At 64.1% G+C, this 56,369-nt stretch carries 53 protein-coding genes, 2 tRNA genes and 1 pseudogene (2 of these 56 only partly in view); 27 read left to right on the forward strand and 29 right to left on the reverse strand.

From position 1 onward, the window contains the following. Together AC1Q5S_RS02145 and AC1Q5S_RS02150 are read right to left on the reverse strand one after the other, a co-directional pair. Positions 1-420, reverse strand: the 5' end (the start) of a protein-coding gene (locus AC1Q5S_RS02145; RefSeq protein ID WP_492238260.1) for a PepSY-associated TM helix domain-containing protein. Its footprint begins 690 nt before the window's first position; 420 of the gene's 1,110 nt are visible here — the first part of the coding sequence; its start codon is at positions 418-420; its stop codon lies beyond the left edge, outside the window. After that, positions 395-1,003 (reverse strand): TonB-dependent receptor plug domain-containing protein, encoded by a 609-nt coding sequence (locus AC1Q5S_RS02150; protein WP_492238261.1) that lies wholly within the window; start codon positions 1,001-1,003, stop codon positions 395-397. The genes AC1Q5S_RS02145 and AC1Q5S_RS02150 overlap by 26 nt, the downstream gene beginning before the upstream one ends. A gap of 217 nt (positions 1,004-1,220) precedes the next feature. Here AC1Q5S_RS02150 and AC1Q5S_RS02155 point away from each other — a divergent pair, with 217 nt between their 5' ends. From AC1Q5S_RS02155 to AC1Q5S_RS02170, 4 genes and pseudogenes are all read left to right on the forward strand, one after another. Next, positions 1,221-1,712 (forward strand): hypothetical protein, encoded by a 492-nt coding sequence (locus AC1Q5S_RS02155; RefSeq protein WP_422205973.1) that lies wholly within the window; start codon positions 1,221-1,223, stop codon positions 1,710-1,712. A 287-nt stretch (positions 1,713-1,999) separates the two neighbouring features. Then, positions 2,000-3,268 carry a DUF2325 domain-containing protein gene (locus AC1Q5S_RS02160; RefSeq protein WP_422205971.1) on the forward strand — a complete coding sequence of 423 codons (1,269 nt, stop codon included), beginning with the start codon at positions 2,000-2,002 and terminating at the stop codon, positions 3,266-3,268. 35 nt (positions 3,269-3,303) lie between these two features. Next, positions 3,304-3,759 carry a ferritin-like domain-containing protein gene (locus AC1Q5S_RS02165; RefSeq protein ID WP_303833228.1) on the forward strand — a complete coding sequence of 152 codons (456 nt, stop codon included), beginning with the start codon at positions 3,304-3,306 and terminating at the stop codon, positions 3,757-3,759. Positions 3,760-3,886: 127 nt separating this feature from the next. Continuing rightward, positions 3,887-4,132, forward strand: a pseudogene (locus AC1Q5S_RS02170) (YkvA family protein); the annotation flags it as partial. Positions 4,133-4,297: 165 nt separating this feature from the next. Here the strand turns inward: AC1Q5S_RS02170 and AC1Q5S_RS02175 are convergent. Together AC1Q5S_RS02175 and hrcA are read right to left on the reverse strand one after the other, a co-directional pair. Beyond that, a tRNA-Ile gene (locus AC1Q5S_RS02175) sits at positions 4,298-4,376 on the reverse strand. A gap of 200 nt (positions 4,377-4,576) precedes the next feature. Next, on the reverse strand, positions 4,577-5,581 hold the full coding sequence (gene hrcA / locus AC1Q5S_RS02180) for a heat-inducible transcriptional repressor HrcA (protein ID WP_303833227.1): 1,005 nt from the start codon (positions 5,579-5,581) through the stop codon (positions 4,577-4,579). A gap of 28 nt (positions 5,582-5,609) precedes the next feature. Here hrcA and AC1Q5S_RS02185 point away from each other — a divergent pair, with 28 nt between their 5' ends. From AC1Q5S_RS02185 to rapZ, 3 genes are read left to right on the forward strand one after another with little or no spacing between them, the layout of a single operon-like run. Next, a complete protein-coding gene (locus AC1Q5S_RS02185; protein WP_303833226.1) occupies positions 5,610-6,506 on the forward strand; it encodes an NAD kinase in 897 nt (298 codons plus the stop codon). Between the two features lie 2 nt (positions 6,507-6,508). Next, positions 6,509-8,176: a DNA repair protein RecN gene (recN, locus tag AC1Q5S_RS02190; protein WP_303833224.1), complete on the forward strand. Its 1,668-nt coding sequence runs from the start codon at positions 6,509-6,511 to the stop codon at positions 8,174-8,176. Positions 8,177-8,178: 2 nt separating this feature from the next. Next, the gene (gene rapZ, locus AC1Q5S_RS02195; protein ID WP_303833261.1) at positions 8,179-9,042 is read left to right on the forward strand and encodes an RNase adapter RapZ; all 864 of its coding nucleotides are present in this window, start codon (positions 8,179-8,181) and stop codon (positions 9,040-9,042) included. Between the two features lie 31 nt (positions 9,043-9,073). Here rapZ and mutY read toward each other — a convergent pair whose 3' ends face one another. From mutY to mutM, 3 genes are all read right to left on the reverse strand, one after another. After that, positions 9,074-10,126 (reverse strand): A/G-specific adenine glycosylase, encoded by a 1,053-nt coding sequence (mutY, locus tag AC1Q5S_RS02200; protein ID WP_303833221.1) that lies wholly within the window; start codon positions 10,124-10,126, stop codon positions 9,074-9,076. Continuing rightward, positions 10,123-12,084, reverse strand: coding sequence for a dynamin family protein (locus tag AC1Q5S_RS02205; RefSeq protein WP_303833259.1), 1,962 nt, complete (start codon positions 12,082-12,084; stop codon positions 10,123-10,125). Before AC1Q5S_RS02205 ends, mutY begins: the two co-directional genes overlap by 4 nt. A 105-nt stretch (positions 12,085-12,189) precedes the next feature. Continuing rightward, complete coding sequence (gene mutM, locus AC1Q5S_RS02210) at positions 12,190-13,005, reverse strand: bifunctional DNA-formamidopyrimidine glycosylase/DNA-(apurinic or apyrimidinic site) lyase (protein WP_303833219.1); 816 nt, start codon at positions 13,003-13,005, stop codon at positions 12,190-12,192. Positions 13,006-13,034: 29 nt separating this feature from the next. Here mutM and AC1Q5S_RS02215 point away from each other — a divergent pair, with 29 nt between their 5' ends. The 7 genes from AC1Q5S_RS02215 to pth all read left to right on the forward strand — a co-directional run bounded on the left by AC1Q5S_RS02215 (position 13,035) and on the right by pth (position 18,865). Beyond that, a complete protein-coding gene (locus AC1Q5S_RS02215) occupies positions 13,035-14,813 on the forward strand; it encodes a tetratricopeptide repeat protein (protein ID WP_492238262.1) in 1,779 nt (592 codons plus the stop codon). After that, positions 14,813-15,349, forward strand: coding sequence for a lipoprotein insertase outer membrane protein LolB (locus AC1Q5S_RS02220; RefSeq protein ID WP_492238263.1), 537 nt, complete (start codon positions 14,813-14,815; stop codon positions 15,347-15,349). Before AC1Q5S_RS02215 ends, AC1Q5S_RS02220 begins: the two co-directional genes overlap by 1 nt. 9 nt (positions 15,350-15,358) lie before the next feature. After that, positions 15,359-16,222, forward strand: a complete 864-nt coding sequence (gene ispE, locus AC1Q5S_RS02225) for a 4-(cytidine 5'-diphospho)-2-C-methyl-D-erythritol kinase (RefSeq protein ID WP_492238264.1) — start codon at positions 15,359-15,361, stop codon at positions 16,220-16,222. A 22-nt stretch (positions 16,223-16,244) separates the two neighbouring features. Continuing rightward, positions 16,245-16,321: transfer RNA gene (locus tag AC1Q5S_RS02230), tRNA-Gln, on the forward strand. A gap of 46 nt (positions 16,322-16,367) precedes the next feature. Continuing rightward, entirely contained in the window at positions 16,368-17,342 is a 975-nt protein-coding gene (locus AC1Q5S_RS02235; RefSeq protein WP_026437159.1) for a ribose-phosphate pyrophosphokinase, read from the forward strand. 176 nt (positions 17,343-17,518) lie between these two features. Further along, the gene (locus AC1Q5S_RS02240) at positions 17,519-18,157 is read left to right on the forward strand and encodes a 50S ribosomal protein L25/general stress protein Ctc (RefSeq protein ID WP_303833211.1); all 639 of its coding nucleotides are present in this window, start codon (positions 17,519-17,521) and stop codon (positions 18,155-18,157) included. 99 nt (positions 18,158-18,256) lie between these two features. Next, positions 18,257-18,865: an aminoacyl-tRNA hydrolase gene (gene pth, locus AC1Q5S_RS02245; RefSeq protein ID WP_303833209.1), complete on the forward strand. Its 609-nt coding sequence runs from the start codon at positions 18,257-18,259 to the stop codon at positions 18,863-18,865. A gap of 85 nt (positions 18,866-18,950) precedes the next feature. Here the strand turns inward: pth and AC1Q5S_RS02250 are convergent, their stop codons facing one another. Next, complete coding sequence (locus AC1Q5S_RS02250; protein ID WP_092699126.1) at positions 18,951-19,208, reverse strand: YfhL family 4Fe-4S dicluster ferredoxin; 258 nt, start codon at positions 19,206-19,208, stop codon at positions 18,951-18,953. Positions 19,209-19,422: 214 nt separating this feature from the next. On the opposite strand from AC1Q5S_RS02250, the gene AC1Q5S_RS02255 reads away from it, so the two are divergent. The 7 genes from AC1Q5S_RS02255 to AC1Q5S_RS02285 all read left to right on the forward strand — a co-directional run bounded on the left by AC1Q5S_RS02255 (position 19,423) and on the right by AC1Q5S_RS02285 (position 26,995). Then, positions 19,423-20,385, forward strand: a complete 963-nt coding sequence (locus AC1Q5S_RS02255; RefSeq protein WP_303833206.1) for an ABC transporter permease — start codon at positions 19,423-19,425, stop codon at positions 20,383-20,385. A gap of 142 nt (positions 20,386-20,527) precedes the next feature. Continuing rightward, a complete protein-coding gene (locus tag AC1Q5S_RS02260; RefSeq protein ID WP_303833205.1) occupies positions 20,528-21,397 on the forward strand; it encodes an ABC transporter permease in 870 nt (289 codons plus the stop codon). Beyond that, positions 21,397-22,434, forward strand: a complete 1,038-nt coding sequence (locus AC1Q5S_RS02265; protein ID WP_422205962.1) for an ABC transporter ATP-binding protein — start codon at positions 21,397-21,399, stop codon at positions 22,432-22,434. Before AC1Q5S_RS02260 ends, AC1Q5S_RS02265 begins: the two co-directional genes overlap by 1 nt. 74 nt (positions 22,435-22,508) lie before the next feature. Continuing rightward, on the forward strand, positions 22,509-23,372 hold the full coding sequence (locus tag AC1Q5S_RS02270; RefSeq protein ID WP_492238265.1) for an ATP-binding cassette domain-containing protein: 864 nt from the start codon (positions 22,509-22,511) through the stop codon (positions 23,370-23,372). Positions 23,373-23,447: 75 nt separating this feature from the next. After that, entirely contained in the window at positions 23,448-24,938 is a 1,491-nt protein-coding gene (locus AC1Q5S_RS02275) for an ABC transporter substrate-binding protein (protein ID WP_492238266.1), read from the forward strand. Between the two features lie 19 nt (positions 24,939-24,957). Beyond that, complete coding sequence (locus AC1Q5S_RS02280; RefSeq protein WP_492238267.1) at positions 24,958-26,361, forward strand: amidase; 1,404 nt, start codon at positions 24,958-24,960, stop codon at positions 26,359-26,361. Positions 26,362-26,368: 7 nt separating this feature from the next. Next, positions 26,369-26,995, forward strand: coding sequence for a hypothetical protein (locus AC1Q5S_RS02285; RefSeq protein WP_303833198.1), 627 nt, complete (start codon positions 26,369-26,371; stop codon positions 26,993-26,995). Here AC1Q5S_RS02285 and AC1Q5S_RS02290 read toward each other — a convergent pair. The 20 genes from AC1Q5S_RS02290 to serA form a co-directional block, all read right to left on the reverse strand. After that, the gene (locus AC1Q5S_RS02290; protein WP_303833196.1) at positions 26,982-27,671 is read right to left on the reverse strand and encodes a histidine phosphatase family protein; all 690 of its coding nucleotides are present in this window, start codon (positions 27,669-27,671) and stop codon (positions 26,982-26,984) included. The genes AC1Q5S_RS02285 and AC1Q5S_RS02290 overlap by 14 nt on opposite strands. A 144-nt stretch (positions 27,672-27,815) precedes the next feature. Next, on the reverse strand, positions 27,816-28,466 hold the full coding sequence (locus AC1Q5S_RS02295) for a LysE family translocator (RefSeq protein ID WP_303833194.1): 651 nt from the start codon (positions 28,464-28,466) through the stop codon (positions 27,816-27,818). 117 nt (positions 28,467-28,583) lie between these two features. Continuing rightward, entirely contained in the window at positions 28,584-29,423 is an 840-nt protein-coding gene (locus AC1Q5S_RS02300; RefSeq protein WP_303833192.1) for a DUF429 domain-containing protein, read from the reverse strand. A 219-nt stretch (positions 29,424-29,642) separates the two neighbouring features. Next, complete coding sequence (locus AC1Q5S_RS02305) at positions 29,643-30,065, reverse strand: BLUF domain-containing protein (protein ID WP_303833191.1); 423 nt, start codon at positions 30,063-30,065, stop codon at positions 29,643-29,645. A gap of 1 nt (position 30,066) precedes the next feature. Further along, a complete protein-coding gene (gene folE / locus AC1Q5S_RS02310; protein ID WP_303833189.1) occupies positions 30,067-30,792 on the reverse strand; it encodes a GTP cyclohydrolase I in 726 nt (241 codons plus the stop codon). A 115-nt stretch (positions 30,793-30,907) separates the two neighbouring features. Then, positions 30,908-32,125 carry a cardiolipin synthase ClsB gene (gene clsB, locus AC1Q5S_RS02315; RefSeq protein WP_303833188.1) on the reverse strand — a complete coding sequence of 406 codons (1,218 nt, stop codon included), beginning with the start codon at positions 32,123-32,125 and terminating at the stop codon, positions 30,908-30,910. A gap of 7 nt (positions 32,126-32,132) precedes the next feature. Beyond that, positions 32,133-32,882 carry an endonuclease/exonuclease/phosphatase family protein gene (locus AC1Q5S_RS02320; RefSeq protein WP_303833187.1) on the reverse strand — a complete coding sequence of 250 codons (750 nt, stop codon included), beginning with the start codon at positions 32,880-32,882 and terminating at the stop codon, positions 32,133-32,135. Further along, entirely contained in the window at positions 32,879-33,367 is a 489-nt protein-coding gene (nudB, locus tag AC1Q5S_RS02325) for a dihydroneopterin triphosphate diphosphatase (protein ID WP_303833256.1), read from the reverse strand. The genes AC1Q5S_RS02320 and nudB overlap by 4 nt, the downstream gene beginning before the upstream one ends. Positions 33,368-33,476: 109 nt before the next feature. Continuing rightward, complete coding sequence (aspS, locus tag AC1Q5S_RS02330) at positions 33,477-35,291, reverse strand: aspartate--tRNA ligase (RefSeq protein WP_422203667.1); 1,815 nt, start codon at positions 35,289-35,291, stop codon at positions 33,477-33,479. A gap of 40 nt (positions 35,292-35,331) precedes the next feature. Next, the gene (locus AC1Q5S_RS02335; RefSeq protein WP_303833185.1) at positions 35,332-35,958 is read right to left on the reverse strand and encodes a DUF502 domain-containing protein; all 627 of its coding nucleotides are present in this window, start codon (positions 35,956-35,958) and stop codon (positions 35,332-35,334) included. Positions 35,959-35,966: 8 nt separating this feature from the next. Next, the gene (locus AC1Q5S_RS02340) at positions 35,967-36,302 is read right to left on the reverse strand and encodes an FmdB family zinc ribbon protein (protein ID WP_303833184.1); all 336 of its coding nucleotides are present in this window, start codon (positions 36,300-36,302) and stop codon (positions 35,967-35,969) included. Positions 36,303-36,372: 70 nt separating this feature from the next. Beyond that, complete coding sequence (locus AC1Q5S_RS02345) at positions 36,373-37,818, reverse strand: high affinity choline transporter 1 (protein WP_492238268.1); 1,446 nt, start codon at positions 37,816-37,818, stop codon at positions 36,373-36,375. Positions 37,819-37,882: 64 nt separating this feature from the next. Further along, the gene (gene ubiB, locus AC1Q5S_RS02350) at positions 37,883-39,448 is read right to left on the reverse strand and encodes a ubiquinone biosynthesis regulatory protein kinase UbiB (protein ID WP_492238269.1); all 1,566 of its coding nucleotides are present in this window, start codon (positions 39,446-39,448) and stop codon (positions 37,883-37,885) included. Continuing rightward, positions 39,445-40,050 carry a hypothetical protein gene (locus AC1Q5S_RS02355; RefSeq protein WP_492238270.1) on the reverse strand — a complete coding sequence of 202 codons (606 nt, stop codon included), beginning with the start codon at positions 40,048-40,050 and terminating at the stop codon, positions 39,445-39,447. Before AC1Q5S_RS02355 ends, ubiB begins: the two co-directional genes overlap by 4 nt. Positions 40,051-40,089: 39 nt before the next feature. Next, positions 40,090-41,097: a Tim44 domain-containing protein gene (locus AC1Q5S_RS02360; RefSeq protein WP_303833177.1), complete on the reverse strand. Its 1,008-nt coding sequence runs from the start codon at positions 41,095-41,097 to the stop codon at positions 40,090-40,092. A gap of 50 nt (positions 41,098-41,147) precedes the next feature. Beyond that, positions 41,148-41,879, reverse strand: a complete 732-nt coding sequence (gene ubiE, locus AC1Q5S_RS02365; RefSeq protein ID WP_303833175.1) for a bifunctional demethylmenaquinone methyltransferase/2-methoxy-6-polyprenyl-1,4-benzoquinol methylase UbiE — start codon at positions 41,877-41,879, stop codon at positions 41,148-41,150. Positions 41,880-42,086: 207 nt separating this feature from the next. Beyond that, the gene (locus tag AC1Q5S_RS02370) at positions 42,087-42,509 is read right to left on the reverse strand and encodes a gamma-butyrobetaine hydroxylase family protein (RefSeq protein ID WP_303833174.1); all 423 of its coding nucleotides are present in this window, start codon (positions 42,507-42,509) and stop codon (positions 42,087-42,089) included. An 80-nt stretch (positions 42,510-42,589) separates the two neighbouring features. Continuing rightward, positions 42,590-43,021, reverse strand: a complete 432-nt coding sequence (locus tag AC1Q5S_RS02375; protein ID WP_303833172.1) for an HIT family protein — start codon at positions 43,019-43,021, stop codon at positions 42,590-42,592. Beyond that, positions 43,021-46,935, reverse strand: a complete 3,915-nt coding sequence (locus AC1Q5S_RS02380) for a DUF3683 domain-containing protein (RefSeq protein WP_303833170.1) — start codon at positions 46,933-46,935, stop codon at positions 43,021-43,023. Before AC1Q5S_RS02380 ends, AC1Q5S_RS02375 begins: the two co-directional genes overlap by 1 nt. An 85-nt stretch (positions 46,936-47,020) precedes the next feature. Next, positions 47,021-48,250, reverse strand: coding sequence for a phosphoglycerate dehydrogenase (serA, locus tag AC1Q5S_RS02385; RefSeq protein WP_303833168.1), 1,230 nt, complete (start codon positions 48,248-48,250; stop codon positions 47,021-47,023). 297 nt (positions 48,251-48,547) lie between these two features. On the opposite strand from serA, the gene ugpB reads away from it, so the two are divergent. The 6 genes from ugpB (at position 48,548) to AC1Q5S_RS02415 (ending at position 56,114) form a co-directional block, all read left to right on the forward strand. After that, positions 48,548-49,864, forward strand: coding sequence for a sn-glycerol-3-phosphate ABC transporter substrate-binding protein UgpB (ugpB, locus tag AC1Q5S_RS02390; protein WP_492238271.1), 1,317 nt, complete (start codon positions 48,548-48,550; stop codon positions 49,862-49,864). 119 nt (positions 49,865-49,983) lie between these two features. Then, positions 49,984-50,865 (forward strand): sn-glycerol-3-phosphate ABC transporter permease UgpA, encoded by an 882-nt coding sequence (ugpA, locus tag AC1Q5S_RS02395; protein ID WP_422203677.1) that lies wholly within the window; start codon positions 49,984-49,986, stop codon positions 50,863-50,865. A gap of 6 nt (positions 50,866-50,871) precedes the next feature. Next, the gene (gene ugpE / locus AC1Q5S_RS02400; RefSeq protein ID WP_303833165.1) at positions 50,872-51,720 is read left to right on the forward strand and encodes a sn-glycerol-3-phosphate ABC transporter permease UgpE; all 849 of its coding nucleotides are present in this window, start codon (positions 50,872-50,874) and stop codon (positions 51,718-51,720) included. A gap of 63 nt (positions 51,721-51,783) precedes the next feature. Beyond that, a complete protein-coding gene (locus AC1Q5S_RS02405; RefSeq protein WP_303833164.1) occupies positions 51,784-52,788 on the forward strand; it encodes a sn-glycerol-3-phosphate import ATP-binding protein UgpC in 1,005 nt (334 codons plus the stop codon). 22 nt (positions 52,789-52,810) lie between these two features. Beyond that, complete coding sequence (gene ugpQ, locus AC1Q5S_RS02410; protein ID WP_492238273.1) at positions 52,811-53,551, forward strand: glycerophosphodiester phosphodiesterase; 741 nt, start codon at positions 52,811-52,813, stop codon at positions 53,549-53,551. Between the two features lie 61 nt (positions 53,552-53,612). After that, positions 53,613-56,114, forward strand: coding sequence for a DUF3772 domain-containing protein (locus tag AC1Q5S_RS02415; RefSeq protein WP_422203683.1), 2,502 nt, complete (start codon positions 53,613-53,615; stop codon positions 56,112-56,114). Positions 56,115-56,173: 59 nt separating this feature from the next. Here the strand turns inward: AC1Q5S_RS02415 and AC1Q5S_RS02420 are convergent, their stop codons facing one another. Continuing rightward, on the reverse strand, positions 56,174-56,369 hold the end of the coding sequence (locus AC1Q5S_RS02420) for an N-formylglutamate amidohydrolase (protein WP_422203685.1). Its footprint extends 695 nt past the window's final position; the window shows 196 of its 891 coding nt (coding positions 696-891); its start codon lies beyond the right edge, outside the window; it ends in the stop codon at positions 56,174-56,176.

The raw sequence follows: 56,369 nt of genomic DNA on the forward strand, positions 1-56,369 counted from the left end.
GAATCCCATCACACCATCCGTCGCCCCTCTGGTGCCAAGCACTTCACCGGTTTGCGGGTGGAAGTAGATCGTGCCACTCCAGACGCCCCTGACGAGAGCCTGGAAGGACTCTCCCTGCTCCCTTGGGGGACGCAACGTCAAAGATGCCTCCGGGTCCACCTCAGCCCTCAGGCGCGAGAGCACCGCCTGGTAATTGACAGTTGCAGCCTGAGGGACGTGGAACAACTGCTCGTTGAGTGCCTCATCAAGGGGATCGGCGATCAGCATGGCGCTGCCGGTGACAGCGGCCACCAACAGTACCAGACCCAGGCTGAGCCCAAGCCATCGGTGGACCGTCCTCCACAACCTCCGCGCGCGCATGCGCGCTGCGGAGGCTGAGATCTTCGTGGGAGGCTTACGAAGCATGCTTGCAAGTGGCATGCAGGATATCCGAGGAATGTGAAAGCGAGACGTTGCCGCCCACTTCGGCAACGTGTTTCACAGGGCCGTCGCCCTTGCGGGTGATGATGTTGACCACACCGCCGGTGGCGCCATCGCCATAAATGGCGGTGGCGCCCCGGATCACCGCAATGCGCTCGACGGCTGAGGGGCCGATCAGCGTGAGGATACGAGCACCGTTTCGGTTGGTACTCTGAGGCACACCATCGATGAGCACGTTGATGTTTCGGCCGCGAAGGGTTTGCGTGAACGTGCTGGGCGACTGGCGCCCCAAGCCAAAGCCGGGCACCAGCTTGCCCAAGATGTCACCCAAGCCGCTGCCTGCGCTGACCTGTTCCTCGATTTCATCGCGGCGCACAACGGTGATGGACTGCGGAACGGTGTTGACCAGTGCCTCAGACCGGGTGGCCGTGACAGTCACCTCGGACAAGGAAGGCCGGGCTTCGGAATCCTGGGCGTGGGCCAACGCGGAACATGCCGCTGCGATGGCTAGCGTCAGCGCTTTAGCTGGAAATCGCTTCGTTTCGGACGCGCATGGCGACGCCCACAGGGTGCTTCTGTTCATCTGTTTATCCGGCTTGGTGTTGGTCCGAAAAACTCCGACAACAGGAGTTCATCAAGGACCTGAAGCCGTGCCTTGCAACGCATGAAGCTGCTGGGTAAGCCCTCAACCCAGCCCGTAAGTGCAGGGCAGGTGCAACTTTGGACGGGGAGCGCCCCCTGCCTCAGGTGCCCATATTGTATGCCAATGAGAATGGTTCGTGTTTGTTTTGTAAATTTTCATGTCCGCAACGAAAAATCATTCACCAGAAGTCAACGCCCGTGCACTTCAAATCTGTGCGCCTAACCCTGGATACGCCAAAGTGCCAAGGGCGAGCGTGATGGGGCGTCCGCTGCGTGGGCATCCGCTCGACAGCGAAACGCAGGCAATGGCCTATCCTCTTGGCCTGCAACTGAGCTTCTCACGTGTTCAGCGCTGGTTGCTGGGCGGCATCTATTCGAACTTCACGGCCTGCGACAGCAATCAGGCACGTCATCGCCCGGCAGCAACCTGCCTGCCGCCGCAGTTCATGCCAACGAAGAGCCGAGGCAGGCCGGCCCACCACGCTCACAGACGCTCCTGGCGACACGGCGACTCCGACTTTTACTGCTGTGTCGCCAAAGTCGCCAGAACGGAGGGATGCTCCGTTGCCAACTTCTACCCACAACCGCACACCAAAAGACCGAACAACCCGCAAGCTGTTCGGTTTTTGGTTTTGGATGCACTCTTTTAATGCGAACGATTCTTATTTATAATCAATTTCACCAACCACTTCACCGAAGGTTCGCATGGAGCACTTGTCCACTTCGCCCAGCTGCCAGCACACCATGCTGGCCCGTAGCCCTGTCGGGCATGTGTCGGTCTGTTCCGATTGCGGGGTGGTGCATCTGTCCATAGATTGCCTGTCGGTTCGACTGGAAGTCAACGCATTCTTGGCCTTGGCCGAGATGCTGTCGCAAGCCCAAAAGCGCTTGAACGGCATGCAACCGCACGAAGGCCATGCCTGTCACGAGTCCGCTCATGTGGTTCATTGAAAACGAGACCGCACAACCAGGAGGTCGTATGTGTGATCAATGCGCCAGCCCTCTTCCGGCCAATACCGGGTCTCGCCGCAGGCGGCTTTGGGATCTTCCACACCAGTGCCACTGCCCCGTGGTGGGGGTGTGCCTTCCGCTGGCAGCACTTCGCCAGTTGGTGAACAAGGCATTGGGGGGCAAAGCCATTGCGGATGATTACGAGGTTCATGTCGGCGCGGTCGCCGAATGCACCCAGCGCAATCGGCTGTCCGAGCTGCTGCAGAAGGATCTGGAATCACGGTACGCCAGAACCGTTCAGGCGTTCAAGTTCGCCAAGGACACCAAGGCGGTGGCCGACCTGTGGGCTGACGCTGTTCGCCAAGGCGATGTCTCAGGGGCTTTTTGGGCCACGTTGACCCACCCCCGCTGCGACGAGGTTTTGCAGGAGGTTGTCCTGAGAGACATGCACATGTTGCAGCACCAGGCCGGGGCCGCTGTTCGCATTGACTTGACCAAGTTCAACGAGTTGATCAAGGAAAACGGTGTCCTGGGTCGGGAGCTGGGCCGAGTGCAAGAACGATGCACCCGAGTGATCACGGAGAAGGCCGCTGAAATCGAGCAACTGCACGCACAACTCGTGCAGCAGCGAGCCATCGTGATTGGTAAGGACTCGCGGATTGCGTTCCATCTGCAGGACATGGAGCAGCTGAAAGCGTCGCTGCCGGACTTTGAAAACACGTCCCGGCTGCGAAAGAAGATCGATCAGCTCACGGCTCGACAGGCGGAGCTGGAAACGCAAAACGCACAACTGCGCCAGCAGCTCAGCGAAGCACAACGCTCGCCGAGCCTGCGTGAATCGGCGGCTCAGCCTGCTCCCGCAGCCGAACAGCACCACGACACGCCCAAGGAAAGCCCAATCACCTTCCATCTCAAGGCAAAGACGATCCTGTGTGTCGGGGGTCGCAACGGAAACGTGGCGAACTATCGCGATGTGATCGAGAAAGCGGGGGGCAACTTCGCACACCACGATGGGGGTCTGGAAGACAAGCAAGGTGCGCTCGACTCCATCCTCGCCGCAGCCGATTTGGTCATCTGCCAAACCGGCTGCATCAGTCACAACGCCTACTGGCGGGTCAAGGATTTCTGCAAACGTACCGGCAAGCAATGTGTCTTCGTCGAGAACCCCAGCACCTCCTCACTGACCCGTACCTTGCAGCAAATCACCGTGGATGACACCCACGGCGAACTGGCAGAAAATACATTCGCTCAGTAAAAAGCAACATATCGCCGCCATGAAAGGAGTCCACCATGGACGAATCCAAAACCAAAGCCGCTATTGATGCTCTCAACCGGATCATGGAACTTGAGTTGGCGGGTGTGGTGAAGTACACCCACTACTCGCTCATGGTGTATGGCTACAACCGCATTCCCATCGTATCCTGGATGAAGGGCAACGCCGATGAGAGCCTGGCCCATGCTCACAAAGCCGGGGAAATGGTCACGCTGCTGGGCGGCCACCCGTCCCTCAAGATCGGCCCCCTGCTGGAAACCGAACAGCACGACATTGGCGACATTCTGCGCGAGAGCTTGTCGCACGAGAAAACCGCCCTGGCCGCGTACTACGATTTGCTCAAGATCGCGGAAGGCCACTCGGTACTTCTGGAAGAGTACGCCCGCGAGATGATCGTCAATGAAGAGCTGCATCAAGACGAGGTCAACAAGATGCTGCGCCGTCCGGGCGAGACCGCAGCGTTCAAGGGCTAATACTGACAGCGGCACGGCGACTTTGGCGACACACCTTTAATGGGTGTCGCCCACCTAGCCATCACTCAGACTTTGACTTGTGGGACGCTGCACGCCGGAGTTACGGCGCTTTTAGCGGGCTTGAAATCTGTTCAAACTCGACAATTTCAAAACCTGGGCCAAGCAACCTGAAACCCCGTGGTATGCAAAAGCGCAGGGGGTTTTCGTTGTGGCCTATGCGCTCAGCCCGATTGACCTTATTCCGGACTTCATACCCGTGCTGGGCTACGTGGATGATTTGCCGTTGTTGCCTTGCCTGATCTGACGCACGGTCAGGCTCGTACCCGTGTCGGTATTGACCGACTGCCGGTCTCGCGCGGACGACTGGATGAAACGTGGTGAGGGTAGCGGGCGGCACGGGCGCTGATCGGGGGATGGGTGCCGCACTGGTATTGGCGCAGGTGCTGCGAGGCCCGCAGCGACACTGTGTGGCCAGTAGCCGGGGCTTTGCGGGGCTCAGTAACGAAAAAACCCCAGATGGTGAGGGCTGGGGTTTTTTTGGTGGGACGCCCGTGAGTCGAACACGGCACCAATAGATTATGAGTCTACTGCTCTAACCAAGCATGAGCTAGCGTCCCGAAATTTTTGCTACTCGGCCGTTACATGGCGGCTTCGCTTGGGCGGTCACTACCTGCGCAAGGTGTTGATTTTATTGAGTTTAATCCCCTGCTTCAACATCTTGAACGATGTAGCATGAGTCCTCTGCTCTCACCAACTGAACTAACGCCCCTCGCGCCAGCGCTGAATCAGACGGAGCACGGCAAGTATTGTAGGGTGTTTATTTGCGGTAACTGAGCGCGTTGGACACCAGCTTGGAAGTAATGTCCACGATCTGGATCATCCGGTCATAGGGCATGCGGGTGGGGCCGATCACCCCCAGCGTACCCACCACCCGGCCGTCCACTTCGTAAGGTGCGCTAACAATCGAGAGCTCTTCGAACGGCACAACCTGGCTCTCTCCGCCGATGTAGATACGGACGCCCTCTGCCTGGCTGGAGATGTCCAGAAGGCGAAGTATCTGGGTTTTCTGTTCGAACAAATCGAAGGCCCTGCGAAGGTTGCCCATGTCGCTAGAGAAATCGCTCACTGCCAGCAGGTTTCTTTCGCCAGAAATGACGACCTCATCCTGCGCTTCGGAAAGGGCTTCCGAACTGATGTTGACCGCAGCCTGCATCAATGAAGCGATCTCCCCTCGCAGCATGTCCACCTCCGATTTGAGCTTTTCACGGACTTGCTCCATGGCCAAACCGGCATAGTGGGCATTCAGGAAGTTGGCGGCCTCGATCAACTGCGACTGTGAATAGTCCACATCGGTGAAGATGACACGGTTTTGCACATCTCCCTCCGGTGAAACAATGATCACCAGAAACCGGCGCTCCGAAAGTCGAAGAAATTCGATATGGCGGAACACGGAGGTGCGCCGCGGCGCCATCACGACACCCACAAACTGGGAGAGGTTCGACAAAAGGTGCGCCGCATTGGCAATCACTTTTTGCGGCTGCTCTGGCACCAGTTGTGGCGGCGTCAGTGGATCCCGCTGCACTGTCAGCATGGTGTCCACAAACAGGCGGTAGCCACGCGCGGTGGGGATTCTTCCAGCGGAGGTGTGGGGGCTTGCGATCAACCCCAGCGCCTCCAGATCCGCCATGACATTGCGTATCGTTGCCGGGGAGAGCTCCAACCCGGAAGCACGTGAAAGGGTGCGCGAACCCACAGGCTGCCCATCGGCGATATAGCGCTCGACCAGCGCTTTCAGCAACAACTTGGCACGGTCATCGAGCATGGAATGATTTTAATGATGTAATTTCGCGATGACGTCCAATTTCCGCCATGTTGCGCTTATCGGCAAGTATCAGGCAACTGCTGCCGGCGCCATGACCGATAGCTCGCGCCACGCCCTCGAAGAGATAGCTCAGTTTCTTGTTCGCCTGGGATGTCAGGTGGTGCTTGAAAAAGAAACCGCCATCAATACCAAACTGACCGCCTATCCCTCCATGGACGTGGACACCATTGGCGCCCAATGCGAACTGGGGCTCGTCGTTGGCGGAGATGGCACCATGCTCGGCATCGGTCGACAGCTCGCGCGCTATGGCACCCCGCTGATCGGAATCAATCAGGGGCGCCTGGGTTTCATCACCGACATTCCCTTCGGCAGCTATCAGGCAGCGCTCACTCCCATGCTGTGCGGAGAATACGAAGAGGATTTGCGCCCCCTGATGCGCGCACGCGTGGTTCGTGGGCAGGCCACGGTTTTCGAAGCCCTTGCCATGAACGATGTCGTGGTGAATCGCGGAGCCACATCCGGCATGGTGGAACTTCGCGTGGAAGTGGGCGGGCAATTCGTGGCCAACCAGAGGGCTGACGGGCTCATCATTGCATCGCCCACCGGATCAACAGCCTACGCACTTTCCGCGGGCGGCCCCATGCTGCACCCGTCCATTCCAGGGTGGGTATTGGTTCCCATCGCACCCCATACCCTTTCAAACCGCCCTATCGTTTTATCGGACGCCACCGAAGTGGCCGTCGAGATAGTGAGTGGCAGGGACGTCAGCGCCAATTTCGACATGCAGTCTCTGGCGTCACTGCTGCACGGTGACCGGATTCTTGTTCAGCGCTCCGAGCACAGCGTTCGGTTTTTGCACCCGCTCGGCTGGAACTATTTCGCGACACTGCGCAAGAAGTTACGCTGGAACGAAGGGGGCTCCTAATCATGGCGCTCAGGCGAATCACCCTGCGGGACTTCGTGATTGTTCGAGAACTTGCTCTGGATCTACAGACAGGCTTCACCGTGTTGACCGGGGAAACCGGGGCCGGCAAATCGATTCTGGTGGATGCGCTGCAACTGGCACTGGGCGCTCGCGCGGATGCAGGGTACGTGCGTGAAGGCGCCCGCCATGCCGATGTGTGCGCAGAATTCGATTCCCCCAGCCACTTGCACCCATGGTTCGAAGAAGCGGGGATCGAGGCCAGCGACATCTTGCTACTGCGCCGAACCGTAGACACCCTGGGGAAAAGTCGAGCGTGGATCAATGGCACGCCGGCTACCGCAACGCAACTCCGCCACCTGGGGGATCAATTATTGGACATTCATGGCCAGCACGCATGGCAGAGTCTGACCCGCCCGGATTCCGTGCGCGGCTTGCTGGACGCTTATGCGGGTATTTCGCTGCAGGAATTGTCTGCAAGCTGGACCCAATGGCGTGTCGCCCAGAAGATCCTGGAGGAAGCACGTGCGGCCCAAGCATCTCTGCAGCAAGAGCGCGAGCGGCTGCAATGGCAAATTGCTGAAATCAGCAAACTGGCCCCCGGAGACGACGAGTGGGTGGACCTGGAAATGCAGCACCAGCGTCTCTCGCATGCCCACACGCTGCTGGAAGCCGCCCAGGATGCACTGGCAACCCTCGACGAGGAGGAGTCGGGCGCACATTCCAGACTGACGCGCGCTGTCTCACGACTGCAGAACCACGAGCAGCTTGAACCTGTGTTTGGCGACCTGGCAAATATCCTTTCGTCCAGCTTGGCGCAGACCAGCGATGTCATCCGCTCGCTGCAAGCCTATCTGAGGCGTACCGACCTGGACCCGGAACGTCTTGCAGATCTCGACGTGCGCGTGTCGCAGTGGATGACTCTGGCGAGGCGCTACAAGCGCCAACCTTCAGAATTGCCCGCCTTGCTGCAAGCTTGGAAAACAGAACTGCTGCGTCTGGACGCTGCAGCCGATCTCGCCAGCCTCGAATCAACCCAAGCGAGCACCGCCAAAGCCTACCAAACCATCGCACGCGCCATTTCGCGCGGTAGAGCAAAGGCTGCACCCCAACTGTCCGCGGCCATCACACAGGCGATGCAGGGCCTGGGCATGACGGGAGGTGTGTTTGAGGTTTCGGTGACAACGGCCTCTGAGCCTGCACTGCATGGATTGGACGACGTTGCCTTTCTCGTGGCAGGCCACCCTGGCATGACGCCCCGCCCCATCGGCAAGGTCGCATCGGGCGGCGAGCTGTCACGGCTTTCCCTGGCCATTTCCGTGACCACCAGCGAACTGGGTACGGCGCCCACCCTGGTTTTTGACGAAGTGGATTCGGGCGTCGGAGGGGCCGTGGCAGAAACTGTGGGTCGATTGATGCGGCAACTGGGACGCGACCGGCAGGTGCTGGCAGTCACCCACTTGCCGCAGGTGGCAGCCTATGCAGACCACCATCTCATGGTGTTCAAGCGTCGCAATGCGGACGGAACCACCAGCACCGTCAGGCCGCTTCTGGGCGACCAGCGGATTGCGGAAGTGGCCCGCATGCTTGGCGGTGAACACCCCACGGGAACCACCCTGGCGCATGCCAACGAAATGTTAAGCCTTGCTACTACCTCGACAATGGAACGATGACCATGTCCCTGGAAATTGTGCTGATCACCGGAATGTCTGGCTCGGGAAAATCCGTGGCGTTGCATGCGCTGGAGGATTACGGGTATTACTGCGTTGACAACCTGCCCCCTGAATTGCTCCCCGCTTTTGTGGCACTGGAGCACAAGCACCACGGGAACCGCGTGGCAATCGCCATGGATGTGCGCAGCGCCACGTCACTACCGCAAGTACCCCGGGAACTGGACCGTCTGCGCAAACAGGGGGTGATTGTTCAGTCCATCTTCCTGGATGCGACCACAGACACACTGGTTCGCCGTTTTTCCGAGACACGTCGCCGCCACCCTTTGTCGCATGATGATGTTCCAGATGGCCGTCGAGCACTCACGCAGGTGATTGAACTGGAGCGCGATTTGCTGACGGATCTGCGGGAGCAGGCACATGTCATAGACACCAGCACGATAAGGGCATCCCAGCTCCAGAGCTATGTCAAAGACCTGATGCCATCGGCGCCGGGGCAGCTCACACTGGTTTTCCAGTCGTTCGCATTCAAGCGGGGAATTCCCGTGGATGCCGACTATGTGTTCGACGTCCGGATGCTACCCAACCCCCATTACGAACCCGCGCTGCGCGACCTGACGGGACTGGATGCCCCTGTCGCAGACTTTCTACGCCAACAGGCGGATGTGCGGCTGATGGGCCAGCACATCGAGAAATTTCTCTCCTATTGGCTGGACATGCTGGACCGGAACCACCGAAGCTATGTGACGGTAGCCGTCGGATGCACAGGCGGTCAGCACAGATCCGTCTATCTCGTGGAGCAATTGGCCCAGGTATTCAGCGACCGATGGACCGTTCTGCGACGCCATCGCGAGTTGGATGGTCGCTAAAAAAACGTGCCACAGCGAGGTCCTGCTGAGCCTACAGCCGGGCCAGTAGTTTGCGAACGGGGGCAGGAAGGCCCATGACAGCGATCTGTTCCGCAGTAAACCAGCCTCCGCCATCGTCTGGCGTTGCCTCACCATATTGCCGCACGATCACAGGATGCAAGTACAGATCGCGATGGGTCAGCACATGAAGAAAAGGGACCCCCTCCTCCATGGTTTTCACAGAGGGGCGCCCTGCTGCATCGAAAAATGCCGAGACATCCGACCGAAGGGGAAAGATGGGCACGCAATACAGGCCAGCCCATATGCCTGCCGAAGGGCGGCGGGACAACCAAAATTTCCCCGCAGGATCCTCCAGAACCATGAGCCACCACGATTCTGAGCGGCGCTTGAGCTTGCGCGTTCTCACGGGATACCGTTCGGGCTCCCCAACGCGATGTGCAACGCACACAGTCTGCAAAGGGCATTGCGGACAAGCGGGATTGCGAGGCATGCACAAGCTGGCCCCCAAATCCATCAGACCCTGGGTATAGCGCGGCATCGCCGTGTCAATGTCCACCGATGGCAACAAGGCCTGTGCATGCGCCCACAATGTCCGCTCGTTCCGAGCCACTGCCAGATCCTCGTCAAAACCCAGCACGCGTGTCAGCACCCTTCGCACGTTGGCGTCCAGGATGGGCGTGCGCTCCGCAAAACAGAAAGCCGCAATCGCGCCCGCCGTTGAGCGCCCAATTCCGGGCAACGTAGCCAGCACCTGCGCACTGCGGGGAAAAATTCCGCCGTGCTCGCTGACAACAGTCTGTGCACAGCGGTGGAGATTGCGTGCCCGGCTGTAGTACCCGAGGCCACTCCACAGAGCCATGACCTCATCCAGCGACGCGTTGGCCAAGGCGCTCACATCGGGGAACCGCTCCAAAAACCGCGCGTAATAGCCCAGCACCGTGCTGACCTGGGTTTGTTGCAGCATGATTTCAGACAGCCAGACCCGATAAGGATCGCGTGTCTGCTGCCAAGGCAGGTGGTTGCGTCCGTGGATTGCCTGCCAGTGAACCACTCGCGTGGCAACATCTGTTTCCGAAAGAATCATGCAGGCATCAGCCCGGGGCGTTCTGTGGCCTCCGCCGAGACGGGCAACGCTATCAACTGGGCTGTCAGTTCGGTCAAGCGTCGTTCCAGTTGAATGAGTTCCTCTTCACCCGCCTCGATCTCTGAAATTCGCTCCACCAGGCCAGTGGCTGCATGCTGAATCCGGTCAACCGCCTCTATGCGTCTGGTAAAACTCCGACGGCGCTCACGCAACTGGGCGTCCAGTTGAGCCGTAGCAGACTTGCTCCACAATTCCAGATCATTGGCCGCCGACTCGTACACCGTGCGCAAACGCATGGCCAAGGCACGAACCAGGCGCTCGGCGAATTCAGGCTGCGCCAGCTTCAGGACATTGCCAACCCCAAGGTATTGCAGATGGCTCTGCTCAATCTGCGAGAGTTCTTGGACAAAGTGTTCGAGTTTCGGAGGGGGGGGCACCTGCAAAGAAAACCCGAATTCCGCATTCAGCTGGCGAAACGTGCCCCCTAGCATCGCCTGTATTTCAATACTGGATGCTTGCGCTTTATCCAACGTTCCCCTGAATTTTTCAAAGGTCTGGACGTAGATCTTGCGCACGCCGAGCTTCAGCCCTTTTTGCTGGAGCATTTGCGCCAACTCGGTCAACTCCAGCTTGAGGGACTTCGCCCCCAACTGATGAAAAACGTCCCGCAACAGCTTGAGATGCACCGCACGAACCGCCTGAATCTTGGCAGCGCTCATATCAAACTCGCGCTGTTCCTGCTCAACACGGTGGCGCATCGACACGATCACCGAAGCATTTTTGCCCCGGAGATTTCGCAGTTCAGCCATCTGATCGTCCAAATCCCTGCGACGAATATTGATGACACGCGCAGTTTCAGCACGCAAACCCGCCACACCCGTTGCCACGGCAGCACGCAGGATGGCTTGACGACGGCCCATGATCCCCCTGGCCAGCGCCTCTTCCAGTGAAGGCAGGCCGCTGGATTCGAGAAGAAGATCGTCACACGTGATTTTTGCCAGCAGCCCCTTTTGGGCAGAAACAGGCACCACCTGCGCCAGCGGCACACCCAGCATTTCCGCAGAGGTCGCGCATTGCCGGTTCATCTGCGCAATGATTTCGTGCGGCGAATTGAGGGTATCCCACAAGGTATCAATCTTGTTGAGAACCACCAGCCGTGCTTCCAGGCTTTCCGCAGACGTCGCCAGGTGCTCTCGCCAGATTGCCAGGTCCGAACGGGTAACTCCCGTGTCTGCACTCAAGATGAACACCACCGCATGGGCCTGCGGAATGAGATTGACGGTCAACTCGGGCTCGGCGCCCACCGCATTCAATCCCGGGGTATCCAGAATCACCAACCCTTGCTTCAGCAAGGGATGGGGGATATTGATGATGGCATGGCGCCACATCGGCACTTCCACCAAGCCATCCGCATCAGGCACCGGGTTGTCGTCTGCGAGCTCGTCGTGCCAGAACCCAAGCGCCCGCGCGTTATCCAGCGTAACTTTTCGAACCTCTGCAACCTTCTCCAGTGCTTTGGCGATCTGGTCGGCATTGTTGACATCCAGCGGGATTTCCACCCAGCGATCGGGTTTTAACCGCCATTCGGCAAGGCCCTGCAGTTGCAACCGGGTATCGATTGGCAGCAGCCGAAGGCAGGGCGCCACCGAAGCGTCGTAGCCCAATTCCGTGGGGCACATCGTCGTGCGGCCGGCGCTGGCAGGCATGATGCGACGGCCATAGCCGGCAAAGAAGATGGCGTTGATCAGCTCTGATTTGCCGCGCGAGAACTCCGCGACAAAAGCCACCGTCACCTTATCGCTGCGCACCTGTGCTTCCAGGCGACTCAGACGCTCCTGAACCGCAGCGTCCATGAGCTCGTGATCAGACATCCACTCGGACAGACGGCGAATCTGGTGCGCAAACTCACGCCGCCAGAAGCCGTGCTCGTCGAACTGCTCGTTGAATGATGGTCCCACTTTGCTCCCGGAGTGCGATGTACGGCCTATGCGTAGATATCCACAAAATATAGCATTGACGGTGCCGTGGATGCGATCCATGTGTTGACTGTCAACACCGCCCCGTTACGCGCGTTGGCATCGAGGACAAAAATAGCTGCTGCGCTGCCCCTGGCGAAGCAGCTGGATGGCGCTGCCACAGTGGTGGCAGGGCGCACCATCCCGCCCATACACATTCGCTTCGTGCTGGAAATGTCCGGCCATCCCGTCGGCACTGGAAAAGTCCTTCAGCGTACTGCCGCCAAGTTCCACCGCACGCGCCAGCACCGTCCGGATGGCGTCAAAAAGCCTGCGCCCCCTCTGCGGACCTATGCGCTGCGCTGGAACGGTAGGGCGAATGCCCGCCAGATACAACACCTCGGACGCATAGATATTGCCCACACCCACGACCAGACGTCCCGCCAGCAGCACCTGCTTGATGGGCGCACGACTCGCCTTGAGCCCTGCCTCGAAGGCGGGGTAGGTAAAGACGTCGGACAGCGGCTCCATCCCCAGCCCGCCCAACAATTTCTGTGCAACTGCAGCTTGCTCGTCTGCTGCGTACACCACGGCACCAAAACGCCGGGGATCATGCAGGCGCAGCGTCCCCTGCGAGGTCATCACGTCGAAATGATCGTGCGCGCCCGGCGGAGGCAGATCAGGACTGAAGCGCAGGCTTCCGGACATCCCCAGATGCAGCAGCAAAAGACCGGAATCCAGATCCACCAGCAAATATTTGCCCCGTCGGCGTATCGCAACCACCTTTTGCCCCACCAGCGATTGCGGCGCACACCCCAGCGGCCACCGCAACGGCTTGCCCACCCGAACCGACTCGATCCGAGCCCCGGCAATGGCCTGCGCAAAACTGCGGCGGGTCACTTCCACTTCGGGCAACTCAGGCATGCCATCGCCTTGAAAACAGGTTGAAGAGCATGGATTATTATGGCCCGATGGTGCCATCTCATCGCTTTCGAACAGCCCTTCTCACCGCCGCTCTGCTGGCAACAGCCACCACCGGATGGACGCAGTCCGGGGGGCCGCTCAGCAGCGCCGAAGTTGTCCCCCCGCACATTCCCAGCGCACAGCTCGATGCCGAGCTTTTCTATGAAATTTTCCTGGGCGAGCTGACCACCCAGTCCGGAGATCCCGGAGCGGGTTACTCGCTGATGCTGGAAGCAGCGCGGCGCAGCGGAGAAAGCGCCTTGTATCGGCGTGCCGCCGATATTGCCTTGCAAGCCCGGTCTGGCGACTACGCATTGGCAGCGGCACGGGCATGGAAAGAGGCGCAACCCCAATCGCGAGAAGCCAACCGCTACACGTTGCAGATTCTCATTGCGCTCAATCGCATCGGCGAGACTCCGGAACTGCTGCGACAGGAGTTGGCGCAAGTGCCCGCCGCCTCCAAGGCCTCGGCCCTGTCAGCCCTCCCCCCGATGTATGGCCGCGCCAGCGACAAGTCACTGGCGGCAAATGTGGTGGAGCGGGCGCTCACCGATGAGCTTCTGCACCCCGCCACGGGTCCTGCAGCATGGACCGCACTGGGCCGTATGCGCCTGGCGGCCGGCAACAAGGCGGGTGCTCTGGATGCGGCTCGCCAGGCAGTGACGCTCGACGCAGCCAACGCGGTTGCCATGCCGCTGGCCCTGGAGCTGATGGAAGAGGGAGTACCCGAAGCAGAGTTGCTGGTCACAACCCACCTTGCCAAACACCCCGACCCGGACCTGCGCACGGCATATGCCCGCGTCCTGCTGGGCCAGCAACGCTACCCAGCCGCGCGCCAACAACTGGAGACAGTGACGCGCGACAAGCCGGATCTGCGGGAAGCATGGCTTGCCCTTGCCACGCTGCAATTTCAGGACAACCGACTGCGCAATGCGGAAAAATCACTGCAACGCTACATGGAGCTGACAAATGCCGCCACCTCAGACCCGGATCTGCAGCGGCGTGGACTGACCCAGGCCTACCTTCTCTCCGCACAAATTGCCGAAAAGAACAAAGACTACGCCGCGGCCGAATCCTGGCTTGGACGCATCGAAAATTCGGAAGAGATGCTCAGCGCACAACGCCGCCGCGCATCCCTGCTCGCACAACAGGGCAAACTTTCTCAGGCACGCGCACTGCTGCGCGGACTGCCGGGCAATACCCCCAGCCATGCCCGCATGAAACTGCAGGCAGAGGTGCAGCTGCTGCAGGAAATGCGCTTGTACAAGGAGGCTTTGGCCGTCCAGGCGGAACTGGTAGCCCAGGACCCGGAAGACAATGAACTGGTCTACGACCAGGCCATGCTGGCCGAAAAATCAGGTGATCCGACCATGATGGAGCAGTTGCTGCGGCAGCTGATTGAGCGGAAGCCCGATTACCACCACGCCTACAACGCCTTGGGATACTCCCTCGCGGAACGGGGCTTGCGCCTGGAAGAGGCCAAAGCCCTGATCTCCAAGGCGCTGGAATACGCTCCTGGCGACCCCTTCATCACAGACAGCCTGGGCTGGGTCGAATTTCGCCTCGGCAACAGCACCGAGTCCTTGCGCCTGCTATCGATCGCCTTCAAGGCCCGGCCCGATGCCGAAATTGCAGCGCACCTTGGCGAAGTCCTCTGGAGCACCGGAAACCGTGCACAAGCCTCCAGTGTCTGGCGCGAGGGCTTGCGCCTGAACCCAGACAACGAAACGCTCAAAGACACCCTGAAACGACTGGGAGCCATGCCCTGATGCTGCATGCCACGCCACAGGGTCTGCAACCGCAAGGCGCGACCCAAAGGCTGCCCCACTGGTTTGCATCCTTGCTCGCGGTCTTTGTTCTGCTGCTGGCCGGCTGCGCCCATCCGCCGGCCACACCGGAAAACCCCCATCGCGCCCCGTGGACAGGACGCCTGGCATTGCAAGTGGAAGAAACGGCGTCGCAGTCTTTTTCCGCATCTTTTGAGCTCTCAGGATCGGCGCAGCAAGGCCAATTCGTATTGTTCAACCCTCTGGGCAACACCCTCGCACGGATCCAGTGGAATGCCAGCCACGCAGAGATCACCACGGGCCAGAACACCCGGGAGTCCGAATCATTGGATGCCCTGCTGCGGGATGTGCTGGGCACGGATATTCCGGTCGCTGCACTGTTCAGCTGGCTCGAAGGCATCCATGTGGATGCCGTTGGCTGGCAGGTCGATCTGTCGGCTCTCTCCGCCGGGCGGTTGGTGGCGCAACGCCACACGCCGACGCCACAGGCCACACTGCGCATCATCCTGACCCGCTGATACCACTTCATGCTCGCCCTGTACGACGTGCCGGCCCCGGCCAAGCTCAACCTCTTTCTGCATATCACGGGCCGACGAACTGACGGCTACCACCTGATGCAGTCCGTCTTCATGATGATCGACTGGTGCGATACCCTGCATTTCGAGTTGCGCCATGATGGCGGCATCACCCGCGAGGACCTTGGCCCTCCGCTTCCCGACATCGATCTGACCGTCCGCGCAGCACAGGCCCTGCAAACGGCCACCACCTGCCCCCTGGGCGTTCATATCGGGGTGCAGAAAAGAGTTCCTGCGCAGGCCGGCATGGGAGGCGGCTCGTCAGACGCCGCCTCCACGCTGCTGGCCCTCAACCGCCTGTGGAAACTCAACCTGCCCCTCACCGCGCTGGAAGCGATCGGACTGAAACTGGGCGCCGACGTGCCATTTTTTTTGCGCGGCCGCAACGCCTGGGTAGAGGGAATTGGTGAGATAATCACGCCGCTTGAGAAGGCAAATCAACTACCGCAAGCGAGTTTTGCCGTAGTGAAACCCGAGGCGGGTCTGGAAACGAAATCAATTTTTTCCGCTCCTGATCTGAAACGTGATTCAGATAGTGCTACAATCTTAGGCTTTGCTGCAGCACACTACAATTTCGGTTGTAATGACTTGCAACCAGTCGCCCAGGCCTTGTGCCCCGAAGTGACCCAAGCCATTCGGTGGCTTGAATCGCGCGGTTTGCAAGGTCGAATGACCGGTTCAGGCAGTGCAGTGTTTGCACAAATATCGCATGCTGTTGACCTTCAAAACGCCCCCAGTGGCTGGCAGGTCAGGACATGTGAAAATCTGATGGTTCATCCTCTGGCAGGATGGGCGTCAGACAAGAATGAAGGTTGATTGCTTTGCAGTTGACCTGTGTAGGGGAGTCGCCAAGCTGGTTAAGGCACCGGATTTTGATTCCGGCATGCAAAGGTTCGAATCCTTTCTCCCCTGCCAAATTTCTTTTCGCGTACGGGCTCTTTTTTCAGACTGCTGGGACGCTATGCAAGCCAACCAACCCGACTTCATGGTTTTCACCGGCAATGCCAATCCTGGCATGGCGGCTGAAATTGCCCAACACCTTGGCACCACTTTGGGTGCTGCTGATGTGGGACGCTTCTCCGACGGCGAAGTCACCGTCGAAATCAAACAGAACGTGCGGGCCCGCGACGTTTTCGTGGTGCAGTCCACCTGCGCGCCCACCAACGAAAACCTCATGGAGCTGCTGATCATGGTGGACGCGCTCAAGCGCGCCTCCGCAGAGCGCATCAGCGCCGTGATCCCCTATTTTGGCTATGCCCGCCAGGATCGCCGCCCCCGCTCCAGCCGGGTTCCGATCTCTGCCAAGGTGGTCGCCAACATGCTGCAAGCCGTGGGCGTGGCCCGTGTGCTGACCATGGACCTGCATGCCGACCAGATCCAGGGCTTCTTCGACATCCCCGTCGACAACATCTACGCGTCGCCCGTTCTGCTGGGCGATCTGCGCCAGAAGAACTACGAAGACCTGATCGTCGTTTCGCCCGATGTGGGTGGAGTGGTGCGCGCCCGGGCCCTTGCCAAGCAACTCGGCTGCGACCTGGCCATCATCGACAAGCGTCGCCCCAAGGCCAACGTGTCCGAAGTGATGCATGTGATCGGCGAGATCGAAGGCCGCAATTGCGTGATCATGGATGACATGATCGACACCGCAGGCACGCTGGTGAAGGCCGCCGAAGTACTCAAGGAGCGTGGTGCCAAGAAGGTGTATGCCTACTGCACCCATCCCATTTTCTCGGGCCCCGCCATTGAACGCATCGCCCAGGGCTCTGCCCTCGACGAAGTGGTGGTGACCAACACCATCCCCTTGAACGATAACGCCAAGGGATGCACGAAAATCCGCCAGCTCTCCGTGGCTCCGCTGATCGCCGAGACGATCCAGCGCATTGCCAAGGGTGAGTCGGTGATGAGTTTGTTCTCGGACCAAGAGAATCTTTTCTGAGCGTCGGCCCCGCCTCTCGCGAGGCATGGTTGTCGCCGGTTCAGATGCTTGCAGGCCTCCTTCGGGAGGCTTGCCTGTTCGGGGACATTGTTGTGGGCTTGCCGCCATCCGGGCGCAACAAGCCTTTTTTCAACAGGGAATGACTGGTCGCGGTCGTCCCTTTTCAGGAGCTAACTATGAACTTCGTCGCTTTTGAGCGCGCCAAGCAGGGTACGGGTGCGAGCCGCCGTCTGCGCAATTCGGGCAAGACGCCTGGCATCGTGTATGGTGGTTCCGCCGAACCCCAACTCATCGAGATCGACCACAACGCACTGTGGCACGCCCTCAAGAAGGAAGCCTTCCACTCCAGCGTGCTGGACATGGAACTGGCCGACACCACCTCCAAGGTGCTGCTGCGCGACGTGCAATACCACCCCTACAAGCAACTGGTGCTGCACATCGACTTCCAGCGCGTGGACGAAAAGACCAAGCTGCACATGAAGGTGCCACTGCACTACAGCGGCGCCGAAGAATCCGACGCGGTCAAGGTGGACAAGTGCCTGGTGAACCCCATCGTGAACGAACTCGATGTGACCTGCATGCCGTCGGACCTGCCAGAGTTCATTGCCGTGGACCTGAGCACGCTGAAGAAGGGTGTTTCCCTGCACCTCAAGGACATCAAGCTGCCCAAGGGCGTGAACGCCGTGATCCGTGGCGGCCAGAACAACAACCCCGTGCTGGTCTCCGTGGCCAACCCCGTGGTGGAAGTGGCTGCACCTGCTGCCGACGCGGCACCTGCCGCCGATGCCAAGGGCAAGGGCAAGGGCAAGAAGTAAGACCGGCGCACCGGTCTCTGCGGCCTGCCTCGGCAGCGCCGCATCCAACGGCCCACCTGTGTGGGCCGTTTTCATTGGTAGCTACCGATAATTGCGCACATGATCAAACTGTTTGTGGGCCTGGGCAACCCGGGGCCCGACTACGAGGCCACCCGCCACAACGCGGGGTTCTGGTGGATAGATGCGCTGGCGCGCGAACTCAGGGCCACGCTGGTGCCCGAGCGCAGCTACCACGGCCTGGTGGCCCGCACCAGCGTGCATGGCCAGAGTGTCTGGCTGCTGCAACCCCAGACCTTCATGAACCTGTCAGGGAAATCAGTGGCCTCGCTCGCGCGGTTCTTCAAGATCCAGCCCGAGGAAATCCTGGTGGCGCACGATGAACTGGACATTGCACCCGGCCAGGTGAAACTCAAGCGCGGCGGCAGCCATGCCGGACACAACGGCCTGCGGGACATCCATGCCCAGCTCGGTTCACCCGATTACTGGCGCCTGCGCATCGGCATCGGCCATCCGGGCGTCAAGGCCGAAGTGGCCAACTGGGTCCTGAAAAAACCCTCGCCCGACCAGCGCACCCTGATCGAGGACAGCATCCAGCATTCGCTCAAGGCCCAGGCCGCCATGCTGGCGGGCGACATGGACAAAGCCACGCTGCTGGTCCATACCACCAAACCCCCGCGTCCCAAGCCACCGCGCCCCGAAGGCCAGTGACATTCCGCAGCGGCTGCGCCCTCAGTGCACTACTGTTTTTATCGCCTCTGGCACTGAATGAACAAGTGCCAGAGGCCCAACACACTCAAACCTTGGTGGCCGCCTGCAGTCTTTGGAACTTCTGCCACAGCGTTTCCCGGCTCTCCACATGCCGGGGGTCCACCGGGATGCATGCCACCGGGCACAGCTGCACGCACTGGGGCTCGTCGAAATGGCCCACGCATTCCGTGCACTTGTCGGGATCGATCTCGTAGATTTCCTCGCCCACAGAGATGGCCTGATTCGGGCACTCGGGCTCGCACACATCGCAGTTGATGCACTCGTCGGTGATCCTCAGCGCCATGCGGACCTCCCTGCGGAAAGCGGGCAGGCCGGATGCCGATACGGAGAGTTCAAGAAGACGGTCATGCCCTGGATTATCCCGCGCCCCTGCCCTGCACCGCCTTGACCCCCGGCACAACACACCACTGCGATCAGGGGTGCTTTGCCGGTATGCTGCGCAAGCCGCCTTCTCCAACCGGCTGAAGCACACGGACAAGCACCACCCGCACCAACCCATGGGTTTCTTTCTTCTCAAGCGATTCCTGACCCTTCTGGCCACGCTGCTCGGCGCATCGGTGGTCGTGTTCCTGGTGCTGGACATCCTGCCGGGCAATGCCGCCCAGGTGCTCATGGGGCCCGATGCCCCACCCGACGCGGTGGCCGCCCTTGCCACCCAGCTGGGGCTGGACCAGCCCGCGGCGCAGCGCTACTGGCAATGGATGGGCGGTCTGCTGGTGGGTGAGATGGGCGACAGCTACGCCTATGGCAGCCCGGTGCTGGAACTGGTGCTGGAGCGCCTGGCGCTCACGGTACCGCTGGCGCTGATGGCGATGGTGCTCAGCACGGTGCTGGCACTCGCGGCCGGCCTCTACGCCGCCGCGCGCCACAACCGCTGGGGCGATGTGGGCACGATGGGCCTGGCCCAGCTGGGCATTGCCATCCCCAACTTCTGGTTCGCCATCCTGCTGATCTTGCTGTTCTCGGTGAAGCTGCAGTGGTTTGCCGCCGGCGGGTTTCCGGGCTGGACCGAAGACAGCGGCGGCAGCCCGATTGCAGCCCTGAAGGCGCTGCTCCTGCCGGCCATCGCCCTGGCGGTGGTGCAGGCAGCCATATTGGCGCGCATCACGCGCTCGGCCGTGCTGGATGTGCTGCGCGAGGATTTCGTGCGCACCGCGCGCGCCAAGGGCCTTTCACGGCGGGCGGCGCTGTGGGGCCATGTACTGCGCAATGCCATGATCCCGGTCGTCACCGTGATGGGTCTGCAGTTCGCCAACCTGCTGGCCGGCACCATCGTGGTGGAGAACGTGTTTTATCTTCCGGGCCTGGGCCGGCTGATCTTCCAGTCGATCGCCAACCGCGACCTGATCGTGGTGCGCAACTGCGTGATGCTGCTGGCGGCCATGGTGGTCGCTGTCAACTTCCTGGTGGACCTGCTGTACGCCGTGATCGACCCGCGCGTGAAGGCCAGCGATATATGAATTACCCCCCTGAGCCGCTGCGCGCCTTCCCCCCAGGGGGACGCCACCCGTGGCCTGGCAGAGCCAGTTCCACGGTGGCACTGGCCTGCGGGCGTGCCGGTCTCCAGCACCGCCGGCGCCACGGGAAGATGCGGACAAGCCGATGAGCGCGACCACTTCATCCTCCATTGCGCCGCCCCCCCGCTGGCTGCACCGCGCCCTGCGCCACCGCAGCTTTGTTGCCGGTGCGGTGCTGGTGTTGCTGCTGCTGGCCGCCGCGGCCCTGTCGCTGGTCTGGACGCCCTGGTCGCCCTACGACATGGACCTGCCGGCCAAGCTGCAGCCGCCCAGCGGCCTGCACTGGCTGGGCACCGACGCCTTTGGCCGCGACGTGGCCTCGCTGCTGCTGGTGGGCGCGCGCAACTCGCTCCTGGTGGGTGTGATCGCGGTAGGCATTGGCATGGGCCTGGGCGTGGCGCTCGGGCTGCTTGCCGCCGCGCGGCGTGGCTGGGTGGAAGAAGCCATCATGCGGCTGGCCGACTTCACCTTCGCCTTTCCGGCCATTCTGTCGGCCATCATGATGACAGCGGTGTTTGGCGCGGGCATCGTCAATTCGATCATCGCCATCGGCATCTTCAACATTCCCACCTTTGCGCGGGTGACGCGGGCTTCGGCCAACGCCGTGGGGTCGCGCGATTTCATCCTGGCGGCGCGGGCCTGCGGCAAGGGCAGTGTGCGCATCACGCTCGAACATGTGCTGCCCAACATCGCCTCGGTGCTGATCGTGCAGGCCACGGTGCAGTTCGCCATTGCCATCCTGGCCGAGGCGGCGCTGTCGTACCTGGGCCTGGGCACACAACCCCCGCAGCCATCCTGGGGCCGCATGCTCAGCGACGCCCAGACCCTCATGTTCCAGGCACCACTGCTGGCCGTGTGGCCCGGCGTGGCCATTGCCCTGGCCGTGCTGGGCCTGAACCTGCTGGGCGACGGCCTGCGTGATCTGCTCGACCCCCGTCTGACCCGCCAACGCTGATGCCGACCGACCGCCCATCCACCGCACCCACGCCCTTGCTGCAGGTCACCCAGCTGCGCATTCACCTGCACACCCACCGGGGCGCCGCCGACGCCGTGCGCGGCATCGATTTCACGCTCCACCGCGGCGAGACCCTGGGCCTGGTGGGCGAATCGGGCTGTGGCAAGTCGCTCACCGCCCTGGCGCTCATGGGCCTGCTGCCCGAAGCGGCGCAGGCCAGCGGCAGCATTCTTCTGGATGGACAGGAACTGGTGGGGCTGGACGACACCGCGCTGTGCCGCCTGCGCGGCAACCGCATCGGCATGGTCTTTCAGGAGCCCATGGCGGCGCTGAACCCCGTGCACCGCATTGGCGACCAGGTGGCCGAGCCGTTGCGACTGCACTGCGGCATGGGCCGCACTGCGGCACGCCGCGAGGCCCTGGCCCTGCTGGAGCGCGTGGGCATTGCCGACGCCGCCCGGCGCCTGGAGGACTACCCGCACCAGTTCTCGGGCGGGCAGCGCCAGCGCATCACCATTGCCATGGCGCTGGCCTGCGGGCCCGATCTGCTGATTGCCGACGAGCCCACCACGGCGCTCGACGTGACCGTGCAGCAGCAGATTCTGGACCTCATCGGCGACCTGGTGGCCGAGCGCGGCATGGCGCTGATCCTGATCTCGCACGACCTGGGCGTGATCGCGCAGAACGCGGACCGCATGCTGGTCATGTATGGCGGCAGCGTGGTGGAGAGCGGCCCCACGGAGACGGTTTTTTCGGCCATGGCCCACCCCTACACGCGCGGCCTGTTGGCGGCGCGCCCGCAACTGGTGCCGCGCCGCGCCGGCGAGCGCCCGCGCCTGGCCACCATCGCGGGCACCGTGCCCGAACTGACCCACCTGCCCGCCGGCTGCCCCTTTGCCGGGCGCTGCGGTTTCACGGTGGCCGCCTGCCACAGCACCGCACCGCCGCCCGTGCCGCTGGGCACCGGGGGTGCAGGACACCTGGTGCGCTGCATCCGGCTGGATGCGGTGGCCGTCGCGCACGGGGCCCGCGCATGAATCCTGCAAATACTACTGAAGTGATAGCTGCTAGCGCACAAGCTATAGGCGCTACAGGCCCACATGATTCAACAATGGCCGCCGGTGCACACCCGCCCCTGCTGCAGGTCACGCAACTGGTGCGCCACTACCCGCTGCCGCGCACGCACCTGTGTCAAACGCCGCAGCAGGTGCAGGCCCTGCAGGGCGTGGACTTGCGCGTGGAGTCGGGCCGCAGCCTGGGTATCGTGGGCGAATCGGGCTCGGGCAAGTCCACGCTGGCCCGGCTGGTGATGGCGCTCGACACCCCTACCGCCGGCACGGTGCACCTGCTGGGCCGCGACCTGCACCGCCTGACTGCCGCCGAATTGCGGCATGCGCGGCGCGACTTCCAGATGGTGTTCCAGGACCCCTATGGCTCGCTGGACCCGCACCAACCGGTGGAACGCATCGTCACCGAGCCGCTGCAGGCCCAGGGCCGCACCAGCCGTGCCGAGCAACGCGAACAGGCCGCGCAGGTGCTGGCACAGGTGGGCCTGCGCAGTACCGACCTGGACAAATACCCGCACGAGTTCTCGGGCGGCCAGCGCCAGCGCATCGCGATTGCACGCGCGCTCATCACCCGTCCCCGCCTGATCGTGGCCGACGAGCCCGTGAGTGCGCTCGATGTCTCGGTGCAGGCCCAGGTGCTCAACCTGATGCTGGATTTGCAGCAGCAGTTCGGCATCACCTACCTGCTCATCAGCCACGACCTGGCCGTGGTGAACCACCTGTGCGACGAGGTGGTGGTGCTGTACCAGGGGCGCATCGTGGAGCGCGGCGCGCCCGAGGAACTGTTCTACAACGCGCGGCACCCCTACACCCGCGCCCTGGTCAACGCCGTGCCCCGCATCGAGCCGGGGCGTGCCCGGGCACGCCGGGCGCAGAGGGCCGGCGAAGCCCTGCGCCCCATGGTGTAAAAAGAATCCTTTCTGACCAAGGGCACCTCTGCAAGCGGGAGCCCCATCACCTTGTTTCGTCTGGAGAAATCGAACATGCTGAACCGCCGCTCCGTCCTGGCCACTGGCGCCATCGCTGCTGCCCCCCTGGCTGCGCCCTGGGGTGCCCTGGCCCAGAGCCGCAAGGACACCGTGGTGCTGGCCATGACGCTGGAGCCACCGGGACTGGACCCCACGGCCGGCGCCGCCTCGGCCATCGCCGAGATCGTGCACTACAACATCTTCGAGACGCTCACCCGGATCAACACCGACGGCAGCGTGTCGCCGCTGCTGGCCGAAAGCTGGGAGGTGTCGCCCGATCTGCGAACCTACACCCTGCGCCTGCGCCGGGGGGTGAAGTTCAGCAATGGCGTGCCTTTCACTGCCAGCGCGGTCAAGTTCTCGTTCGACCGTGCGGGCAGCGACAAGAGCACCAACAAGGACAAGCGCACCTTTGCCAACCTCACCACCCAGGTGGTGGACGACCACACCGTGGTACTGATCCACAAGGACATCGACCCCGACTTCCTGTTCGTGCTGGGCCAGGCCACGGCCATCATCGTCGAGCCCCAAAGCGCCGCCACCAACGCCACCCGGCCCGTGGGCACCGGCCCCTATGTGCTGGGCGCCTGGAACCGGGGTGCGTCCATCACGCTGAACGCATGGCCAGGCTTTCTGGCACCCGGCAGCATCAGGATGCGCCGGGCCACGTTCCGCTTCATTTCCGACCCGGCCGCCCAGGTGGCGGCGCTGCTGGCCGGCGACGTGGACCTGTTCGCCCGCGTCACGCCGCGCAGCGTGGCCCAGTTCAAGGCCAACCCGCGTTTTCAGGTGGTGGTGAGCGGCTCGCGCGCCAAGACCATCCTGGCCATCAACAACGACCGAAAGCCCCTGAGCGACGTGCGCGTGCGCCGTGCCATTGTCGCCGCCATCGACCGCAAGGCCGTCATCGAAGGTGCTGGCGACGGCTATGGCGTGCCCATTGGCAGCCACTATGTGCCAGGCGCGTTCGGCTATGTGGACACCACGGGCATCAACCCCTTTGACATCGACAAGGCCAAAAAGCTGCTGGCCGAGGCCGGCGTCAAGATCCCGCTGGAACTCACGCTCACCCTGCCCCCGCCGCCCTATGCCCGCCAGGGCGGCGAGGTGATTGCGGCGCAGCTGGCCAAGATCGGCATCGTGTGCAAGATCCAGAACGTGGAATGGGCCCAGTGGCTCAGCGGCACCTACGGCAACAAGAACTACGACCTCACGCTCATCTCGCATGTCGAGCCCTTCGACCTGGGCAACTTTGCCAAGCCCGACTACTACTGGGGCTACAACTCGCCGCAGTTCAACACGCTGTTCGACAAGATCAAGAACGCCCCGCGCCCGGCCGACCGCGCCCGCCTGCTGGGCGACGCGCAGCGCCTGCTGGCCGAAGAGGCCGTGCACGGTTTCCTCTACCAGCCGCAATGGGTAACGGTGGCGAACAAGAACCTCCGGGGGCTGTGGAAAGACATGCCCATCTTCGTGAACGATCTCTCGGCCCTTTCCTGGTCCTGACACCGGCGCCACCCGCACCATGAACGCCCTGCACGACCTGCCCGCCCACGCCCTGCTCGCGGCCTACCGCCAGCGCACCCTGTCCCCGGTCGAGGTGGTCGCCGATGTGCTGGCCCACATCGGGCGCTGGGAGCCCCACATCCAGGCCACCTACCTGCTGCGCCCCGAAGCCGCCCTGGCGCAGGCCAGGGCATCAGAAGCCCGCTGGCTGCGCGGCGAGCCCCTCGGTGCGCTCGATGGCGTGCCCGCCACCATCAAGGAAAACATCGCCACGCTCGGCGACCCCATGCCCCTGGGCACCGCGGCCACCACGCTGGTGCCCGCCGCCGCCGACGCACCGCCAGCCGCGCGCCTGCGCGAAGCCGGCGCCGTGGTCGTGGCCAAGACCACCATGCCCGACTACGGCATGCTGTCCTCGGGACTGTCGAGCTTTCATCCGCTGTCGCGCAACCCCTGGGATTTGTCCAAGGGCCCCGGCGGCTCCAGCGCGGGCGGAGGCGCCGCGGCTGCCGCAGGCTATGGCCCGCTGCACATCGGCACCGACATCGGCGGCTCGCTGCGCCTGCCGGCCAGCTGGTGCGGCATTTTCAGCCTGAAGCCCAGCCTGGGCCGCATTCCCATCGATCCGCCCTACACCGGCCGCGCCGCCGGCCCCATGACACGCACGGTGGCGGACGCCGCGCTGATGATGCAGGTGCTGGGCCAGAGCGACGCGCGCGACAGCATGGCCCTGCCCGCGCAGGACATCGCCTGGGGCCGGTTCGACCAGGGTGCCGAACACCTTCGCGGTCTGCACATCGGCCTGCTGCTGGAGGCGGGCTGCGGCCTCGCCGTCGAGCCCGAGGTGCGCGCCGCCATCGAACAGGCAGCCCGCTGGCTGGAGCAGGCCGGCGCCCATATCGTGCCCATGCAGCCCTTCATGACGCAGGCCATGCTCGACGGCATGGACCATTTCTGGCGCCTGCGTTCGCTCACCGATCTGCAGGCCCTGCCGGCGGCACAGCAGCGCAAGGTGCTGCCCTACATCCGCGCCTGGGCCGACAGCGCCGCGGGCCTGAGCGGCACCGAAGTGTTTCACGCCAGCCAGCAGTTCCACCTGACCCGCGTGGCCACCGTGCGCGCCTGCAATGCCTTCGACTACGTGATCTCGCCCGTGGCGCCCATGCCGGCCTTTGCAGCCGAGCTGCCCTCGCCCACCAACGACCCGCTGCGCCCGCTGGAGCACATCGGCTTCACCGTGCCCTTCAACATGTCGGAGCAGCCCGCTGCGTCGGTGAACTGCGGCTACACGGCCAGCGGCCTGCCGATCGGCCTGCAGATCGCCGGCCCGCGCTTCGATGACCTGGGTGTGCTGCAGCTGGCCCATGCGTTCGAGCAGATTCGCGCCCCGCAGAAAGCCTGGCCCCAGCCGCCGGGGATATAAACAGGCCATGGACATTCTCACCCTCGCCCTCCTGATCGCCATCGGCAGCTACATCCTCAACCACCAGCAGCAACGCAAGCGCATTGCCCTGCTGGCCAGCCACCTGGGCCATTACCAGATCGAAAAACTCATGGAGACCCTGACCGAGGGCTATCTGCGCGCGCTGGGCGAGAGCACGCCCGAGCGGCGCGACCAGATCTGGAGCCTGCTGGGCAGCACCGAGTCGCAGCTGAGCGAGCAATTCAACCGATTCGCCGCCGAGTTCGCCCAGGTGAACGAGGCCGACGCCCGCGTCAGCCGCTTTGCCATGGCGGTTCCATTTGCCAGCCAGCTGTTTCCGGCCACCACCTTCGACATGCGCCAGGCCTTGGCCATTCACGCCCGGGGCATCGAGAACATGGTCCGCAACGGGGCGCATCTGGCCCCGCGCGACAAGGCCTTCACGATGTCGGCCGAACTGTTTCTGATGCAGCACACCTGCCACTGGTTCTGCAAGTCCAAGACCATCGCCACGGCACGCATGCTGGCGCGGCACAAGACGCCGCACGAGCAGCTGGTGAATGCCGTGTCGGCGCAGACCCGCAGCGCCTATCTGGCACTGGTAAGGGGCGACAAGGGCGTCAGGCAGGCCTGACGCCTTCGGCGCGCTGCAACCGGGTCTGGTCGTACACGGGCTGTGCCGGCAGGCCGGCCAGGTGCTGCGTGTCGGCCCAGTGCACGATCTCGATGGCATCGCCCTGCAGGCGCACGCGGTTCAGGCCCGCGTTGGGGATCTCGCTCTGGCGCGGGCCGCCCAGACCCAGGCCGCGCGCGGTGCGCCACACCATGTCGAGCACGCCGCCGTGCGTGACCACGATGACGGTCTGCCCCGCATGCTGGTGGGCCAGACTGCGCAACGCCTCCATCACCCGTGCGTGGAACTGCCGCGCGGTCTCGCCGCCGGGCATGCCGCCATCGGCATCGAAGCGCAGCCACTGCGCCCAGGCCGCGGCGTGCTGCACCTTGATATCGTCCACGCGCAGGCCGTCCACCACGCCAAAATGCTGCTCGCGCAGGCGCGGGTCGGTCAGCGCATCGAGCGACAGTTGCGGCAGCAACGCGGCCAGCGCGGGCTGTGCCGTCTGCTGGGTGCGGATGAGATCGCTGCACACCAGATGATCGACCGCCAGGTTCTCCACCCTCAGGCGCTGCGCCAGACGGTGCGCCTGCGTGTGCCCGGTGGCGTTCAGGGGCACATCCACCTGGCCCTGGAAGCGCAGCTCGCGGTTCCAGTCGGTTTCGCCATGGCGGATGAGGAGGAGTTCGGTCATGCGTCCATTATCAAACCCGGGCATGACAATTCAAGAATTTTTTCTCTAGCGCTTATGCAACAAGCGCCAGCAGCTATTGATTTGATAGTCTGCTGGCGGTGCAACCTGCCGCGTCCGGCCGTGCGGCGACTGGCCGAAAAGGCGTCAGCGCTCGGCCGTGGCCAGCCGCACCGCCAGGCCCAGAAACACCAGGCCCGCCATGCGGTTGAGCACGTTCTGCGCGCGCGCCGAGCGCTGCAGCAGCACCCCGAAGCCCCCGGAAAAACAGGCGATGGCCCCGAACACCAGCAGCGTGGCCAGCATGAACACCACCCCCAGCAGCATCAGCTGCAGCGCCACGCTGCCACGCGCCGGGTCGGCGAACTGCGGCAAAAAGGCCAGGAAGAACACCAGCACCTTGGGGTTGGTGAGGTTCATGACCATGCCGCGCCCCACCATGCGCCCCAGGCTGGGGCCAGCGGGGCTGCCCGGATTGCCCTGGCCACTGGCGGACTCCTGGGCCGTGGCGGCGGGTGCCCGCAGGGCCTGCCACGCCAGATAGGCCAGATAGGCCGCGCCGCAGTACTTGAGCACGGTGAACGCCATGGCCGATGCGGCAAACACGGCCGCCAGCCCCAGGGCCACGGCCGCGGTGTGCACCACGAGGCCGGCGCACAGGCCCACCACCACCGCCATGCCGGCACGCCAGCCGCGCTGGGCCGATTGCAGCAGCACAAACAGGTTGTCAGGGCCGGGTGTCAGGCCCAGCAGCACCGACACGCCAAAGAAAGTGAGCAGGGTTTCGAAAGCAGGCATGGCCAGGAGTATCTACCAATACGGTAGCTGTCCATTGTGCCAACGTCGCGGCACAAACCCTGCGGAAGATGCCGCCGCATCGGCCGGTGCGTCGCGCGGCCAGGGCGGCGGCGCAGGTCAGGCCGTGACAATCCAGCCCTCCAGGCCGTCCAGCCCCTGGGGCAGGCCATAGAGCGCGTCGCCCGCTTCATGGCGCTGCTGCGCCCAGGCCACCTGCATGAGGCACAGCACGGCGTCCAGGCAATCGCCGCTGGCGTCGTCCACGAGCGCATCGCGCTGGGCGTGGCTGAGCTTGAGCCGCAGGCCCAGGCGGCTCTGGCCCATCTCGAGTGCGTGCACCAGGTCCTTGCGGGCGATCAGCCGGTCGGGCGTTTGCTTGGCGCGGTCGTCGCTCTTGTAGCTGCGGCGCGCCAGGATCTCGCGGGCCAGCAGGCCGGGGTAGGCCTCCAGCGCCACGCGCTGCGGGTCGCCGGGGTGCAGGCCCGGCAGGTGCACGCCCGCATCCAGCAGCAGCGGCACGCCGGCGTGCAGCATGTAGGCCACGGGCGGGTTGACCCATTTCATGGATGGGCTGGAGCCTGCGGGCCCGTCGGTGGCCCGGTGGGAAAACTTGCCGCCCACGGGGCGTGCGTCACAGAACGCGGCGAACTGGTCGCGGATCTGCGCCCGCGTGAGCGTGCGGTAGTGCTGCATGCACGCATGCCACTGCAGCGGCCAGCCCAGCGCCTGCACCAGCGCGCGCGGCAGGCCAAAGGGCAGATCAAAACCGCCCACCCAGGCACGCGGCTGGGCCAGCCAGCGGGCCAGTCCATCAAGGGTGTCGAAAGTTTCCAGCCCTCGCAGCTGCACCCGCGTTGCCACGCGCTGGCCCAGCGCCAGCACGATGGGCTTGCGCCGGCTGGGGCTGCTGGAAAAATCGCAGCCCAGCAGCATGGGGGTGGCCAGGTCGGTCGTCATGGGCGTTTGCGCAGATCGCAGAGCTTGAATGCAAAGGGCCGCAGCGCCGTGTCGGCGGCTGCGGCCCAAGAAGTTGCATCCCGATGGTATCCAGGAAAAGTGGGAGGGATTGGCGTAGCGAGCGGCCTCAGCTTGCGTCGAGGAGCACAGCCGCACTCCCGTGCGGCGAGCACCGCGGGCGCAAGATCCAGCCGCGCAGTAGCAAAGCAAACCCGCTTTTCAGGCGCGGCCGATGATGCTCGCCGTCGCCATCAGCTCTTCGAGCAACGCGAACGACACCTTGCCCGACACCGCATACGGGTCGAGCTCGGGTTTTTCGGAATATTTGAGCAGGATGGAGTGGTTGATCTTGGACAGGTTCGCCTGCCCCATGGTCCAGCCGCCAAAGCGCCGCTCGGCAATCTCTTCGTAGTGCAGCAGCTCCACGTTCTGGTGGCGCGGGTCGCGCTGGATGTGGCCATACAGTTCGTTGACGGCGGAGCGCCCGCCCTCGATGGCCTGCAGGAAGACCCCGCCGCCATAGCACAGGATGCCGGTGATGCCGCAGCCCGGGTTGTGCTGGCGCGATTGGGTGAGGATGGCCTCGATGGCGGCAGGCGAAGTGTCCACCGCACGGCTGGCATAGAGCAGGCGTACGAGCATGTCAGTTCCTTCCTGGAATGAGCGAGAGGAATTCGCGGCGCAGGGCGCTGTCCTTGAGGAACACGCCGCGCATCACGGAGTTGATCATCTTGCTGTCCATGTCGCGCACACCGCGCCAGGACATGCAGAAGTGGCTGGCCTCCATCACGATGGCCAGGCCGTCGGGCTGGGTTTTTTCCATGATGAGATCGGCCAGCTGCACCACGGCCTCTTCCTGGATCTGCGGGCGGCCCATGACCCAGTCGACGATGCGGGCGTATTTGGACAGGCCGATCACGTTGGTGTGCTCGTTGGGCATGATGCCGATCCAGATCTTGCCCATGACGGGGCAAAAATGGTGGCTGCAGGCACTGCGCACGGTGAGCGGCCCCACGATCATGAGTTCGTTGAGGTGCTCGGCGTTGGGAAACTCGGTAATGGGTGGCACCTGCACATAGCGGCCCTTGAACACCTCGTTGAGGTACATCTTGGCCACGCGGCGCGCGGTGTTGTTGGTGTTGTGGTCGTCCTGGGTGTTGATGACCAGGCTGTCGAGCACGCCCTGCATCTTCACCTCGACCTCGTCGAGCAGCCGCTCCAGCTCGCCGGGCTCGATGAATTCGGCAATGTTGTCGTTGGCGTTGAAGCGCTTGCGCGCCGCGGCAATGCGCTCGCGGATCTTCACGGAAACAGGCGTGCCTTCATCCGGCGGAATGGGCGTCATATCGGCAACTGGTTGACTGAACATGGCTGCATCCTACCAGTGAATGCCAGCCTGCCAGTTTCAAGGGTTTTAGCCTTCAAGCGCTTATGCGACAAGCGCCAATAGCTACCTATTCAATAGCAAATCAGGGTGTGCAGGCTCAGTACCGGTTCCCCGTGACCCACAGGGCCAGGCGCATCAGGCCAAAGGCCACGCGGTCGAGCACGCGCTGGCGCAGGGGGCGACCGGCGTAGCGGGCCGGATCCATGCGCCGCCCGGCGTGCTGCATGGCATGCACCAGGCGCTGGCGCAGGTCAACGGCAAAGGCGGCATCTTCGACCACCACATTGGCCTCGCGCGCCAGCAGCAGGCTCAAAGGGTCCAGGTTGGACGAACCCACCGTGGCCCAGGGCTTGTCGCCGTGGGCATCGATCACCGCCACCTTGGCGTGCAGGAAGCTGGGCTCGTATTCGTGGATCTCCACCCCGGCCGCCAGCAGCGCGCCATACACCGGCCGCGCCGCGTGGTACTGCATGAAATATTCGTAGCGTCCCTGCAGCAGCAGCTGCACGCGCACACCCCGACGGGCCGCCAGGACCAGGGCGCGGCGCAGTTTGCCGCCGGGCACGAAATAGGCGTTGGCGATGATGATCTCGTGGCGCGCGGCGCCAATGGCGCGCCGGTAGGCCTTCTCGATGCGGCTGCGGTTGCGCACGTTGTCGCGCAGCACCAGCGCCGCCCGCATGCCGGGCGTGTCCGGATCGTGCTGCGTGGCGTGCCGGGTCGCGCTGGCGGCGCGCAGGTCGCGCACGGCTTGCGGCAAGCGGTGCAGGCGCACGTCACGCACCGCCTGCAGGCGCCACCACAGGCGCTCCATGGTCTGGCTCGCCTGCCCCGCCAGGGAACCGGTGGCCTGCACGGCAAAATCAAACCGCGGCGCATCGAGCGTGCCATGGTTGGGGTCGTACAGGTCATCCAGCACATTGATGCCGCCGCAAAACACCAGCAGGCCATCAACCACGCACAGCTTGCGGTGCAGGCGGCGCCAGCGGTGGGGCAGCAGCAGCCCCAGCGGCCCCAGCGGCGAATACACCCGCACCTGCACGCCCGCCGCCCGCAGGCGTTGTTGCCAGGCCCTGGGCAGTGGCCCGGTGCCCACGCCATCCACCACCAGGTGGGTGCGCACGCCGCGCTGCGCGGCGCGGATCAGCGCCTCGGCCACCTGCTCCCCCGCGCCGGTGCAATCAAAGATGTAGGTCTCGAACTGGATGTCGGAAAGCGCCGCATCCATGGCCTCGATCAGCGCCGGAAACAGTTCCTGCGCGCCCTGCAGCAGGCGCACCCGGTGGTCTTTGGCGAAATCGGCCACCCGCGTCATCGGCCGCTCAGAGCTGGAACTCGGCAATCAGCGGCAGGTGGTCGGACATGCGCCACCAGATGCGCCCACGCGGCACATGCAGCCCGATGGGCGACAGCCCGCGCACATAGACATGGTCCAGCTGCACCAGCGGGAGCCGGGCGGGGTAGGTAAAGGCGCGCGGCGCATCAAACTCATACAGGCCAAAGCCCGCCAGCATGCGCTTGATCTGCGCCCCCCAGTCGTTGAAGTCCCCGGCCACCACCACGGGCGAACCCGGTGGCACCTCGCGCTCGATGAACCGCTGCAGGCGCTCGACCTGCCGCACCCGGCTGCCGGGAATCAGCCCCAGATGCACCACGATCACATGCACGCGGCGGCCATGCGCGTCCACTTCCACATGCAGCAGGCCACGCTGCTCGAAGCGGTGGTCGGAGATGTCTTCATGCTGGTGCCCGATCACCGGCCAGCGCGACAGCAGCGCGTTGCCGTGCTCGCCATGGCGCGTGAACGCATTGGTGCGGTAGATCGCCTCGTAGCCCTCGGGCGCCAGGTATTCGGCCTGCGGCACATCGGGCCAGCGCTGGAAATACGCGGCTTCCCGGCGGTGCAGCTTGCGCACCTCCTGCAGGCAGACGATGTCGGCATCGAGCTGCTCCACCGCCAGGCCCAGGTTGTGGATCTCCAGGCGGCGCGCCGGACCTATGCCCTGCACACCCTTGTGGATGTTGTAGGTGGCAATGCGCAGAATGTCGGAAGCGTGGGGCGATGGGTTCATGGCAGGGCAAATTGTGGCAGCAACAGGATGGCCTCGGCATTGGACGGCGAGTAACAGCGATCGGCCGCCTCGCACCAGGGCCACCAGGCCCAGTCCTGGTGCTCGCGCGGGCTCAGCACCACCGGCGTGCCAGCGGGCACCTGCAGCCCCAGCACGCGCTCGATGTTGCGCCGCACGCCCGGCGCGTAGCGCTGCAGCCATTGCGGATAGATGTCGTAGACATTTTCCAGGCCCCAGTCGCGCAGCGTACATCCGGGGGCTTCCGCGCGGATGCCGGTTTCTTCCCACACCTCGCGCACGGCGGTTTCGTGCCAGCTCTCTCGCAGGCTGTCCTTGCTGCCGGTGACCGATTGCCAGAATGCCTGGCCATCGGGCGCATCGACCGTGCGGCGGATCAGCAGCACTTCGAGCGCCGGCGTGTGGATCACCACCAGCACCGACTGCGGGATCTTGAACGTCGTCTCCGGCAAGGTCGGCCCCGGCATCGCAGCGCCTGCACTGTGGATCCAAGGACTGGGGCGCGTGGCCATCTGGTCTCCCCAAGAAAAAGGGCGCCCCGAAGGCGCCCCTGAATTTTGCACAAAGTCCGGCAGCTCAATCCACTTTCACGGCATCGGGATTGCGCAGGCGGATGTGCAGTTCGCGCAGCTGCTTTTCATCGACGACGGATGGCGCCTGGGTCAGCAGGCACTGGGCGCGCTGGGTCTTGGGGAAGGCGATCACGTCGCGGATCGACTCGGCACCGGTCATCAGCGTGACGATGCGATCCAGACCAAAGGCCAGGCCGCCGTGCGGGGGCGCGCCGTATTGCAGGGCGTCGAGCAGGAAGCCGAACTTCTGCTGCGCTTCCTCGGGCGTGATCTTGAGGGCGTCGAACACTTTTTGCTGCACGTCGGCGCGATGGATACGCACCGAGCCACCGCCCATTTCCCAGCCGTTGAGCACCATGTCGTAGCCCTTGGAGATGCACTTCTCGGGCGCGGTGACCATGTAGTCCTCATGGCCGTCCTTGGGGGCGGTGAAGGGATGGTGCACGGCGACCCAGCGGTCGTTTTCCTCGTCATGCTCGAACATGGGGAAGTCCACCACCCACAGCGGCGCCCAGCGGTCGTCGAACAGGCCGTTCTTCTTGCCGAACTCGCTGTGGCCGATCTTGATGCGCAGCGCGCCGATGGCGTCGTTGACGATCTTTTCCTTGTCGGCACCGAAGAACAGCAGGTCGCCGTCCTGGGCGCCCGTGCGCTCCAGCACCGCTTGCAGGGCCGCATCGTGGATGTTTTTCACGATGGGCGACTGCAGGCCGTCGCGGCCCTTGGCCAGCTCGTTGACGCGGATATAGGCCAGGCCCTTGGCGCCGTAGATCTTGACGAATTCGGTGTAGGCGTCGATCTCGCCGCGGCTGATGCCGCCACCTTCGACCGAGCCACCGGGTACGCGCAAGGCCACAACGCGGCCGTTCTTCATGTTGGCGGCGCCCGAGAACACCTTGAAGTCCACGTTCTTCATCACGTCGGTCAGTTCGGTGAATTCGAGCTTGACGCGCAGGTCGGGCTTGTCGGAGCCGAAGCGGTGGGCCGCGTCCTGGTAGGTCATGACGGGGAACTCGCCCAGGTCCACGCCCAGCGTGTTCTGGAACACCGTCTTGATCATGCCCTGGAACATGTCGCGGATTTCCTGCTCGTCCATGAACGAGGTCTCGATATCGATCTGCGTGAACTCGGGCTGGCGGTCGGCGCGCAGGTCTTCGTCGCGGAAGCACTTGGTGATCTGGTAGTAGCGGTCAAAACCGGCCACCATCAGGAGCTGCTTGAACAGCTGGGGCGACTGGGGCAGCGCAAAGAAATGCCCGTCATGCACGCGGCTGGGCACGAGGTAGTCGCGTGCACCTTCGGGCGTGCTCTTGGTGAGCATGGGGGTTTCGATGTCGATGAAGCCGTTGGCATCGAGGAACTTGCGCACTTCCATGGACACGCGGTAGCGCAGCATCAGGTTGTTCTGCATGTAGGGGCGGCGCAGATCGAGCACACGGTGCGTGAGGCGCGTGGTCTCCGACAGGTTTTCCTCGTCGATCTGGAACGGGGGCGTGACCGAAGGGTTGAGCACATTCAGCTCGTGGCACAGCACCTCGATCTTGCCGCTTTGGAGGTTGTCATTGGTCGTGCCCTCGGGGCGCGCGCGCACCAGGCCTTTGACCTGCACGCAGAACTCGTTGCGCACGCCTTCGGCGGTCTTGAACATCTCGGCCCGGTCGGGGTCGCAGACCACCTGCACCGAGCCTTCGCGGTCGCGCAGGTCGATGAAGATCACACCGCCATGGTCGCGGCGGCGGTTGACCCAGCCCGACAGGGTGACGGTTTGGCCCAGCAGGGCTTCGGTCACAAGACCGCAATAGTGGGAACGCATGGCCATGGCAAAACTTCCGGCGCCGCTGTGGCGCATTAAGAGAGACTCACTTGGAGGAGACAGGGGCAAGGGCGGGGTCGGACGGTGCGACCACGCCCATCGAAATAATGTATTTGAGCGCTGCATCCACGCTCATGTCGAGTTCGACGCAGTCGCTCTTGCGCACCATCACGAAATACCCGCCGGTGGGATTGGGGGTGGTGGGCACATACACGCTGACGAACTCATCGCGCAGATAGGCCGCCACTTCGCCGCTGGGATTGCCCGTGATGAAGGCGACGGTCCAGACCCCTTCACGGGGCCATTGCACCAGCACGGCGGTGCGAAAGGCGTTGCCGCTTTCGGAAAACAGCGTATCGGAGACCTGCTTGACGCTCGAATAGATGGATCGCACCACCGGAATACGGCTGACCAGCGCATCACCCCACTGCACCAGCTTGCGCCCGGCAAAGTTGCTGGCCGTCGCACCCACCACCAGCAGGATCAGCAGGGTCAGCAGCACGCCAAAGCCCGGGATATGGAATCCCAGCAGCTTGTCGGGGTGCCAGGCAATCGGCAGGATCTGCAGGGTCTGGTCGAGCGTGCCCACGATCCAGTTGAGCACCGCGATGGTGATCACCCCCGGAACAATCACCAGCAGGCCGGTGAACAGCCATTTGCGCAAGGCGGACATTGAAGGGCTCAGTCCGTAGTGGTGGCGCTGGCCGCCGTGGTGGCCGGGGCTGCACTGGCGGCACCGGTGTCGGCCGCGGCGGGCGCGGAAGCGGGGGCACCGGCAGCAGCACCTGGGCCAGCGCTTTTTGCATCGGTGGCGGCGGCGGAGCTGCCACCATTGCCACCCCGGAAGTCCGTCACATACCAGCCGGAGCCCTTGAGCTGGAAGCCTGCGGCCGTCACCTGCTTGGAGAAGGCTTCGGCGCCACACGCGGGGCACACCGTGAGCTGAGGGTCCGAGATTTTTTGCAGCACATCCTTGGCATGGCCGCAGGAGCCGCATTTGTAGGCGTATATAGGCATGACGAGCGTGTTGGGGGAAAGTGCAAAACCTTCAATTATAGGCGGCAGCGCTTTCTTCAACACCCCGCGCTCATTCCACTCCCACCATGCGATGGTGCACGGCATGGCTGTTGCGCACGGCCTGCGGGCCCAGCGAGCCCGCCAGCATGCCCACCAGCGCTGCCAACAAACCGGCCAGCTGCGCCGGAAACACCTGGCCAGCCGGAGTTGCCAGAAACAGCAGCCAGGTCAACAAACCCAGCACGATGGCAAAAACCGCCCCCTGGGTGGTGGCCCGCTTCCAGTACAGGCCAAACACCAGCGGCACAAAGGCGCCGACCAGCGGCACCTGGTAGGCGCCGGAGACCAGCTCATAGATGGAGGTGCCTTCCATGCGAATCGCGTAGGCCAGCACCAGGCCGCTGAACACCAGCGTGGTGATGCGCATGGTGCGCAGGTGCTGCCTGTCGGAGGCATGCGGACGGAACTGGCGCCAAATGTTCTCGGTAAACGTCACGCTGGGCGCCAGCAGGGTGGCCGACGCGGTGGACTTGAGCGCCGACAGCAGCGCGCCAAAAAAGAGCACCTGCATCACAAAGGGCATCTTGTTCAGCACCAGCATGGGCAGCACCTTTTGTGGGTCGTCCTGGAGCAGCGCTGCGGTCTCGGCGGGCATGATGAGGAGCGCGCTGGCCACCAGAAACATCGGGACAAAGGCAAACAGGATGTAGCAGATGCCGCCAATCACGGGGCCGCGCGTGGCGGCCTGGATGTTGTTGGCCGACATCACGCGCTGAAAGACGTCCTGCTGGGGAATCGAGCCAAACATCATCGTGATGCCGGCCGCGATGAAGAACACGATGTCGTGGAATTTCGGCTCTGGCAGAAAGCGGAACAACTCGCGGCTCGCGGCCAGCTCGATGACCTTGTCGGCCCCGCCGGCCATGTTGCCGGCAAACACGGCGATCACCGTCAACCCCACCACCAGGATGATCATCTGGATGAAGTCGGTCACCGCCACCGACCACATGCCACCGAACAGCGTGTAGGCCAGGATGGACACCACCCCGATCGTCATGCCGATAGGGATGCTGATGGCACCGCCGGACAGCAGATTGAACACCAGCCCCAAGGCGGTGACCTGGGCCGAAACCCAGCCCAGGTAGCTCAGCATGATGATCAGCGAGCACACGACCTCCACCGCACGGCCATAGCGCTCGCGGTAATAGTCGCTGATGGTCAGCAGCGTCATGCGGTAGAGCTTGCCCGCAAAGAACAGCCCCACCAGAATCAGGCAAAACCCCGCACCGAACGGGTCTTCGACCACATTGCCCAGTCCGCCTTCGATGAATTTGGCCGGTATCCCCAGCACCGTCTCCGAACCAAACCAGGTGGCAAACGTGGTGGTGACGATCATGTACAGCGGCAGGTGGCGCCCGGCAATCGCAAAATCGGCGGCGTTCTTGACCCGCTTGGCGGCCACCAGGCCAATGGCGATGGTGATCAGGAGATAGACGATAACCAGGGTCAACAGCACGGCATGCTCCTCGATGTCGCGAACAGTAGGAAAAAAAGAAAAAAGAAACCGGACCCCGTCCGCGTCAGAACAACCGGACCCTGACCATCAGCTGCATCACCAGCAGCCCCAGCACAAAGCCCAGGCCGCCGTAAATGATGCTTTGCAACAGGCGGTTGGTGCGCTTTTGTGCCTCCAGCAGATCGCGCAAGGCACCGTGCGACTCGGCCGGCCGCCGGCTCAGATAGTCATAAAGCAGGCGCGGCAGCTCTGGAACCAGCTTGGCATAGTGCGGCGCCTCGGCCCGCAGCTCGCGCCACAGGCGTTGCGGGCCCATCTGCTCGAGCATCCACTTTTCGAGGAAGGGTTTGGCGGTGCTCCAGAGATCGAGTTCCGGATCGAGCTGGCGGCCCAGGCCCTCGATGTTGAGCAGCGTCTTTTGCAGCAGCACGAGCTGGGGCTGGATTTCGACCTGAAAGCGCCGGGACGTCTGGAACAGGCGCATCAGCACCATGCCCAGCGAGATTTCCTTGAGCGGTCGATCGAAATACGGCTCGCACACGGCGCGGATGGCCGATTCGAGGTCGTTGACGCGGGTTTCCCGCGGCACCCAGCCGCTTTCGATGTGCAGCTCGGCCACACGCTTGTAGTCGCGGCGGAAGAAGGCCACGAAGTTCTGCGCCAGGTATTCCTTGTCGGATTCGGTCAGGGTGCCCACGATGCCGAAATCAAGCGAGATATAGCGCCCGAATGTGGCCGGCTCCAGGCTCACCTGGATGTTGCCCGGGTGCATGTCGGCATGAAAGAAGCCGTCGCGAAACACCTGGGTGAAAAAGATCGTGACGCCATCGCGCGCCAATTTCGGGATATCGACCCCCGCATCGCGCAGACGCTCGACCTGGCTGATCGGAACGCCATTCATGCGCTGCATCACCATGACCTCGGGATGGCAGAAATCCCAGAAGATTTCCGGGATCAGCACCAGGTCCAGGCCAGCCATGTTGCGGCGCAATTGCGCGGCATTGGCCGCCTCGCGCACCAGGTCCAGCTCGTCGTGCAGGTAGTTGTCGAACTCGGCCACCACCTCGCGGGGTTTGAGGCGCTTGCCGTCGGCCGACAGGCTCTCCACCCAGCCCGCCATCATGCGCATGAGGCCCAGGTCTTTCTCGATCACCGGCAGCATGCCCGGGCGCAGCACCTTGACGGCCACCTCGCGCTCGACGCCTGCACGGTCACGCAAGGTGGCGAAATGCACCTGCGCAATCGACGCACTGGCCACCGGCGTGCGATCGAATGCCACGAACACCTCGTCCACCGGCCGGCGGAACGCGCGCTCGATGGTGGCCATGGCGATGGCTGGATCGAAAGGCGGCACGCGGTCTTGCAGGCGTGCCAGCTCGTCGGCCATGTCGGCGGGCAGCAGGTCGCGCCGGGTCGAAAGCACCTGGCCAAACTTGACGAAGATGGGCCCCAGCCGCTCCAGCGCTTCGCGCAGGCGCTGGCCGCGCGGCGCATTCAGATTACGGCCAACCGAAAGCAGGCGCGACAGCAGGCGCAGCCAGGGCTTCTGGAAGCTGTCCAGCACCAGGCCATCCAGCCCATACCGGAACACCACCCAGACGATGGTGGCACCCCGCAAAAAACGGCTCATGGAGCGGTCCGGTCAGCATGGCCCGGCGGTGGCGCGGGCGCAGGCGTGGCAGCGGCCGGTGCCGGGGAGCTGGCCATGGGCGCCATGCGCGTGCCCACAAAATGGCGCAACGCCTGCGCTGCCTTGCGAACCACCTGGCCCAGCGTGTGCGCGGGCGCATCGCCAATCAGGCGGGCCACATCCTCTTCGAGATCCCAGCGGACATGATCGACCAGCCAGTTGATCTCGGCCGCCAGCTGCACATCGCCCTCGATGCGGATGGCCGGCTTGTCGCCCCGCAGTGCCACGCTGGCCAGTGCCAGGGGAGAGGGTTCGGTCACTTCCAGCTGCAGATCGGGTGCCGCGCCGTCCGGCGCCAGATTGAACAAACCCGCCGGCGTGACCAGCAAGGCCATCGAATACGAGCGCCACTGCACGCGCGCCACGCGGCCGCGCTGGCGCACCAGGCGGTCCATGGCCTCCTTTTCCTGCATCAACACATGGTTGAGAAACAGGACCAGGCGCTGCTGCACCTCGTGCACCAACCACTGCGGTGGCTGCGGGCCGGCGGCCACGCGGTCAAGGAGACCATCCAGAAATGAAAAAGGGGACTGTGTTGCCATAGTCCCCGATTATTCCCTGAACCGGGAAGCCCTGACGCTTTACTGCAGTGCTTGCACGCCCGCCACCAACCAGCCGCTGGCGCCCGCCTTGGCCTTGGTCATGTTCCAGACCTCGCGGAAAGGGCTGGGCCCGGCCGAGGGTTCTTCGCGGATCATGCCCGAGAACTCCACGCTGGCCATGTAGCCGTCGTCCAGCTCCTCGATGCCCAGCAGCTGGGCATCGATCATGACCACATCGGTGTGGTTGGGCTGGTCGCCCCGGTGCGATTCGCGCTCGGTCAGCTGGGTGCGAATTTCATCGAGCATGCTGTCGGTCATCATCGAGCGCAGCGTGGCGATGTCGGAGCGGTCCCACGCGGCCTGCAGCGTGACGAAATTGCGCTTGGCCGCCGCCAGGAAACCGTCGGTGTCGAACCCCTCTGGAATGCCCCAGTTTTGCGAACCCGAAAGAGCCGAGCCGATCATCGTGCCCGCGCCCGGCTGTTGCCGCGAGGCGTCGAATGCCATGCCGCCGCGCTCCCAAGGCCGGGCCGACGCATCGTTGCCCACCTTGTCAGGGCTGTACTGGGGGGGCACTTGCGCTGTTGCAGGCGTTGCGGCACCGGCACCCTGGAAGGCAAACGGAGCCCCGCCAGCCACGGCGCCAGCTCCAGCGCCGCTGCGGGTGCGCATCACCATCTTGAAGATCGCGAACGCTGCCATGGCCAGCAAGGCAATCATCAGGATATTGCCAAAGCCTTCACCCAAACCCAGGGAGCTGGCAAGCCAGGCAAGCCCCAGGCCGGCGGCCAGGCCGCCCAGCATGGCGCCCCAGGGTTTCTTGGCGGCTGCGGCCGGTGCCGCGGCGGCAGCCGGCTTGGCAGCCGTTGCGTTGGTGGCCGTCTGCGCCGGTGCGCCCGGCGTTGCGGGCGACGTGGTCGACTCGCGCTGGGTCACATTGCTGGACTGCTTGCCCACCGACTTGCCGCCACCGATGCGGCGGGCGTCCGCATCGGCATGTGCAAACGCCAGCATCGCCACCAACACCACAGACCACAGTTTCATCATGATTTCTCCGTCTCCGTTAATTCATTCCGAGCGAAGCGCTCAGTACCTGCTCAGCACTTGATTCCAACATGCAAGGCCACAATGCCCCCCGTCATGTTGTGATAGTCCACATGCCCAAAGCCATTTTTCTGCATGAGGCTTTTGAGTTCTTCCTGCCCCGGATGCATGCGGATGGACTCCGCCAGGTAGCGGTAGCTGGCATCGTCGCCCGCCACCAGCTTGCCCAGCCGGGGCAGCACCTTGAAGGAATACCAGTCATACGCCTTGGTGAGCGGCTGGGCCACCTTGGAAAATTCCAGCACCAGCAACTTGCCACCGGGCTTGAGCACACGGCACATTTCGGCAATCGCCTGGTCCTTGTGCGTCATGTTGCGCAGGCCAAAAGCGACGCTCACCACGTCGAAATGCGCGTCGGGGAAAGGCAGCTTTTCCGCATCGCACACCAGCGTGGGCAACACCACGCCCGCATCGATGAGGCGGTCGCGCCCCACGCGCAGCATGGCTTCGTTGATATCGGTGTGCACCACGCGGCCCGATGCACCCACCTTCCTGGAGAACGCCAGTGCCAGATCGCCCGTGCCACCGGCAATGTCCAGCACCTGGCTGCCTTCGCGCAGGTTGGCCACCATCACGGTGTAGGCCTTCCAGGCGCGGTGCAGGCCCGCCGACATGAGGTCGTTCATCACGTCGTACTTGGAGGCCACGGAGTCGAACACGCCGCGCACGCGGCGCGCCTTGTCCTGCTCGTCCACCGACTGAAAACCGAAATGCGTGGTGCTCATAAGAATCATGCTAGGCGCGTGAACGCCAGAGGTACAGCGACAACCCCGCACTGACTTGGGGCATCTGTCGCAATTAAGACAATGCCATTTCAACCAAAATGGCCGACAGCGCTCATTTATAAAGCGCCAATAGCTACATTTTAAATAGCAAACTGATCCACAGGGGCAAATTCCGCTGGCACGGCAGCCCGCCCGCCCCGCCGGCCGTCAGTGGCCGCCACACGCATGGCCGCCCGCACCACCCTTGGGCGCCATGGGCGCATCGCGGTCCACACCGGCGGCGGCCAGGCGTTCGGTGTACTGCGCCCACAGCGCATCCTGCTGCTGGCCCAGCTCGTAGAGGTAGTCCCAGGTGAAGATGCCGCTGTCGTGCCCATCGGAGAACGTGGGCTTGACGGCATAGTTGCCCACGGGTTCCAGATTGACCAGTGCCACGTCACGCTTGCCCGTCTGCAGCACCTCCTGGCCCGGGCCGTGGCCCTGCACCTCTGCAGACGGCGAGTACACGCGCATCAGCTCGAATGGAATGCGGAACGTGGCGCCATCGGAAAAGCCCACCTCCAGCACTCGCGATGTCTCGTGCACCGTGAGTGCCTGTGGCGTGGGGGCGCCCGTTTTCAAACCTGCCATGGAGTCACCTGTGAGAAAACTGTTGTCAGAAACGACTGCTGCGATTGTCCCACCCGCGTGGGCACACTCTGCATGCGGGGTTACCGGGTGGCCCACTGCGCCAGTTGCGACTGCAGGTGCGCCTCCAGCGCTGGCAGCAGCGCCTGCACGGCCGCCTCTTGCGCCGCAGGGCTGGGCCGCTGCGCAGCAGCCCAAACGGGCGCCGGAAAGTGGCTGTCCCAGCCAAACCGCGCAATCACATGCCAGTGCAGGTGCGGCACCATGTTGCCCAGCGCCGCGATGTTGACCTTGGTCGGCGACAGGTGCTGGCGCAGCGCCTGCTCCACCACGGTCACCGCCTCCATGCAATGCACGCGGTCGGCGGCGGCCAGGTCCGAGAACTCGGCCACATGCCCGTTCCAGACCACGCGGTAGAAGGCGGGAAACCCTGGCTCCTGCGCACGGATGACACGCAGGCGCTCGCCGCGCCAGACCAAGGCGCCGCCGTCTTCGGCGCACAAGGGGCAGGCCATCAGACAAGGACCCGTTCGATGCCGCCCTGGTTGGCACGCTGCACGTATTCGGGCAGCCAGTTCTCGCCCAGGATCTGCCGGGCCATCTCGATGACGATGTAGTCGGCTTCGAGCAGACCGGTCTGCAGGTCGTCGCCATAGCGTGTGATGCCCTGCAGGCAGCTCGGGCAGCTGGTCAGGATCTTGATGTTGTCCTGGGCGCCGACGGCACCGCTGGCGCGCAGCTGGGCTTCGCCCTTGCGGATTTCCTCTTCCTTGCGAAAGCGCACCTGGGTCGACACGTCGGGCCGCGTCACACCCAGGGTGCCCGATTCGCCGCAGCAGCGCTCGCTCTTGAGCACCTTGTCGCCCACCAGGGCGCGCACGGTCTTCATCGAGTCGCCCTGCTTCATGGGGTTGTGGCAGGGCTCGTGGTACAGGTAGCCGCCCTGCCCTGCGGGCAGCGTGATGCCTTTTTCCAGCAGGTATTCGTGGATGTCGATGATGCGGCAGCCCGGGAAGATCTTGTCGAACTCGTAACCCTGCAGCTGGTCGTAGCAGGTGCCGCAGCTCACCACCACGGTCTTGATATCGAGGTAGTTGAGCGTGTTGGCGACGCGGTGGAAGAGCACGCGGTTGTCGGTGATCATCTTCTCGGCCTTGTCGAACTGGCCCGAGCCGCGCTGCGGGTAGCCGCAGCACAGGTAGCCCGGCGGCAGCACCGTCTGCACGCCCGCGTGCCAGAGCATGGCCTGGGTGGCCAGGCCCACCTGGCTGAACAGGCGCTCGGAACCGCAACCGGGGAAGTAGAACACCGCCTCGGTCTCGGCCGTGGTGGCCTGCGGGTTGCGGATGATGGGCACGTAGTCCTTGTCCTCGATGTCCAGCAGCGCGCGCGCGGTTTTCTTGGGCAGGCCACCGGGCAGTTTCTTGTTGACGAAGTGGATCACCTGCTCCTTGATCGGCGCCGTGCCCACCGTGGCCGGCGGGTGCGCCGTCTGTTTGCGCGACACCTTGCGCAGCAGGTCCACGGCCACGCGCTGGGCCTTGAAGCCGACCCCCACCATGGCCGTGCGCAGCAGCTTGATGGTGTCGGGGTTGGTGGCGTTGAGCATGGCCATGGCCAGCGCATTGCCGGGCCGGAAGCTCTTCTTGCCCATCTTGCGCAGCAGGTTGCGCATGTTCATGGTGACATCGCCAAAGTCGATCTTCACCGGGCAGGGGCTCTCGCACTTGTGGCACACCGTGCAGTGGTCGGCCACGTCCTCGAACTCCTGCCAGTGCTTGATGCTCACGCCGCGGCGGGTCTGCTCTTCGTACAGGAAGGCCTCGACCAGCAGCGAGGTCGCCAGGATCTTGTTGCGCGGGCTGTACAGCAGGTTGGCGCGCGGCACGTGCGTGGAGCACACGGGCTTGCACTTGCCACAGCGCAGACAGTCCTTGACCGAATCGGCAATCGCGCCGATGTCGCTCTGCTGCATGATCAGCGACTCGTGCCCCATCAGGCCAAAGCTGGGCGTGTAGGCGTTGGTCAGATCGGCGTGCAGCAGTGGACTGGAGGCCAGGTTGGCCTCTTTCGCTTGCCCATTCACCATTTGAAGCTCCTGATTTCGGAGCAGCTTGCCCTTGTTGAAGCGCCCTTGCGGATCCACCTTCTGCTTGTACTGCGCAAAGGGGCGCAGTTCGTCGTCGGTCAGAAACTCCAGCTTGGTGATGCCGATGCCGTGCTCACCCGAGATCACGCCATCGAGGCTGCGCGCCAGCACCATGATGCGTTCGACCGCCTGGTGCGCGGTCTGCAGCATGTCGTAGTCGTCGCTGTTGACCGGCAGGTTGGTATGCACATTGCCGTCGCCCGCGTGCATGTGCAGCGCCACCCACACGCGGCCCTTGAGCACACGCTTGTGGATGGCGGTGGCTTCGTCGAGGATGGGCAGGAACGCCGCACCCGAGAAGATGCCCTGCAGGGGTGCGCGCAGCTGGGTTTTCCAGCTCGCGCGCAGGGTGTGGTCCTGCAGTTGCGGAAACAGGGTGTCCACGTTCTGCAGCCAGCCGGACCACAGCGCACGCACCTCGGCCACCAGCGCAAGGGCCTGGGCCACGCGGTCTTCCAGCAGTTCGGCCGAGGGGATTTCGCTCGCGTCGTCGTGCCTGCCCAGCGGCAGGTTGCCGCGCTCGAAAAACTCGGTGAGCGCGTCGCACAGCTTGATCTTGTTGCGCAGGGAGAGCTCGATGTTGATGCGCTCGATGCCGTCGGTGTACTCGGCCATGCGCGGCAGCGGGATCACCACGTCTTCATTGATCTTGAAGGCGTTGGTGTGGCGGCTGATGGCGGCCGTGCGCTTGCGGTCGAGCCAGAATTTCTTGCGCGCCTCGGGGCTGATGGCGATGAAGCCTTCGCCGCTGCGCGAGTTGGCAATGCGCACGACCTCGCTGGTCACGCGCGCCACGTCGTCGGCGTTGTCGCCCGCGATGTCGCCAAACAGCACCATCTTGGGCAGGCCGCCGCCGTGCTTCTTGCTCTTGGTGGTGTAGCCGACGGCCTTCAGGTAGCGGTCGTCCAGATGCTCCAGGCCGGCCAGCAAAACGCCACTGCGCTTTTGCTCGGCGAACATGAAGTCCTTGATCTCGACGATGCTGGGCACGGCGTTCCTGGCGTTGCCAAAGAACTCCAGGCACACGGTGCGCGTGTGCTCGGGCATGCGGTGCACCACCCAGCGCGCGCTGGTGATGAGGCCGTCGCAGCCCTCCTTCTGGATGCCGGGCAGGCCCGAGAGGAACTTGTCCGTCACATCCTTGCCCAGGCCTTCCTTGCGGAAGGTCTTGCCCGGGATGGCCAGGCGCTCGGTGCGCACGGGCGTCCTGCCGTCGGCCTCGAAGTACTGCAACTCGAAGGTGGCGGTCTCCACGTCATGGATCTTGCCCATGTTGTGGTCCAGGCGGGTCACTTCCAGCCACTGGGCCTCGGGCGTGACCATGCGCCAGCTGGCCAGGTTGTCGAGCGCCGTGCCCCACAGCACGGCCTTCTTGCCGCCCGCGTTCATGGCGATGTTGCCGCCGATACACGAGGCCTCGGCGCTGGTCGGGTCCACGGCAAACACAAAGCCTGCGCGCTCGGCAGCGTCGGCCACGCGCTGCGTGACCACACCGGCTTCGGTCCACACCGTGCCCACCTCGCGGTCCAGGCCCGGCAGGCGGCGCATCTCCACCTCGGTCATGGCTTCAAGCTTTTCGGTGTTGATGACCACGCTCTTCCAGGTCAGCGGAATCGCGCCACCGGTGTAGCCCGTGCCGCCCCCGCGCGGGATGATGGTCAGGCCCAGCTCGATGCAGCCCTTGACCAGGTGCGCCATCTCGGCCTCGGTGTCGGGCGTGAGCACGACAAACGGGTATTCGACGCGCCAGTCGGTGGCATCGGTGACGTGCGAGACGCGCGAGAGGCCATCGAACTTGATGTTGTCGCGGGCCGTGAGGCGGCCCAGGGTCTTCTGGATCTGGCGGCGCAGCGTGGCGGCCTGTTCGAACGTGGCATCGAACTGCGCCACCGCGCGGCGCGCGGCCTGCGCCAGTTCGCCCACCAGGCGGTCGCGCTCGGCGTCGTCGGGCGTGCGGCGCTTGTCGATCTCGCCCAGGCGGTGCTGCAGGGCATCGACCAGCAGCTTGCGGCGCGCGGGGTTGTCCAGCAGATCGTCCTGCAGATAGGGGTTGCGCTGCACCACCCAAATATCGCCCAGCACCTCGTACAGCATGCGGGCCGAGCGGCCCGTGCGGCGCTCGTTGCGCAACTGATCGAGCACCTCCCAGGCAGGCGCCCCCAGCAGGCGAATCACGATCTCCCGGTCGGAGAACGAGGTGTAGTTGTAGGGAATTTCGCGCAGACGCACAGGCTCGGCAGCCTGCGTCTGCAGGGCAGCCAACGCAATCGGAACATTCATGGGATCAACCTGGGCGGGCGCTCTGCGCCCATGAGCCTTGGGGGGAAGATTTTATGCCACGGGCCGCTGGCGCGCCCGGGGCCGGCTAGAACAGCACGCGGCTGCGCAGTGTTCCAGGCACATGGGCCAGCTTGTCCAGCGCCAGGTCGGACGAAGCGGCGTCGATATCGATCACCACATAGCCGATCTTCTCGTTGGTCTGCAGGTACTGCGCCGAGACGTTGATCTGGTTGTCCGAGAAGATGCGGTTGATCTCGGACAGCACGCCCGGCACGTTGCGGTGGATGTGCAGCAGGCGGTGCTTGCCAGGGTGCGCGGGCAGCGCCACCTCGGGGAAGTTGACCGACGAGGTGCTGGTGCCGTTGTCGCTGTATTTCACGAGCTTTTCCGCCACCTCCAGACCGATGTTGGCCTGCGCCTCCATGGTGGAGCCGCCGATGTGGGGCGTGAGGATGACGTTGTCGAACCCGCGCAGGGGCGACACGAATTCGTCCTTGTTGGTGCGCGGCTCGACCGGGAACACGTCGATGGCGGCGCCCAGCAGCTTCTTGGCCTTCAGCGCCTCGGCCAGCGGCTCGATCTGCACCACCGTGCCGCGCGCTGCGTTGATGAGGATGCCGCCCGGCTTCATGGCCGCAATTTCAGCCGCACCCATCATCCCTTCGGTGGACGGCAGCTCGGGCACATGCAGGCTCACGATGTCGCTCTGGCCCAGCAAGTCGTGCAGGTGCTGCACCTGCCGGGCATTGCCCAGGGGCAGCTTGTTGATCACATCGAAAAATGCCACATGCATGCCCAGCGCCTCGGCCAGCACCGACAGCTGCGTGCCGATGGAGCCATAACCCACGATGCCGAGCGTCTTGCCGCGGATCTCATAGGCGTTGTCGGCCGACTTGAGCCAGCCGCCCCGGTGCGCCACCGCATTCTTTTCGGGGATCCCGCGCAACAGCAGGATGGCCTCGGCCAGCACCAGCTCGGCCACCGAACGGGTGTTCGAATAGGGCGCATTGAAGACCGCAATGCCGCGCTCGCGTGCAGCATTCAGGTCCACCTGGTTGGTGCCAATACAGAAGCAACCCACCGCCACCAGCTTGGGCGCGTGGGCAAACACCTCCTGCGTCAGCTGGGTGCGCGAGCGGATACCCACGAAATGGGCGTCCGCGATCTTGCGGCGCAGGTCGTCATCGGCAAGCGCCCCAGACACCGTCTCGATCTGGCTGTAACCCGCCGCCCGTATCACATCCACCGCAGACGCATGGATGCCCTCCAGCAACAGGAATTTGATCTTGCTTTTGTCCAGAGAAGTGGTGGCCATGGCGAAGTGAGGGTGGAGAAAAGACCTGGCTTGCATGGGCACGAGGCGCTGCAATCCGGCAAGGCACCAAGCATGATGCATTGCACAAAAAACCGCCACCCTGCCCGCAATGGCCTTGATGCCAACGGTGAATTCACGCAAATTGTTACATGACCGTCACAGTACCAAACCACCAAGAACGCGCAACGGGTTTCCCCGGTTGTCGGGGTAAATGGTCTGTGCGACAACGACACACCACTGACACAGGGGCTACCTAGCATGGTCCCTTTATGTCTTCGTCATTCTGGAGGAGTATTCATGCAATTCAAGCACCTGGCCTTGACCGCCGCCCTTGCCACCACCGTGTGCGTTTCTGCCCAAGCACAGACCGAAATCCAGTGGTGGCATTCGATGACGGCCGTGAACAACGAGTGGGTCACCGACCTGGCCCGGCAGTTCAATGAAAGCCAGAAGGAATACAAGGTGGTGCCCACCTTCAAGGGTGCCTATGACGAAAGCATGACCGCCGCCATTGCGGCCTTCCGCTCGGGCAACGCACCGCACATCCTGCAGGTGTTCGAGGTGGGCACAGCCACCATGATGGCCAGCAAGGGCGCCACCGTGCCCGTGGCCAAGGTGATGCAGGACGCCGGCGCCGACTTCGATCCCAAGGCCTACATCCCCGCCGTGGCGGCCTACTACACGGCCCCCAATGGACAGATACTGAGCTTCCCGTTCAACAGCTCCACCACTGTCTTCTATTACAACAAAGACGCCTTCAAGAAGGCCGGCCTGAACCCCGACAAGGCCCCGGCCACCTGGCCCGAAGTGTTCGAAGCCGCCAAGAAGCTCAAGGCCAGCGGCCACAGCTGCCCCATGACGCTGGCCTGGAATGGCTGGACCCAGCTGGAGTCGTTCTCCGCCTGGCACAACATCGAGTTCGCCACCGAAAAGAACGGCCTGAGCGCCAATGGCCACAAGGCCCGCATGAAGATCAACTCGCCGCTGCACGTGCGGCACATCGACAACCTGGCCAAGGCCGCCAAGGCGGGCGAGTACCTGTACAAGGGCCGCGGCTCCGCGGCACAGGCTTCGTTCACCGCCGGTGAATGCGCCATGATCCAGACTTCGTCGGGCTTCTACGGCGACGTGGCCAAGAACGCCAAGTTCGCCTACGGCCTGGCCCCCATGCCTTACTACCCCGACGTGAAGGGCGCTCCGCAGAACACCGTGATCGGCGGCGCCTCGCTGTGGGTCATGGCCGGCAAGAAGCCCGAGGAATACAAGGGCGTGGCCAAGTTCTTCGAATTCCTGTCGCAAACCAAGGTGCAGGCCGCCAGCCACCAGCGCACGGGCTACCTGCCCATCACCATGGGCGCCTATGAGCTGACGGACAAGTCCGGCTTCTACGCCAAGCACCCCGGCACCGACGTGGCCGTGAACCAGATGGTGCGCAAGGTGACCGACAACTCCCGCGGCATCCGCCTGGGCAACTACGTGCAGATCCGTGCCATCGAGGACGAAGAACTCGAGCAGGTCTGGTCCGGCAAGAAATCGGCCAAGGAGGCCCTGGACGCCATCGTGAATCGCGGCAACGAGCTGCTGACCCGCTTCGAGCGCTCGTACAAACAATAAGATCAGGGGGCGGGCGCCACTGGGCGCCCGCCCTGCCTCTGCGGCCCGATCCTGAAGGCCGCTTCACCTTTTCCGACGGTTGCGGCCCTGCACCGGCGTTTTTTTTGTTTGTGACCGCCATGGAAAAACGCGTACTTTTCCGCTCGGCCTGGCTGCCCTGGGTGCTGATCGCCCCCCAGTTGCTCATCATCGGCATCTTCTTCTTCTGGCCCGCCGCCCAGGCCGTGATCCAATCGTTCCAGATGGAGGACGCCTTCGGCATGAGCACCGAATGGGTGGGGCTGGACAACTTTCGCCAGCTGGTGGACAACCCCTCTTATCTCGATTCCTTCCAGCGCACGGCCGTGTTCTCGGTGCTGGTGGCGGGCATCGGCATCGTGGTGTCGCTCGCGCTGGCCATCTTCGCCGACCGCATCGTGCGCTTTGCCCTGGTCTACAAGACCCTGCTCATCGTGCCCTATGCAGTGGCACCGGTGATTGCCGGCGTGCTGTGGGTGTTCCTGTTCTCGCCCTCCATTGGCGTGGTCACCTACTACCTGGGTGCGCTGGGCCACAACTGGAACCACATGATGAACGACGGGCAGGCCATGGCACTCATCGTGATCGCCTCGGTATGGAAGCAGATTTCCTACAACTTCCTGTTCTTCCTGGCGGGCCTGCAATCGATACCAAAGGCACTGATCGAGGCCGCATCCATCGACGGTGCGGGCCCCTGGCGCCGGTTCTGGAACATCCAGCTGCCGCTGCTGTCGCCCACCACCTTCTTTTTGCTGGTGATCAACATCGTCTACGCGTTCTTCGACACCTTCGGCATCATCGACGCGGCCACCCAGGGCGGCCCCGGCCAGTCCACCTCCATCCTGGTCTACAAGGTGTACCAGGACGGTTTCAAGGCGCTGGACCTGGGCGGCTCGGCCGCGCAGTCGGTGATCCTGATGTGCATCGTGGTGGCGCTCACGGTGGTGCAGTTCCGCTACGTCGAGAAAAAAGTCCAATACTGAGGCCCCATGGTTGACCGCAATCCCTGGCTCAATTTCCTGTCCCACGCCGTGCTGATCCTCGGCGTGGCCATCGTGGCCTTTCCGCTGTACCTGGCGCTGATCGCATCCACCCACACGGCCGAGGCCATCGTGCAGTCGCCCATGCCGCTGCTGCCCGGTGCCCACCTGTGGGACAACTACCGGGCCGCGCTGTTCGGTTCGGGCAAGCTGGGCTCCAACACCAACGTTTTGCACATGATGTGGGTGAGCTTCGTGGTGGCCATGGTCATCACCGTGGGCAAGATCGCGATTTCGCTGCTGTCGGCGTTCGCCATCGTGTACTTCCGCTTCCCGTTCAAGATGCTGTGCTTCTGGGCCATCTTCGTGACGCTGATGCTGCCGGTGGAAGTGCGCATCCTGCCCACCTACAAGGTGGTGGCCGACCTGGGCCTGCTCAACAGCTACGCGGGCCTCACGCTGCCGCTGATCGCCTCGGCCACTGCCACTTTTTTGTTCCGCCAGTTCTTCCTGACGGTGCCCGACGAACTGGTGGAAGCCGCGCGCATGGATGGCGCGGGCCCGATGCGCTTCTTCAAGGACGTGCTGGTGCCGCTGTCGCGCACGTCGATTGCCGCGCTGTTCGTGATCCAGTTCATTTACGGCTGGAACCAGTATCTGTGGCCCCTGCTGATGACCACCACGGAAGACATGTACCCCGTGGTGATCGGTATCAAGCGCATGCTGGCCGGCGGAGAGGCCGCCGTGGACTGGAACATCGTGATGGCCACCGCCATCGTGGCCATGCTGCCGCCCACAGCCGTCGTCATCCTGATGCAGAAGTGGTTCGTCAAGGGCCTGGTAGATACCGAGAAATAAGCGTCAAAACCACCTGCAACGCTTATGAAGAAAGCGCTTGCAGCTGTTCATTCAATAGCAAATATGGCATCCATCACCCTTCGCAACATCGTCAAGCGCTACGGCCACGGCCCCAAGGCCAACCCGGTGATCCACGGCGTGAACGCCGAAATCCATGACGGTGAATTCGTCGTCATCGTCGGCCCCTCGGGCTGTGGCAAATCCACGCTGCTGCGCATGGTGGCCGGCCTGGAAGAAATCACCGACGGCACGATCGCCATCGGCGAGCGCGTGGTCAACAACCTCGAACCCGCGCAGCGCGACATCGCCATGGTGTTCCAGAACTACGCGCTGTACCCGCACATGAGCGTGTTCGACAACATGGCCTACGGCCTCAAGATCGCCAGCGTGCCCCGGGACGAGATCAAGACGCGCGTGGACAAGGCCGCCAAGATATTGGAACTGGGCCACCTGCTCGAACGCAAGCCGCGCGAGCTGTCGGGCGGCCAGCGCCAGCGCGTGGCCATGGGCCGGGCCATCGTGCGCCAGCCGCAGGTGTTTTTGTTCGACGAACCGCTGTCCAACCTCGACGCCAAGCTGCGCGCGCAGACGCGCATCGAGATCCAGAAGCTGCACCGCGAGCTGGGCATCACCAGCCTGTTCGTCACGCACGACCAGGTCGAGGCCATGACGCTGGCGCAGCGCATGATCGTGATGAACGCCGGCAACATGGAGCAGTTCGGCACGCCCGAAGAGGTCTACCACACGCCGGCATCGATCTTTGTGGCCAGCTTCATCGGCTCGCCGCCCATGAACCTGCTGCACCACGCGCCCAACAGCAAGCCCGGCACCATTGTGGGCATTCGCCCCGAGCACCTGGACATCACCGCCACCGGCTGGCAGGTGCGGGTGGACACGGTCGAACTGCTGGGCGCCGAGCGCCTGGTCTACGCCACCATGGGCGGCGACCACCTGATAGTGCGCATTGACGAAGGCAGCGCCTCGCCCCAGGCAGGCGACACCATCCATATCACGCCGCGCGCGGACCGCCTGCACTGGTTCGATGCCCAGTCCGGCAAACGCCTCTGACCTGCCCCGACGAATGCAGACCATGGAGAACCCCTGGCCCTATCCCCGCTGGATCGCCCACCGTGGCGCCGGCAAGCTGGCCCCCGAAAACACGATGTCGGCATTCCGACTGGGCGCGCAATACGGTTACCGCATGTTCGAATGCGACGCCAAGCTCAGCGCCGATGGCGTGCTGTTCCTGCTGCACGATGCCACGCTGCAGCGCACCACCAATGGCCATGGCACGGGCGGCGAGCTGCCCTGGTCTGCCCTGTCGCAGCTGGACGCCGGCAGCTGGCATTCGCGCACTCACGCAGGTGAAAGCCTGCCCACGCTGGAGGCGCTGGCGCGCTGGTGCCTGGCCAGCCATTTCTGCCTGAATGTGGAGATCAAGCCCACGCCCGGCACCGAAGCCGCCACCGGCCGCGCGGTGGCCGAGCTGCTGGCACACATCTGGCCCACCACAGCCATTGCGCCCTTGCTCACCTCGTTCCGGCCCGATGCGCTGGCGGCGGCCCAGGCCGCTGCGCCGCAGTTGCCGCGCGGCCTGCTGATCGACACCCTGCAGCCGGGCTGCCTTGACCTGGCGCAGCAACTGGGCTGCCAGGCGCTGGTGTGCAACCACGCACTGTGGGATGCGGCCCTGGTGGCACAAGTGCATGCGCTCGGCCTGCGCGCCCTGGGCTACACGGTGAACGACGAGTGGACTGCCCAACGCCTGATCGACCTGGGAACCGACGGCATCATCACCGACCGCGTCGATCTGTTCAGCCCCGCCCGATAGCGGTGGGTCCGCCCGCACAGTTGCTCACGCGCCGCACCCCGCGCAGGCTGAAAATACGTGCATGCACCGCCGCCACACCTTCCCCCCGCCCAAGCCACCCGCCCTGCCGGCAGCACCCCGGCCGCTGGCGCGCCTGCTGCTGTGCTGGCTGCTCGCGGGCTGGCTGGGGGCACTGGGCCCGGCCCCTGCGCTGGCCCAGGACCAGTCGACGAAGTCCACCATGGACCAGACCGGCAAGGACAACACCCCCCTGCCCCAGGTGGACGAACTGCGCAGGCAGCTGGACGCCATTCCCAGGAAACTCGACGAAGCGGACAGCAACCGCCAGCTGCTGGACGAAATCAACGCCGTGGGCACGGCGGCCGAACGCCTGGCGGACCATCGCACCACCGAGCTGGCCGAACTGGACCTGCGCCTCGCCGGCCTGGGCCCGGCGCCCGCCAAGGGCACCCCGGCGGAAGCACCGGACGTGGCCGCGCAACGCGCGAGCCTGAACAAGCAGCGCACCGAGATTGACGCCGAACTCAAGCTCGCGCGCCTGATCGCCGTGGATGCCGAACAGCGCGGTGCCGACCTCGTGCGCCAGCGCCGCTTGCAGTTTCAGGCCGCGCTGACCACGCACGCCGACTCGCCCTTGAGCCCCTCCTTCTGGCGCACCCTGCGCCAGGCCGCCCCGGGCGACTTCGCGCGCCTGCGGGTGCTGGGCGCAGATCTGCTCGGCGCAGCGCGCGCGGCGCTGGATTCCAAGCACCGCAACGCCTTCCAGGGCTACCTGCTGCTGGCCCTGCTGCTGGCCGTGGCGGGCACCTGGCTGGCCGAGCGCATCCTCGTGCGCGTTCTGCCCTCGCGCCTGCCGGCGGGGCGGCTGCGACGCTCCCTGCTGGCCATGGCCGCCATCGTGGCCAACGTGCTCATCGTCGGCACCGCCATGCAATTTGCCTGGAGCGCGCTCAAGCTCGGCGGGCCGCTGCCGGACAACCTGCTGGCGCTGCAGCAGGCCACCGTGCGCGCCGCCGCCTATGCCGCCTTCGTGGTCACGCTGGGCCATGGGCTGCTGTCTCGCCGGCGCAGCTCCTGGCGCCTGCTGCCCATCTCCGACGATCTGGCCCGGCGCCTGAGCCCCCTTCCGTGGTGGACGGCCGCGCTGTCGGCACTGGGCGCCGTGGTGACCGACGTCAACGCGATCATCGGCGCCAGCCTGGCGGCCGAGGTGCTGGTTCACGCGGTCTTCGCGCTGTTGCTGTCCTTCTCGGTGGCCGTGGCGCTGGGCCGTCTGCACGCCACGCCCGATGGCGCTGCGGTCGGCGACGAGGCAGCGCACGAACGGCCAGACGGCGAGACCAGGCCCCTGTGGGTGGGCCTGATCCTGGCCGGTGCCGGCGTTGCGGTGGTGCTCACCGTGGCGGCGGTGGCCTTCGGCTTCATCGCGCTGGCCGGCACGCTGGCGCGGCAGATGGTGTGGTCTGGCGTGGTCTTTGCCACCACCTATCTTCTGTTCCAGCTGGCCGACGATCTGAGCCAGGCGCTGCTGTCGTCCAAGGGCAGCGTCGGCGCACGCATCCACACCACGCTGGGCATCGGCGCGCAACTGCTCGACCAGTCCGCGGTGGTGCTCTCGGGCGTGCTGCGCGTGCTGCTGTTTTTCTACATGGTCATCGCGCTGATGGCACCGCTGGGCACCAACCCGGACGAACTCTTTCGCCGCGGCAGCAATGTGGACCACAGCCTGAAGGTGGGCGATCTGACGCTCGCCCCCCAGGCGCTTTTGACCGCGCTGGCGGTGATTTGCGCGGGCTTTGTCGCCATCCGCATTGGCAAGCACTGGCTCAGTGAACGCTACTTTCCGCACACCTCGCTGGAGCCGGGCATGCGCAGCTCCATCGTCACGCTGCTGGGCTATGTGGGCGGGGTGGTGGTGATCGCGGTGGCGCTGGCGGGCCTGGGGATCAGCGTGGAGCGCATCGCCTGGGTGGCCAGCGCGCTGTCGGTGGGCATCGGCTTCGGCCTGCAGGCCATTGTGCAGAACTTCATCTCGGGCCTGATCCTGCTGGCCGAGCGTCCCGTGAAGGTGGGCGACTGGGTGGTGCTGGGCGACACCGAGGGCGACGTGCGCCGCGTCAACGTGCGCGCCACCGAGATCCAGCTAGGCGACCGCTCCACGGTGATCGTGCCCAACTCCGAATTCATCACCAAGACCGTGCGCAACATGACGCTGGGCAGCGCCCAGGGCCGCGTGCTGCTGCGCCTGCCCGCGCCGCTCGATACCGACGCGCGGCGCATGCACGCGCTGATCCTGCGGGCCTTCCATGCGCACGAGGACATCCTGGAGAACCCCGCACCGTCGGTGACGCTGGAGGGCGTTCAGAGTGGCACGCTCACCTTCCTGGCGATCGGCTACGTGAGCAGCCCGCGCAACGCCGCGGGCGTGCGCAGCGACGTGCTGTTCGCCATCCTGGATGCGCTGCGCGAGGCAGGCCTGGCGCTGTCGCCGCCAGCCACCACCTCGGTGGCCCAGGCACCGCGCGACGCCACGCCAGAGCCACCGCTGCCAGAGCCCGCATGACGCTCCTTTTTCAATAGCTTCTTGCACTTGCCATACAAACCCTCACGGCCAATTGGGCTTCAAGCCGTCCGTTGCGCCCGCACATAGCCGGCGACCACGCCCAGCAACCGGTCCAGGTGCTGTTGCAGCGGCGCAAAGCCGGCGTTGGGCTCCCGCGTGTCCTCGTCCATGTAGACCGGGCGGCGAATCTCGATCTGCAGGCTGTGGCGCCCCCGCTGCGGCTGGCCGATGCGGCCGATGAGCTCCACGCCCTTG

The sequence above is a fragment of the Acidovorax sp. GW835-FHT14B10 genome, assembly GCF_058793725.1.

Bases quoted from the DNA above. Each gene is read 5' to 3' on its own strand.
- AC1Q5S_RS02150 (WP_492238261.1), bottom strand. From the start codon at position 1,003: ATGAACAGAAGCACCCTGTGGGCGTCGCCATGCGCGTCCGAAACGAAG.
- AC1Q5S_RS02155 (WP_422205973.1), top strand. From the start codon at position 1,221: ATGTCCGCAACGAAAAATCATTCACCAGAAGTCAACGCCCGTGCACTT.
- AC1Q5S_RS02160 (WP_422205971.1), top strand. From the start codon at position 2,000: ATGTGGTTCATTGAAAACGAGACCGCACAACCAGGAGGTCGTATGTGT.
- AC1Q5S_RS02165 (WP_303833228.1), top strand. From the start codon at position 3,304: ATGGACGAATCCAAAACCAAAGCCGCTATTGATGCTCTCAACCGGATC.
- hrcA (WP_303833227.1), bottom strand. From the start codon at position 5,581: ATGCTCGATGACCGTGCCAAGTTGTTGCTGAAAGCGCTGGTCGAGCGC.
- AC1Q5S_RS02185 (WP_303833226.1), top strand. From the start codon at position 5,610: ATGACGTCCAATTTCCGCCATGTTGCGCTTATCGGCAAGTATCAGGCA.
- recN (WP_303833224.1), top strand. From the start codon at position 6,509: ATGGCGCTCAGGCGAATCACCCTGCGGGACTTCGTGATTGTTCGAGAA.
- rapZ (WP_303833261.1), top strand. From the start codon at position 8,179: ATGTCCCTGGAAATTGTGCTGATCACCGGAATGTCTGGCTCGGGAAAA.
- mutY (WP_303833221.1), bottom strand. From the start codon at position 10,126: ATGATTCTTTCGGAAACAGATGTTGCCACGCGAGTGGTTCACTGGCAG.
- mutM (WP_303833219.1), bottom strand. From the start codon at position 13,005: ATGCCTGAGTTGCCCGAAGTGGAAGTGACCCGCCGCAGTTTTGCGCAG.
- AC1Q5S_RS02215 (WP_492238262.1), top strand. From the start codon at position 13,035: ATGGATTATTATGGCCCGATGGTGCCATCTCATCGCTTTCGAACAGCC.
- AC1Q5S_RS02220 (WP_492238263.1), top strand. From the start codon at position 14,813: ATGCTGCATGCCACGCCACAGGGTCTGCAACCGCAAGGCGCGACCCAA.
- ispE (WP_492238264.1), top strand. From the start codon at position 15,359: ATGCTCGCCCTGTACGACGTGCCGGCCCCGGCCAAGCTCAACCTCTTT.
- AC1Q5S_RS02235 (WP_026437159.1), top strand. From the start codon at position 16,368: ATGCAAGCCAACCAACCCGACTTCATGGTTTTCACCGGCAATGCCAAT.
- AC1Q5S_RS02240 (WP_303833211.1), top strand. From the start codon at position 17,519: ATGAACTTCGTCGCTTTTGAGCGCGCCAAGCAGGGTACGGGTGCGAGC.
- pth (WP_303833209.1), top strand. From the start codon at position 18,257: ATGATCAAACTGTTTGTGGGCCTGGGCAACCCGGGGCCCGACTACGAG.
- AC1Q5S_RS02250 (WP_092699126.1), bottom strand. From the start codon at position 19,208: ATGGCGCTGAGGATCACCGACGAGTGCATCAACTGCGATGTGTGCGAG.
- AC1Q5S_RS02255 (WP_303833206.1), top strand. From the start codon at position 19,423: ATGGGTTTCTTTCTTCTCAAGCGATTCCTGACCCTTCTGGCCACGCTG.
- AC1Q5S_RS02260 (WP_303833205.1), top strand. From the start codon at position 20,528: ATGAGCGCGACCACTTCATCCTCCATTGCGCCGCCCCCCCGCTGGCTG.
- AC1Q5S_RS02265 (WP_422205962.1), top strand. From the start codon at position 21,397: ATGCCGACCGACCGCCCATCCACCGCACCCACGCCCTTGCTGCAGGTC.
- AC1Q5S_RS02270 (WP_492238265.1), top strand. From the start codon at position 22,509: ATGGCCGCCGGTGCACACCCGCCCCTGCTGCAGGTCACGCAACTGGTG.
- AC1Q5S_RS02275 (WP_492238266.1), top strand. From the start codon at position 23,448: ATGCTGAACCGCCGCTCCGTCCTGGCCACTGGCGCCATCGCTGCTGCC.
- AC1Q5S_RS02280 (WP_492238267.1), top strand. From the start codon at position 24,958: ATGAACGCCCTGCACGACCTGCCCGCCCACGCCCTGCTCGCGGCCTAC.
- AC1Q5S_RS02285 (WP_303833198.1), top strand. From the start codon at position 26,369: ATGGACATTCTCACCCTCGCCCTCCTGATCGCCATCGGCAGCTACATC.
- AC1Q5S_RS02290 (WP_303833196.1), bottom strand. From the start codon at position 27,671: ATGACCGAACTCCTCCTCATCCGCCATGGCGAAACCGACTGGAACCGC.
- AC1Q5S_RS02295 (WP_303833194.1), bottom strand. From the start codon at position 28,466: ATGCCTGCTTTCGAAACCCTGCTCACTTTCTTTGGCGTGTCGGTGCTG.
- AC1Q5S_RS02300 (WP_303833192.1), bottom strand. From the start codon at position 29,423: ATGACGACCGACCTGGCCACCCCCATGCTGCTGGGCTGCGATTTTTCC.
- AC1Q5S_RS02305 (WP_303833191.1), bottom strand. From the start codon at position 30,065: ATGCTCGTACGCCTGCTCTATGCCAGCCGTGCGGTGGACACTTCGCCT.
- folE (WP_303833189.1), bottom strand. From the start codon at position 30,792: ATGTTCAGTCAACCAGTTGCCGATATGACGCCCATTCCGCCGGATGAA.
- clsB (WP_303833188.1), bottom strand. From the start codon at position 32,125: ATGACGCGGGTGGCCGATTTCGCCAAAGACCACCGGGTGCGCCTGCTG.
- AC1Q5S_RS02320 (WP_303833187.1), bottom strand. From the start codon at position 32,882: ATGAACCCATCGCCCCACGCTTCCGACATTCTGCGCATTGCCACCTAC.
- nudB (WP_303833256.1), bottom strand. From the start codon at position 33,367: ATGCCGGGGCCGACCTTGCCGGAGACGACGTTCAAGATCCCGCAGTCG.
- aspS (WP_422203667.1), bottom strand. From the start codon at position 35,291: ATGGCCATGCGTTCCCACTATTGCGGTCTTGTGACCGAAGCCCTGCTG.
- AC1Q5S_RS02335 (WP_303833185.1), bottom strand. From the start codon at position 35,958: ATGTCCGCCTTGCGCAAATGGCTGTTCACCGGCCTGCTGGTGATTGTT.
- AC1Q5S_RS02340 (WP_303833184.1), bottom strand. From the start codon at position 36,302: ATGCCTATATACGCCTACAAATGCGGCTCCTGCGGCCATGCCAAGGAT.
- ubiB (WP_492238269.1), bottom strand. From the start codon at position 39,448: ATGAGCCGTTTTTTGCGGGGTGCCACCATCGTCTGGGTGGTGTTCCGG.
- AC1Q5S_RS02355 (WP_492238270.1), bottom strand. From the start codon at position 40,050: ATGGCAACACAGTCCCCTTTTTCATTTCTGGATGGTCTCCTTGACCGC.
- AC1Q5S_RS02360 (WP_303833177.1), bottom strand. From the start codon at position 41,097: ATGATGAAACTGTGGTCTGTGGTGTTGGTGGCGATGCTGGCGTTTGCA.
- ubiE (WP_303833175.1), bottom strand. From the start codon at position 41,879: ATGAGCACCACGCATTTCGGTTTTCAGTCGGTGGACGAGCAGGACAAG.
- AC1Q5S_RS02370 (WP_303833174.1), bottom strand. From the start codon at position 42,509: ATGGCAGGTTTGAAAACGGGCGCCCCCACGCCACAGGCACTCACGGTG.
- AC1Q5S_RS02375 (WP_303833172.1), bottom strand. From the start codon at position 43,021: ATGGCCTGCCCCTTGTGCGCCGAAGACGGCGGCGCCTTGGTCTGGCGC.
- AC1Q5S_RS02380 (WP_303833170.1), bottom strand. From the start codon at position 46,935: ATGAATGTTCCGATTGCGTTGGCTGCCCTGCAGACGCAGGCTGCCGAG.
- serA (WP_303833168.1), bottom strand. From the start codon at position 48,250: ATGGCCACCACTTCTCTGGACAAAAGCAAGATCAAATTCCTGTTGCTG.
- ugpB (WP_492238271.1), top strand. From the start codon at position 48,548: ATGCAATTCAAGCACCTGGCCTTGACCGCCGCCCTTGCCACCACCGTG.
- ugpA (WP_422203677.1), top strand. From the start codon at position 49,984: ATGGAAAAACGCGTACTTTTCCGCTCGGCCTGGCTGCCCTGGGTGCTG.
- ugpE (WP_303833165.1), top strand. From the start codon at position 50,872: ATGGTTGACCGCAATCCCTGGCTCAATTTCCTGTCCCACGCCGTGCTG.
- AC1Q5S_RS02405 (WP_303833164.1), top strand. From the start codon at position 51,784: ATGGCATCCATCACCCTTCGCAACATCGTCAAGCGCTACGGCCACGGC.
- ugpQ (WP_492238273.1), top strand. From the start codon at position 52,811: ATGGAGAACCCCTGGCCCTATCCCCGCTGGATCGCCCACCGTGGCGCC.
- AC1Q5S_RS02415 (WP_422203683.1), top strand. From the start codon at position 53,613: ATGCACCGCCGCCACACCTTCCCCCCGCCCAAGCCACCCGCCCTGCCG.